General features: G+C 62.7%; 26 protein-coding genes and 4 pseudogenes (1 of these 30 running past the window's edge). 13 read left to right on the plus strand and 17 right to left on the minus strand.

Annotation, left to right across the window (positions count from 1 at the left end; all coding sequences use genetic code 11):
* Positions 1-857, minus strand: an 857-nt coding sequence (locus ACIGDJ_RS10305; protein ID WP_397504551.1) for a cbb3-type cytochrome c oxidase subunit I, incomplete at its 3' end; no start/stop codon positions are given.
* 92 nt (positions 858-949) lie between these two features.
* Between ACIGDJ_RS10305 and ACIGDJ_RS10310 the strand changes: the two genes are divergently transcribed.
* Positions 950-1,627, plus strand: a complete 678-nt coding sequence (locus tag ACIGDJ_RS10310; RefSeq protein ID WP_397479049.1) for an alpha/beta family hydrolase — start codon at positions 950-952, stop codon at positions 1,625-1,627.
* 824 nt (positions 1,628-2,451) lie between these two features.
* Positions 2,452-2,805 carry a DUF6124 family protein gene (locus tag ACIGDJ_RS10315; RefSeq protein WP_397479050.1) on the plus strand — a complete coding sequence of 118 codons (354 nt, stop codon included), beginning with the start codon at positions 2,452-2,454 and terminating at the stop codon, positions 2,803-2,805.
* Positions 2,806-2,995: 190 nt separating this feature from the next.
* On the opposite strand, the gene ACIGDJ_RS10320 is transcribed toward ACIGDJ_RS10315, so the two are convergent.
* The 3 genes and pseudogenes from ACIGDJ_RS10320 to inhA form a co-directional block, all read right to left on the minus strand.
* On the minus strand, positions 2,996-4,561 hold the full coding sequence (locus tag ACIGDJ_RS10320; protein WP_101157393.1) for a PAS domain-containing methyl-accepting chemotaxis protein: 1,566 nt from the start codon (positions 4,559-4,561) through the stop codon (positions 2,996-2,998).
* A gap of 102 nt (positions 4,562-4,663) precedes the next feature.
* Positions 4,664-5,453 (minus strand): annotated as a pseudogene (locus ACIGDJ_RS10325) (type II CAAX prenyl endopeptidase Rce1 family protein).
* Positions 5,454-5,703: 250 nt separating this feature from the next.
* Complete coding sequence (inhA, locus tag ACIGDJ_RS10330; RefSeq protein WP_397479051.1) at positions 5,704-6,390, minus strand: isonitrile hydratase; 687 nt, start codon at positions 6,388-6,390, stop codon at positions 5,704-5,706.
* Positions 6,391-6,479: 89 nt separating this feature from the next.
* Here inhA and ACIGDJ_RS10335 point away from each other — a divergent pair.
* A pseudogene (locus ACIGDJ_RS10335) lies at positions 6,480-7,454 on the plus strand (GlxA family transcriptional regulator); the annotation flags it as partial.
* On the opposite strand, the pseudogene ACIGDJ_RS10340 reads toward ACIGDJ_RS10335, so the two are convergent.
* From ACIGDJ_RS10340 to ACIGDJ_RS10355, 4 genes and pseudogenes are all read right to left on the minus strand, one after another.
* Positions 7,454-7,567 (minus strand): annotated as a pseudogene (locus ACIGDJ_RS10340) (NAD-dependent DNA ligase); the annotation flags it as partial. The pseudogenes ACIGDJ_RS10335 and ACIGDJ_RS10340 sit on opposite strands and share 1 nt — an antisense overlap.
* 12 nt (positions 7,568-7,579) lie before the next feature.
* Entirely contained in the window at positions 7,580-7,969 is a 390-nt protein-coding gene (locus tag ACIGDJ_RS10345; protein ID WP_101160133.1) for a hypothetical protein, read from the minus strand.
* Positions 7,970-8,279: 310 nt separating this feature from the next.
* Positions 8,280-10,106: a glycoside hydrolase family 15 protein gene (locus ACIGDJ_RS10350; RefSeq protein WP_397479052.1), complete on the minus strand. Its 1,827-nt coding sequence runs from the start codon at positions 10,104-10,106 to the stop codon at positions 8,280-8,282.
* Positions 10,099-10,899 (minus strand): SDR family oxidoreductase, encoded by an 801-nt coding sequence (locus tag ACIGDJ_RS10355; RefSeq protein ID WP_397479053.1) that lies wholly within the window; start codon positions 10,897-10,899, stop codon positions 10,099-10,101. The genes ACIGDJ_RS10350 and ACIGDJ_RS10355 overlap by 8 nt, the downstream gene beginning before the upstream one ends.
* Before the next feature lie 235 nt (positions 10,900-11,134).
* Between ACIGDJ_RS10355 and ACIGDJ_RS10360 the strand changes: the two genes are divergently transcribed.
* Positions 11,135-12,307 carry an MFS transporter gene (locus ACIGDJ_RS10360; protein WP_397479054.1) on the plus strand — a complete coding sequence of 391 codons (1,173 nt, stop codon included), beginning with the start codon at positions 11,135-11,137 and terminating at the stop codon, positions 12,305-12,307.
* 139 nt (positions 12,308-12,446) lie between these two features.
* Here the strand turns inward: ACIGDJ_RS10360 and ACIGDJ_RS10365 are convergent, their stop codons facing one another.
* Entirely contained in the window at positions 12,447-13,580 is a 1,134-nt protein-coding gene (locus ACIGDJ_RS10365; RefSeq protein ID WP_397479075.1) for a cupin-like domain-containing protein, read from the minus strand.
* 136 nt (positions 13,581-13,716) lie between these two features.
* Between ACIGDJ_RS10365 and ACIGDJ_RS10370 the strand changes: the two genes are divergently transcribed.
* The 6 genes and pseudogenes from ACIGDJ_RS10370 (at position 13,717) to ACIGDJ_RS10395 (ending at position 40,249) form a co-directional block, all read left to right on the plus strand.
* Positions 13,717-14,457 (plus strand): alpha/beta fold hydrolase, encoded by a 741-nt coding sequence (locus ACIGDJ_RS10370; protein WP_313004546.1) that lies wholly within the window; start codon positions 13,717-13,719, stop codon positions 14,455-14,457.
* A 39-nt stretch (positions 14,458-14,496) separates the two neighbouring features.
* Positions 14,497-15,480, plus strand: coding sequence for a TauD/TfdA family dioxygenase (locus tag ACIGDJ_RS10375; RefSeq protein ID WP_397479055.1), 984 nt, complete (start codon positions 14,497-14,499; stop codon positions 15,478-15,480).
* Positions 15,481-15,668: 188 nt separating this feature from the next.
* On the plus strand, positions 15,669-19,070 hold the full coding sequence (locus tag ACIGDJ_RS10380) for an amino acid adenylation domain-containing protein (protein WP_397479056.1): 3,402 nt from the start codon (positions 15,669-15,671) through the stop codon (positions 19,068-19,070).
* A complete protein-coding gene (locus tag ACIGDJ_RS10385) occupies positions 19,067-26,890 on the plus strand; it encodes an amino acid adenylation domain-containing protein (RefSeq protein ID WP_397479057.1) in 7,824 nt (2,607 codons plus the stop codon). Before ACIGDJ_RS10380 ends, ACIGDJ_RS10385 begins: the two co-directional genes overlap by 4 nt.
* Positions 26,891-26,903: 13 nt before the next feature.
* The gene (locus ACIGDJ_RS10390; RefSeq protein WP_397479058.1) at positions 26,904-39,218 is read left to right on the plus strand and encodes a non-ribosomal peptide synthase/polyketide synthase; all 12,315 of its coding nucleotides are present in this window, start codon (positions 26,904-26,906) and stop codon (positions 39,216-39,218) included.
* Positions 39,219-39,287: 69 nt separating this feature from the next.
* Positions 39,288-40,249 (plus strand): annotated as a pseudogene (locus ACIGDJ_RS10395) (alpha/beta hydrolase).
* Positions 40,250-41,027: 778 nt separating this feature from the next.
* Here the strand turns inward: ACIGDJ_RS10395 and ACIGDJ_RS10400 are convergent.
* The 5 genes from ACIGDJ_RS10400 to pvdM all read right to left on the minus strand — a co-directional run bounded on the left by ACIGDJ_RS10400 (position 41,028) and on the right by pvdM (position 48,955).
* The gene (locus ACIGDJ_RS10400) at positions 41,028-43,511 is read right to left on the minus strand and encodes a TonB-dependent siderophore receptor (RefSeq protein WP_397479059.1); all 2,484 of its coding nucleotides are present in this window, start codon (positions 43,509-43,511) and stop codon (positions 41,028-41,030) included.
* 115 nt (positions 43,512-43,626) lie between these two features.
* Entirely contained in the window at positions 43,627-45,276 is a 1,650-nt protein-coding gene (locus ACIGDJ_RS10405; RefSeq protein WP_313004570.1) for a cyclic peptide export ABC transporter, read from the minus strand.
* Positions 45,277-45,385: 109 nt separating this feature from the next.
* Positions 45,386-46,273 carry a formylglycine-generating enzyme family protein gene (locus ACIGDJ_RS10410; RefSeq protein ID WP_313004573.1) on the minus strand — a complete coding sequence of 296 codons (888 nt, stop codon included), beginning with the start codon at positions 46,271-46,273 and terminating at the stop codon, positions 45,386-45,388.
* Positions 46,274-46,307: 34 nt separating this feature from the next.
* On the minus strand, positions 46,308-47,594 hold the full coding sequence (locus ACIGDJ_RS10415; RefSeq protein WP_313004577.1) for an aminotransferase class V-fold PLP-dependent enzyme: 1,287 nt from the start codon (positions 47,592-47,594) through the stop codon (positions 46,308-46,310).
* Positions 47,591-48,955, minus strand: a complete 1,365-nt coding sequence (pvdM, locus tag ACIGDJ_RS10420) for a pyoverdine-tailoring dipeptidase-like protein PvdM (protein WP_313004582.1) — start codon at positions 48,953-48,955, stop codon at positions 47,591-47,593. Before pvdM ends, ACIGDJ_RS10415 begins: the two co-directional genes overlap by 4 nt.
* A gap of 207 nt (positions 48,956-49,162) precedes the next feature.
* Here pvdM and ACIGDJ_RS10425 point away from each other — a divergent pair, with 207 nt between their 5' ends.
* Positions 49,163-50,788 carry a PvdJ/PvdD/PvdP-like protein gene (locus tag ACIGDJ_RS10425; RefSeq protein WP_397479060.1) on the plus strand — a complete coding sequence of 542 codons (1,626 nt, stop codon included), beginning with the start codon at positions 49,163-49,165 and terminating at the stop codon, positions 50,786-50,788.
* A gap of 199 nt (positions 50,789-50,987) precedes the next feature.
* On the opposite strand, the gene ACIGDJ_RS10430 is transcribed toward ACIGDJ_RS10425, so the two are convergent.
* From ACIGDJ_RS10430 to ACIGDJ_RS10440, 3 genes are read right to left on the minus strand one after another with little or no spacing between them, the layout of a single operon-like run.
* Positions 50,988-52,382 (minus strand): efflux transporter outer membrane subunit, encoded by a 1,395-nt coding sequence (locus tag ACIGDJ_RS10430; protein ID WP_313004588.1) that lies wholly within the window; start codon positions 52,380-52,382, stop codon positions 50,988-50,990.
* Between the two features lie 7 nt (positions 52,383-52,389).
* Complete coding sequence (locus ACIGDJ_RS10435) at positions 52,390-54,360, minus strand: MacB family efflux pump subunit (RefSeq protein WP_101160084.1); 1,971 nt, start codon at positions 54,358-54,360, stop codon at positions 52,390-52,392.
* Complete coding sequence (locus ACIGDJ_RS10440; protein ID WP_313004593.1) at positions 54,361-55,524, minus strand: efflux RND transporter periplasmic adaptor subunit; 1,164 nt, start codon at positions 55,522-55,524, stop codon at positions 54,361-54,363.
* 282 nt (positions 55,525-55,806) lie between these two features.
* On the opposite strand from ACIGDJ_RS10440, the gene ACIGDJ_RS10445 reads away from it, so the two are divergent.
* Complete coding sequence (locus ACIGDJ_RS10445; protein ID WP_016773904.1) at positions 55,807-56,289, plus strand: sigma-70 family RNA polymerase sigma factor; 483 nt, start codon at positions 55,807-55,809, stop codon at positions 56,287-56,289.
* Between the two features lie 133 nt (positions 56,290-56,422).
* Positions 56,423-57,671 carry the 5' portion of a SidA/IucD/PvdA family monooxygenase gene (locus ACIGDJ_RS10450; protein WP_313004598.1) on the plus strand. It continues 89 nt past the right edge of the window, so 1,249 of the gene's 1,338 nt are visible here — the first part of the coding sequence; its start codon is at positions 56,423-56,425; its stop codon lies off the right edge, out of view.

The following is a 57,671-nucleotide window of genomic DNA, read 5'->3' on the forward strand; positions in this document are numbered from 1 at the left end:
CCGCCCCAGCTCGGTGCCAGCAGGATCAGCGACATCACCATGCCCAGCGACTGCGCCCAGTCCGGCAGGGCGGTGTAGTGCAAGTGGTGCGGGCCGGCCCAGATGTACAGGGTGATCAACGCCCAGAAGTGCACGATCGACAGGCGATACGAATACACCGGACGCTCGGCCTGTTTCGGCACGAAGTAATACATCATGCCGAGGAAGCCTGCGGTGAGGAAAAAGCCTACGGCGTTGTGGCCGTACCACCACTGCACCATCGCGTCGGTTGCGCCGGCGTACAACGAGTAGGACTTGGTGAAACTCACCGGCAACTCAAGGTTGTTGACGATGTGCAGAATCGCCACGGTGATGATGAACGCGCCGAAGAACCAGTTGCCGACATAGATGTGCTTGGTCTTGCGCTGCATGATCGTGCCGAAGAACACGATCGCGTAGGCGACCCAGACGATGGTGATCAGAATGTCGATCGGCCATTCCAGCTCGGCGTATTCCTTGGAACTGGTGTAACCCAGCGGCAGGCTGATCGCCGCCAGCAGGATCACCAGTTGCCAGCCCCAGAAGCAGAACGCGGCGATTTTTGGTGCAAACAACTGCGTCTGGCAGGTGCGTTGCACCGAGTAGAACGAACTGGCGAACAGCGCGCAGCCACCGAAGGCGAAGATCACCGCGTTGGTGTGCAATGGGCGCAGGCGGCCGAAACTGGTCCAGGGCAAATCGAAGTTGAGTTGCGGCCAGACCAATTGCGCCGCGAGAAAAACCCCGAGGCCCATGCCGACGATGCCCCACACCACCGTCATAATGGCGAATTGGCGGACCACCTTGTAGTTGTAGGCGGTACTGATAGAAGTGTTCATGGTTCCCCATCCACGGTTCAGCCGAAGTGAGCGCGCGCAAACCGCGCGAATCCTTCGCCTGGAGTTATAGGCAGACTAAAAGCGAGGCAAGCATGGACAAACAGCACAAGGCCAGTATTGACGGGGATCAATGGGCGCAGTGTGTGCTCGATCATGGATGGCTTTGGAACGACGCGTCGGGCGAGGCTTCGGCGACGTTGATCCTCGCCCACGGTGCTGGGGCACCAATGGACAGTGACTGGATGAATGACATGGCTGGGCGCCTTGCCGGGCTTGGGGTCAACGTGTTGCGCTTTGAGTTTCCGTATATGGCGCAGCGGCGGGTCGACGGTGTTAAACGTCCGCCGAATCCTGCGGCGAAACTGCAGGATTGCTGGCGGGAAGTGTTTGCGCTTGTGCGGCGTCATGTCGCTGGGGTTTTGGCGATTGGCGGGAAGTCGATGGGCGGGCGGATGGCGAGTCTGGTGGCGGATGAGCTGGGGGTGGATGCGTTGGTGTGTCTGGGGTACCCGTTTTATGCGGTGGGCAAGCCGGAGAAACCGCGGGTTGAACATTTGGCTTCGCTGCGCACGCGGGCGTTGATTGTGCAGGGGGAGCGGGATGCTCTGGGGAATCGCGAGGCGGTTGCGGCTTACAGCTTGTCACCGAGTATTGAGGTGATGTGGCTGGCGGCTGGCGATCATGATTTGAAGCCGTTGAAGGTTTCCGGTTTTACGCATGCGGATCATTTGGATAGTGCTGCGCGGGAGGTGGCTTTGTTTTTGCGGTGAGGGGTGGGGGCATATCCGTTGCTGCGGGCGTTGCGGCTGGCGGTTTCGCCTGACGGCGACTTACTTTTTTACAAGCGCCCGGAATGCCGGCCCAGTAAAAAAGTAAGCAAAAAACGCTAGCGCCTGCGTTCGGCCCTCGCAGGCTCGGGTCCCTTCGCTCCGGGACTGATCCGGGCGCAGCGGCTACGGTTTGCTTCGCTGCACCTCCTTGCGCTGTGTTCGACTGCGTCGTTCGGTCGCTGCGCTCCCACGCCCGGATCAATCCCTCCACTCAGCCTTCGACGTCGCCGGTGGATCAAAAGCAAGATCAAAAGCACTCGAGCTAACGCTCATCGTGTAGGAGCTGCCGAAGGCTGCGATCTTTTGATTTTGCTTTTCTGTGGAAGCGAGCCTGCTCGCGAAAGCTCCCTTCCAGACGACCTCAAACCACCAGCCCGTCAGAGGCAATGCCTGCACTTAAACAGCATCAAATAACCCCGTTTAAACTACACGATTCGTTACGCCATCCCGGCTACAACTCCTTGCGCCGTTGCCTACGCGTACGCCAGAATCCGCCGGCTTACGCGGCCATGAGGTTGGCTATATCGTTTCTCGGTCACTGACAGAAAGTAGTGATCGGGTTTGGTAGCCCGTCTGTAATGGCCGTATGTCTACGCCTTAATACCGTCCTTTTTTGGGGGCTCGGTTTATATGGTGGTCATGCGTGGGGCTCGTTCGCGGGCGCCGGGTTCCTATTGCAGCCGGTCTACCAACCCGCGTATGGCCGCCACCCTCGTTTGGTAGCGAAGGTGATGGCTCCTTGAATCTGCAATAGGAGTTTCATCATGTTCAAAGTAACCCCCAACCCGCCAATCCCCCACGACCCCGCGTTCGATCCGCAAAAAGTCCAGGAAGCCACCGACCGCGCCCTCGATTACTACCTCAAACCTGAAGACCTGGCAGCCCCGCCAAGTTCGCCAAAATATCGCCCGGTCTATTTTGTCGACCCCACGCTGGATGACGAAACCCTGTTGGTTGAGGCTTGCGAGTCGCTTTCATACGCGCATGCCATGGCCGGTAATATCGCCAACTCAATAGGCGGCCCGGAACGCAAACCACTGCTGGCGCTGCAACAGGTGATCATGCTCAACGAACTGTTGGTCAATCGACTGCTGGATAAGCTGAAGTTGCCTCAATAATCGCGTTGGTTGTTATGGCCCCTTCGCGAGCAGGCTCGCGATGGCGGCTTGCCAGACACCAAAAATTCCCTATCAAGAACAAAAGCCCGGACAGCTTTCGCGGTCCGGGCTTCCAAGGTCAAAAGATCGCAGCCTGGGGCAGCTCCTACGATTATCTGTAGGAGCTGCCCCAGGCTGCGATCTTTTGCTGTTAGCGGTTAAACCGCGCCACCAACGAATACTGCGTGTTGGCCGTCTTCGTCAGCTCTTCACTCAACAACGCAGAGTTTTGCGCCTGCTCGGACGTCTGATCAGCCAACTCCGAAATGTTGCTGATGTTGCGGCTGATCTCTTCAGCCACCGCACTTTGCTCTTCGGTCGCGGCGGCGATCTGGGTGGTCATGTCGGTGATGTTGGCCACTGCTTCGCTGATGCCGACCAGAGCCTGATCCGCCTCTAGTACCCGAGCCACGCCTTCTTCAGCCTGGCGATGCCCGGCTTCCATGGTTTGCACGGCGCTGGAGGCGGTCTGTTGCAGCTTGGCGATCAGGGCGTGAATCTGCCCGGTCGATTCGCTGGTGCGTTGTGCCAGTTGACGGACTTCGTCGGCCACTACGGCAAAACCACGGCCCATTTCACCGGCACGGGCCGCTTCGATGGCGGCGTTGAGGGCGAGCAGGTTGGTCTGGTCGGCGATGCCTTTGATCACGTCGACCACGCCGCCGATTTCGTCGCTGTCCTTGGCCAGTTGCGTCACGGTCAGGCCGGTTTCGCCGACGACGACCGACAGACGCTGAATGGCTTCGCGGGTTTCACCGGCGATGTCGCGGCCGCGACCGGTGAGGCGGTTGGCCTCCTGGGTGGCGTCAGCGGTGCGTTGAACGTGGCTGGCGACTTCCTGGGTGGTGGCGGCCATCTGGTTGACGGCGGTGGCGACCTGTTCGGTTTCCACGCGCTGGCGTTCCAGACCGGTCGAGCTGTTGTGCGCGAGGGCATCGGACTGCTTGGCCTGATCGGTCAAGTGTTCGGCGGTATCCTGCAGGCGGGTCAGGCAGGTTTTCAAGCGAGCTTCCTGGCTGAGGATCGACATTTCCAGACGCGCCTGCGCGCCACGGCTGTCGGTGTACATCTGCGCGATCAGCGGGTCGGAGGTGGTTTGTTCGGCCAGGCGCAGCAGGCGCTTGAGCCCGCGTTGCTGCCATTGCAGGCCCATCAGGCCCAGCGGCACCGACAGCGCGGCGGCGAGGGCAAAGCCCCATTGCGAGGTCAGCGTCGCGCCAATCATGAAGCTCAATTGGCTGACCAGAATGAACGGCAGCCAGTCCTGCAGGATCGGCAGCCATTTATCGGTGGATGGAATCGCCGACTTGCCCTGATTGATGCGTTGGTAGAGCGCTTCGGCGCGGCGGATCTGTTCGGCGGTGGGCTTGACGCGCACCGACTCGTAACCGATCACCTGGCTGCCATCAAACACCGGTGTGACATAGGCGTTCACCCAATAATGGTCACCGGACTTGCAGCGATTCTTGACAATGCCCATCCATGGCAAGCCTTGTTTCAGCGTGCCCCACATGTGCGCGAACACCGCCGACGGCACGTCTGGATGGCGAACCAGATTGTGCGGCGCACGGATCAGTTCATCCCGCGAAAACCCGCTGATTTCGACGAAATCGTCGTTGCAGTAGGTGATCACGCCCTTGGCATCGGTGGTGGAAATCAACCGTTGCTGAGCTGGAAAGGTCCGCTCGCGTTGTGTAATGGGCTGGTTGTTACGCATGGTTTTTCAATCCGCAAGGCTTTGAAAGGTTGTCGGCGCTGACAGGTTTTTATTGAAGTTTTTTTTCAGATTTAAGTACGCCGTCGCAAAACGGCGCTTGCGTCAATTGGCCAGCATCGGATAGGTGAACAGGCCGAAGTGCAGCAGGTTCAAGCCCAAATGCGTGGCGATCGCTGCGCCCAGGCCGCCGAAACGGTAGGCCAGACCATAGCCGACCCCGGCCAGTCCCGCCAGTAACACCCAGGTCCAGCCGGCGCCGGCATGCGCCAGGCCAAACAGCAGCGAAGCCAACAGCAGCGCGAGGTTGTCGCCATATGGCAGGTGCTTGAAGCGATGGCTGAGTCCGCCCTGTATATAGCCGCGAAAGAGCGCTTCCTCGACCAGCGTCACCAGCAGCAGATTGTTCAGCACCCACAGCCAGGCCTGATCCGGCCACTTCGGCGCCCAGGTGATCACACCGAGCAACAGCGCGCCGCCGAGGGCGAGTACCGCGCATAACGTCAGGGCGAGGGCGGTGGCATAAACAGTCAGGCGCAACGAACGCCGCGCAACAATCCACGGGCAGACCAGCAGCAGCCAGAAGCCCACCAGCGGCTTGTCGAGGTTGAGGTACATCGCGAACGGCACGGCGTCGTCAGTAAAACGTTGCGGGTTGATCACGCGGCCATTGGCAAAACCCGGCAGCCAATGCAGCGCCAGCGCCACGGCCAAAACAATGAACAGGCCATGGCCGAGCCAGCGCGACCGGCACCTGTTGCTGGCGCACGGCGAACGCGGCGAACAGCAACAGCCCCACGGAGATCAATGCCAGCCAACCAAGTTGGCCGTAGCTCAGGGCCAGTCCGTAGCCGAGGCTGAGCAGCGCGAGATAAAGCCAGGGCAGCGCCTTCATCCAAAGTCCTTGTGCGAGATTTCTGGAAGGGGCTTTCTACATGGGCGAGGGAGGTGGGACAAGTGAAGGTGTGGCGAAAAAACCGGGACAACGCAACGCTCGATAGTCATATACAGAACCCAATGTGGAAGCGGGCTTGCTCGCGAATGGGGTGTCACCGATACAGAATAGGTGACTGACACAGCGCATTCGCGAGCAAGCCCGCTCCCACATTGGATCATTTCACGCAGAAATCGCTGGGCGTTCGGTATCAGCGCAGGCCCAGCTTGGCCGCCGCGCGCTCGGTAATCTCCGTGCGCAACGTCAGCGAAGGCGCCGCGCGCAGCCGTGCTTCATCGACCACTGCACTCGGTGCCACGTCCGGGCTGCCGGCATTGAACGGCGGGGCCGGCGCATATTCCAGTTGCAACTGCACCAGTTGCGCCGTGTCGGCATCGACCAGTTCCGCCGCCAGCACCAAAGCGAAATCGATTCCGGCGGTGATCCCGCCACCGGTAAAAAGATTGCCATCACGCACCACCCGATCCTTCACCGCAATTGCCCCCAGCGTCGGCAGCAACTCGTGATAAGCCCAATGCGTAGTCGCGTGTTTGCCCCTCAGCAGACCCGCCGCGCCGAGCACCAGCGAGCCGGTGCACACCGAGGTCACGTAACGTGCCTGGGCGGCCTGGCGTTTGATGAAGTCCAGCGTCTGCTGGTCTTCCATCAGCGGCCCGACGCCGCCACCGCCGGGCACGCAAATCACGTCCAGATTCGGGCAATCGTCGAAGGTTGTGGTCGGTTTGAGCAGCAAACCCGTGCTGGACGTCACCGGCATCAGGTCCTTCCAGACCAGATGCACCTGCACGCCGGGCAACGAGGCGAGCACGTCGTAAGGGCCGGTCAGGTCGAGTTGCTGAACCTGCGGGAATAATAGAAAACCGATCTGCAGCGTCATCGTTCTGGCTCCGTTGAAAGAAGTGGACGACTGCACTGTAGGCGCGTAGGTTCTGGCGCATACGCCAATCACCCCACGAATTACGCCAAATGCCCAAAGCCATTCACGTCCTCGCGTTTGCCAACATGCAGATTCTCGATGTCACCGGGCCGTTGCAGGTGTTCGCCTCGGCCAACGATCTTGCGCGCCAGCGCGGCATGCCGACGCCCTATGCGCCGAGCGTGATCGCCAGCGGCGGCGGGGCGGTGATGTCATCGGCGGGGTTGGCGGTGCTGGCCGAACCGTTGCCACAAACGCCCAGCGACACGTTGATCATCGCTGGCGGCTGGGGCATTTATCCCGCCGCCGAAGACCAGCAATTGGTCGACTGGGTGCGCCAGCACGGCATTCATTGCCGTCGCGTGGCTTCGGTGTGCACCGGGGCCTTTTTGCTCGCCGCCAGCGGCTGGCTCGATGGCCGCCGCGTGGTCACCCACTGGACGCGCTGCGAGCAATTGGCCGCGCAACATCCCAATCTGCAGGTGGAAGCCAATCCGATTTTCATCAACGACGGCCCGGTGTGGACCTCGGCCGGCGTCACGGCAGGCATCGATCTGGCGTTGGCCATGGTCGAAGAAGACCTCGGTCGCGACATCGCCCTCGACGTCGCCCGGCACTTGGTCGTCTTCCTGAAACGCCCGGGCGGGCAGTCGCAATTCAGCGTGACGCTGTCGCTGCAACAACAAGGCAACCGCTTCGATGAACTCCACGCCTGGATTGCGGAAAACCTGACCTGCGAACTCGGCATCCCCACCCTCGCCGAACAGGCCGGCATGAGCGAACGCAGCTTCATCCGCCACTACCGCGCCGACACCGGCCAGACCCCGGCGCGGGCGATCGAGTTGATTCGCGTGGAAACCGCCCGGCGGCTGCTCAGCGACACCGGCCTGCCGGTCAAACGCATCGCCGCCAATTGCGGTTTCGGCAGTGAAGAGACGCTGCGGCGCAGTTTTCTGCGAGCCATTGGCGTGACGCCGCAGGCTTATCGGGAGCGGTTTTCGGTCAGCGTTGCAACAGATCCAATGCCTTCAGGGGCAAGTCCCGCTGCGACACCAACCAAGGCATCCGCAGAGCGACGATCAATACGCGCTTCGTGAAAGAAACCGCTGCTTTGAAACTCCTGATGTAAATCGACCATTTCTGCCTCTCCTTAAGCCTCAACTTCCGCCACCTGATTGAAATACTTGGTCCGGTCCGGCGTAAACGTCACCTTCATCTTCGTCCGTGAGCACGTCAAAGAACGCTCCTGCGCCAGCTCAATGTCCAGATCCTCACCGCGCAAGCCTTGCCACTGCGCCAGGTATTTCAGCGAGCCGTACTTCTCGTTTTTCTTCAGGCTGCGACTGACGCCACCCTTCCAGCCCAGCACTGGCAGTTCACCGGCCAGGCAGCGCTGGGCCAGTTCGGGAAAGCGTTCGGCGCGCTGGCGGCCGATTTCCCAGCATTTGATCAGGCCCTTGTCGGCGCCTTCCCAGAGCTGGGTGCGGGTCAGCCCGGTGCGAAGGGGGGAGGCGATGCTGCGCTGGACGTGGTGAGGCATTCCGTTTCCTTGAATTCGGGGGTGGTTGGACAGCTCCGCTGTGCCCGTTGCGTTGGATGGTAGGTGTGGATGTAACGGCTGGCAACAAGGTATTTCGGGGTGTAAGCGCACGTTGCGGGAAGCGTTTCAACGTGACGTGAGTGGTTTTTGCAGGCGCGGTTTTTACACAGACTGTCGTCAGACGTAACCGCTGCGCAGGTTTGACGGCGGGCACGGGCCTGAGCCAGTTGTCTGGCGTAAGGCCCGTTGTTGAAAAATACCTCTGGATCAGGGATCGGTCTGACAAGCGCTGGCGAAAAAGCAGTCAGCGCTATGGCTGCCAGGAACTCTTCTCGCCACTCAACTTGCGATCAAGAAAGCTCGCCGCACTGATCAACGCCAGATGCGTCAGGGCTTGCGGCGTGTTGCCCAGGTGGCGGCCATGGCTGTCGAACTCTTCGGCGTACAGCCCCAGCGGGTTGGCATATCGCAGCAATTGTTCAAACTCCAGATGGGCTTTTTCCACCTGCCCGGCCCGGGCCAGGCATTCGACGTACCAGAACGAGCAGGCGGCAAACGCGCCTTCCGTGCCTGTGAGGCCATCGATGTTGGCGTCGTCGTTGCGGTAGCGATAGACCATGCCGTCGCGCACAAGGGTTTTTTCGATGGCTTCGAGGGTCGACAGCCAGCGCGGATCCTTGGCGCTGACGAAGCGCACCAGTGGCATCAGCAGCATCGAGCCGTCCAGCGCGGTGCCGCCTTTGTACTGGACGAAATGGCCGCGTTCTTCGTCCCAGAAGTTGTCCCAGATGTCGGTGTAGATGGCTTGGCGGGTCTGATCCCAACGGGCAAACGGTGCCGGCAGCGAACGCTTGGAGGCCAGACGGATTGCGCGGTCCAGGGCAACCCAGCACATCAGGCGCGAGTGCAGGAAGTGATGAGTCTCGCCGCGCATTTCCCAGATGCCGACATCTTCGCTCTGCCAGGCCTCACAGACCTGATCGACCACTTCGCCGACGTGCCGCCAGCCTTCATGGGAAATCGCGTCACCGTATTTGTTGACCAGATACACCGCGTCCATCAGCTCGCCGAAGATGTCGAGCTGGACTTGCTCATAAGCGCCGTTGCCGATGCGCACCGGCTGCGCGCCGCCGTGGCCGGCCAGATGCGTCAGCTCGGTTTCCGGCAACTCCTGTTGGCCATCGATGGCATAGAGGATGTTGAGTTTCATCGGTTTGCCACAGCAATCGCTGACCCGCCCGCGCAGCCACTGCATGTAGTGGTTGGCCTCGTCGACGAAGCCCAGACGCATGAACGCATACACGGTGAACGACGCGTCGCGGATCCATGTGTAGCGATAATCCCAATTGCGCTCGCCGCCGGGGGTCTCCGGCAGGCCGAAAGTAGCGGCGGCGAGAATCGCGCCCTGGCGGCGCGAGGTCAGCAGTTTCAGGGCGAGGGCTGAGCGATTGACCATTTCCCGCCAGCGCCCGCGATAGTTGGATTGGCCGATCCAGCCGCGCCAGAATTTCAAAGTGCGCTGCATGCACAGCTCGGCGGCGCCTTCGGCAAAACGCGGGTCGTCGCTGCCGCCGAGCATGAACGCGGCGGTTTCATTGTGCTTGAGGGTGAACTGCGCGACGGCGGCTTGTGCGTCGATTTGCAGTGCCTGATCAGAGGAAAGGCGAATCGACGGCTGGCCGGCAGCACTGAACGTTACGTCTCGCTCGTCCATCTCTGCCCGGGTTTGCGCGCGGCCATAATCGTGGCGCACCGCGCAGCGCAGATTGAATGTCGCCGAACCGCTGACGACCCGCACCCGGCGCATCAGCAGGGGCAAGGCGTCGACGTCGTCACCGATGGGCAACAGATCGGTGATTTCCACCACCGCGTGTTCGCTCAGCCAACGGGTTTGCAAGACATTGGTGTCGGGCAGATAAATCTGTTCGCGGCGCGCATCCGGCAGGTCCGGCGCGAGTTGGAAAATGCCTGCGTCAGGGGTGTCCAGCAGCGAGCAGAAAATCGTCGGGCTGTCGAACTCCGGCCAGCAGAAAAAATCCACGCTGCCCTTGTCATTGACCAGCGCGGCGCTGCGCATGTCGCCGATGATGCCATGTGCATCAATGGCGCTTTGTTGTTCGATTTCAGGCTCAGCCATTGCCGCGAAACTCCGGATAGAGGCTCATCCCGCCATCGATGAACAGGGTGGTGCCGACGATGTAGTCGGACAGGTCGGAAGCGAGGAACACCACCGCATTGGCAACGTCCTCGACATCGCCAATACGGCCGTAGGGAATCAGTTCGAGGAGTTTTTCGCCGGCCGCGCCTGCGGTGGCTTCAGCGTTGATCGCGGTGCTGATCGCACCGGGCGCGATGCTGTTGATGCGGATGCGCTGGTGGCTGACTTCCTGGGCGAGGCTCTGCATCAACTGATCGACGCCGCCCTTGGACGCCGCGTAATTGACATGCCCGGCCCATGGGATGCGCTGGTGCACCGAGCTCATGTGAATGATCTTGCCAGCCGCGCGCGATACGCCTGCGCGAACGCCCTGACGCTGGAAGATCCGCAACGCTGCCCGCGCGCAGAGAAACTGCCCGGTGAGGTTGACGCCGATCACCTTGTTCCATTCATCGAGCGTCATGTCCACGGCGGCAGCGTCTTTTTGCAGCCCCGAATTGGCCACCAGAATGTCCAGCGAACCGAAGGCGTCGACGGTCTTGGCGAACAGCCGCTCGACCTCGTCTTCTTTCGAAACATCGGCACCAATGGCGAGGGCCTTGCCGCCCTCGGCGTTGATTTGCGCGGCCAGCGCTTCAGCGGGTCTGGCGCTGCTGTTGTAGTTGATCACGACCGCAGCGCCGGCGGCGGCCAGTGCTTTGGCGGCGGCATGGCCGATGCCGGAGCTGGCGCCGGTGACGAGGGCTACTTGTCGGGCGAGGGAGATCTGCATGAATGTCTGGGCCTCGAATGGTGGGCATAGACAGCTGACTGGTTGCGGGCCATGAGAGTTCATTCGGTGCAGAAAGCGGCGGTGATGCCGGCCCCTTCGCCAGCAAGCTCGCTTCCACAGGGGACTGCATTTCGACTGTGCGAGCGAAGGGGCCTTCACAGACCGCTAACAATTGTGCGCTTCCACGGCATTCAAGCCTGTGGCAACTTGGCCGCCCCTGATGAGGCTGCAATCGATGGCAAACCCCTACCGCGAATTGTTCACCGCCCCCGGCGCCCGTGCTTTTGTGCTGGCCGGGATGCTGGCGCGCATGCCGATTTCGATGACCGGCATCGGCCTGATCACCATGCTCGCGCAGTTGAATGGCGGTTATGCCCTGGCGGGTGCGGTGGCGGCGACGTTCGCTCTGGCCACGGCGTTTTGCGCGCCGCAGGTGTCGCGGTTGGTGGACCGTTATGGGCAGGGGCGGGTGCTGCCTATTGCAGCGCTGACCGGTGGCGGCGGGTTGTTGATGCTCTTGTTGTGCACGCGCTTGCAGGCGCCGCACTGGACGCTGTTCGTGTTCGCCGCGCTGGCCGGGTGCATGCCGAGCATGTCGGCGATGGTGCGCGCGCGCTGGACCGAAATCTACCGTGGCCAGCCGCAATTGCAGACGGCATATGCGCTGGAGTCGGTGCTCGACGAGGTGTGTTTTATCGTCGGGCCGCCGCTGTCGGTGGGCTTGTCGGTCGCGGTGTTTCCCGAGGCCGGGCCGTTGGCGGCGTTGTTGGCACTGGCCATCGGTGTGACGGCGTTTGTCGCCCAGCGCAGCACCGAGCCGCCCGTGCACGCGCAGGAGTCGCAGCATCAGGGCTCGATCATTCGCTCCACCGACGTGCAATGGCTGCTGGCGTTGATGCTGGCGATGGGCGTGATCGTAGGGGTGATCGACGTGGTCAGCGTCGCCTTTGCCCAGCAGCAGGGCCAGCCTGCGGCGGCGAGTATTGTCTTGTCGGTGTACGCGATCGGCTCATGCCTGGCCGGCATCGCCTTCGGTGCGATGCGTTCGAAACTGCCGCTGCCGCGCCTATTTCTCTACGGCGGCGTGGCGACGGCAGTGACCACGCTGCCGCTGCTTTTGGCGAGCAACATCCTTGGCTTGTCGATCGCGGTATTTATCGCCGGGCTGTTCTTCTCTCCGACGCTGATCGTCGCGATGGCGTTGATCGAACGCATCGTGCCACCAGCCAAACTGACCGAAGGCCTGACCTGGCTGGTGACCGGGCTGAGCATCGGTGTGGCGATCGGCGCCGCCGGCTCCGGCGCGTTGGTCGATGCCTTTGGCGCACGTAGCGGGTTCTGGCTGGCAATCGCGGCGGGGGCGGTGGTGCTGGTTTCAGCGTTTCAAAGTTTCCGTCACTTGAAATAACAATCCTGTTGTAGGAGCTGACGAGTGCAACGAGGCTGCGATCTTTTGACTTTGACTTTGACTTTGGATTTTGAAGATCAAGATCAAGATCAAAAGATCGCAGCCTCGTTGCACTCGTCAGCTCCTACACGGGATTGGGTTACCAGCCTCGGCCAGAGTTGACCCAGAAATTGACTGATAACGAGGTCGACACAGACTCCACTTGATGAAACCAGCCCTCCGGCAAAAAAAGCAGATCCCCAGCCTCCAGCGTCACCTGCAAAAAAGTCACCTCCCGCGCAGCCGGGAAACGTTCATAGTCCGGCGCGTCCGGGTTGAAATCGCAGCCATCCAGGCCGCCCTTGGGCGCAGTCGACCAGGTGCCCAGTGCTTCGCGGTGATGCGGCGCGGCGAGGGTGAATTTTTTCTGCCCCCAGACCTGGGCGAAGAGGTTGTCGGTGTCATCGCGGTGCAATGGCGTCAGCGTGCCTTTGGGGCCGATCCAGATGCGCGGCGGGATGAACAGCGAGGTGTCGAAGTAGGGCGGGTACTGAATCTGTTGCAGCAACTGCGCCGGCAGAATGTTGTTGCCCATGTACGCCGGCGGCTCGCCGTCCGCCGCTTTGATCGCCGGGCTGTCCAGCGAAGCGATGAAATCGGCCATTGAGGTCGAGCGGAAATCACGTTCGGTCGAAAACGTCTTCTTCACGTAATCGCCATGACGGGTGATGCCCTGCAGTTCAGCGAAATGCACCAGCGATTCCTCACGGCTCAGGCTGAACAACGGCCAGTCGCGCAGGGCATTGCTGATCACCAACGGAATGCCGTTGGGCAGATAACGGGTTTCGAATTCGTGCCGGCTCAACTCGGCGCGCGCCCGGCGTTCGATGCTGGTCTGGCGAGGCAGCGCGGCAGTGAGCTTTTCGCTGAAGCGCGGCGGCGTCGGATAGCGTTTGTTCATATCGACCTTTTCCACCGTGCCGCCACCCTGGCGAGCGTGGTCGATAATCTGCGGCAGCATCGTCGCCAGGCCCATGTTGCCGCCGATCTTCAGGCGGCCGCTGGCGAACAGTTCCTCGACATTGACCACGCCGGCCATGATCCCGAGAAAGTCTTTTTCTGCGACTTCGATGGTCACGTCCGGGCTTGGGTGGCGCCCGGCTTCCGTGTGCTGGCTGGTCTTGATGTCGTACCAGTACGCCCGTTGCGCACTGAAAATGAACTGGAAAACGCCCTCGATGCCGACCGCGCCGGCGTTGGCGAACAACTTGCCCAGAATGCTCTGCAGGTCCACGGTGATGCCCTCGCGATTGTTGTTTTTTTCCTGAACAGGCAACGAGCCGCGGTCGGGGGAATTTAGCGGCCGGGCGACTAATTTGTCCGGCCAGTGATCCGTCTTTCTTGCAGACACATTTTTCAAGGAAAGCGCGGTGACCAAGCTGACATTGCTGTGCCTGCCCTATTCGGGCGCCAGCGCCATGGTTTACAGCCGCTGGCGGCGCCAACTGCCGACCTGGCTGCAATTGCAACCGGTGGAACTGCCCGGGCGTGGCGCGCGGTTCGATGAACCCCTGCAAACCGACATGCGTGCACTGGCGCGACAACTGGCGCGCGAGCACAAACCGGGGCTGCAAGGTCCTTATGCGCTGTTCGGGCATAGCCTCGGCGCGTTGCTCGCCTGCGAAATGGCCCATGCCTTGCGCGAGCTCGGCGAGCCCGAACCGCTGGCGCTGTTCGCCTCCGGCACCGCCGCACCGTCCATGCGCAGCGACTACGACCGCGGCTTTGCCGAACCGCGCAGTGATGAAGAACTCATCGAACAGTTGCGCACCTTTCAGGGCACCCGCGAAGAAGTCCTCGCCAATAAAGAGCTGATGAGCCTGACGCTGCCGGTGCTGCGCGCCGACTTCATGATGTGCGGACGTTTCACGCCTGCCGAACGGCCTCTGCTCAATTGCCCGGTGCACGTGCTCGGTGGCAAGGAAGACCGCGCCACCACCGAACAACTGATCGGCTGGAGCAAAGAGACCCTGGGCAGTTTCTCGGTGGACATGATGACCGGCGGGCACTTCTTCATTCATGAGCATGAAGCGCGGGTCATTCGCACGATCAAGACGCATCTGGAAGTGCATCACCGGCGCCATGCGCAGGCCGCGCAACCGGCGTTCTGAAACGCGACTTATCTATCACGCATATTCAGGAGGCCAGTCATGGCTGTTGCTCTGGGATTTTCCGTACGGCCGCTGCTGCCGGAGCGCGGGCGCTTGCCGCTGTTGGTCGAGGCGAGCGATGCCGACACCGATCTGTTGGCGGTATTGGATGAATTGCAGGAGTTGGTCGACGAGCATCTGCTGCGTGACGGCGGTGTACTGTTTCGCGGTTTTCGCCTCGATGGCGCCGAGCAGTTTCGCCAGTTCGCCGCGAGTTTCGGCCATCCATTGCTGAACTACGAGTTCGGCTCGACGCCGCGTACCAACGTCACCCAAGGGGTGTACACCTCCACCGAATACCCGGCGCACCAGAGCATTCCACTGCACAACGAGCAGGCCTATTCCCGCGACTGGCCGATGAAGATCTGGTTCTACAGCATGATAGCCGCCAGGTCGGGAGGCGAAACGCCGATTGCCGACAGCCGCGAAGTCTACCGACGCATTCCCGTGGCGATTCGCGAGCGTTTTGTCAGTAAAGGCCTGATGTATGTGCGCAACTTCGGCAATGGTCTGGATGTGGCCTGGGAAGACGTGTTCAACACCGAGGACCGCGAGGTCGTCGAGGCCTACTGCAACGCTCACGGCATTGTCTGCGAGTGGAAGGACGACGGTGAGCTGCGCACGCGCCAGACCTGTCAGGCGGTGGCGGTGCATCCGGTGACCGGCGACCACGTCTGGTTCAATCAGGCGCACTTGTTTCACATCTCCAACCTGCCAGCGGACGTGCGCGAAAGCCTGCTCGACATCGTCGATGAAGAGGACCTGCCGCGTAACGTCTACTACGGCGACGGCTCGCCGATCGAAGATGAAGTGCTGGCGCAGATTCGCGCGGTGCTCGACGATTGTGCGATCAGTTTCCCCTGGCAGGAGGGCGATGTGCTGATGCTCGACAACATGCTCTCGGCCCACGCGCGCTCGCCGTTCGAAGGGCCGCGCAAAGTCATCGTGGCGATGGCCGAGGGGCATTCGCAGGACGTGCGCTGAGCGCTTCGCAACTGTTCAACTCAAATGCCGAAGCCGGACGTGTACCCGGCTTCGGCATTTGTCTGTCTGGCCTTTGTACCGTCGGGCCGCGATTGCAGCTGGCGCGCTAAATCGTCGCGCGGGCCATTCGTTCTTGTTGATACGACCGGGTCTCCAGGTCACGCCGCCGATCAGCAAGGACTCCACGCATGAATGCCGCAGACGCACAGAAACTAGCCCGCCGCTTTATCGAATTGCCCCAGGACAAACGCCGTTTGTTCCTCGCCGGCATGGCCCGCGAAGGCATCGATTTTGCGCAGTTGCCCATGACCGCCTGCGCCGGTATCGCCGAGCGTGACGGCCTGTCTTACGCACAGCAGCGCATGTGGTTTCTCTGGCAATTGGAGCCGACCAGCCCAGCCTACAACCTGCCGATGGCCGTGCGTCTGGAGGGCGATCTGCACGTCGCGGCACTGGAGCAGGCCTTCAGCCGTTTGGCGGCGCGCCACGAATGTTTGCGCACCACCTTCGGCCAGGACGGCGAGCGTGCCTTCCAGCGCGTGGCCGAACCTCAGCCCCTGAAACTGCCCGTAACTGATTTGAGCGAGTTGCCCGAAGCCCAGCGCTGGCCGCTCGCGCAGCAGCACATGATGGCCGAGGCGACCCAGGCCTTCGATTTGCAGAACGGCCCGCTGCTGAGCCTGCGGCTGTTGCGCCTGGCCGCGCAGGAACATGTGCTGCTGCTGACCTTGCATCACATCATCGCCGACGGCTGGTCGATGAACATTCTGATCGACGAGTTCATGCGCACCTACGACGCACTGGTCGCCGGGCGCGAACCGACATTGGCGGCGCTGACCGTGCACTATCGCGACTACGCGCTGTGGCAGCGCAGTTGGCTGGAAGCCGGTGAGCGCGAGCGGCAACTGGACTACTGGCGCACGCAACTGGGCGACGAACATCCAGTGCTGGAATTGCCCACCGATCGCGCCTATCCGGCGCAGTCCAGCCATCAGGGCGCACGCCTGGAAACGGTGATCGATGCAGCCCTGCGTGAAGAGCTGAAAAACCTTGCCCAGCGTCAGGGCGTGACCTTGTTCGTGGTGCTGTTGGCGGCGTTCAAGACCCTGTTGCACCGCTACAGCGGCCAGACCGATATTCGTGTCGGCGGACTGATCGCCAATCGCACCCGCAGTGAAACCGAAGGCCTGATCGGCTTCTTCGTCAACACGCAAATCCTGCGCAGCGCGGTCACTGCGCAAACGCCATTCGCCGAGCTGTTGCAGAACCTGCGCCAGGCCGCCCTCGGCGCCCAGGCCCATCAGGAACTGCCCTTTGACGCCCTGATCGAAGCCCTGCAACCGGCGCGCAGCCAGAGCCACAACCCGCTGTTTCAGGTGATGTTCAACCACCAGCCGCTGGTCACCGATTTGCACCACGCGCAACTCGCTTCAGGCTTGCGCGTGGGCTATCTGAGCGAAGAACAGCTGGCCGGCAGCGCTCGGCAACACGCGGCCACCAGTGATTTGATGCTCGACACCCGCGAGGAGGGCGAGCAACTGTTCGCCGCGTTCACCTACGCCACCGATATTTTCGACGCCGCGACCATCGCCGCGCTGGCCGGGCATTGGCGCAACATTCTGCAGTCGGTGTGCCGCGACCCGCAGCAGTTGATCGGCGAGGTGGCGATGCTCGCCGAAAACGAACGCCACGCGTTGATCCACGCCACCGCGCCAGCGCCTCGTTTCACCAGCGTGCAAAGCCTGTTCGAAGCGCAAGTCGTGCGGACTGCGCAAGCCTCGGCGGTGCTGTTGGCCACTGCGCCTGCGCCGGCATTGAGCTACGACGAACTCAACAGCCGCTGCAATCGCTTGGCCCATCAGTTGCGCGCACAGGGTGTCGGCCCGGACGTGCTGGTCGGCGTCGCGCTGGGGCGTTCGCTGGAGCTGGCGGTGGCGTTGCTGGCGGTACTCAAGGCCGGCGGTGCCTATGTGCCGCTCGATCCGCAGACCCCGGCCGAACGCTTGCGCCATGTGCTCGATGACAGCGGTTTGAAACTATTGCTCAGCGACCGGCAAAGCCTCGCCAGCCTGCCGCCGCTCGACGGCATCGAGTGCCTGTGTCTGGAGCAATTGCCCGACAGCGCGCAGAGCGACAATCTGCCGGTCACGGTCGAAGCCGACAACCTCGCTTATGTGATTTACACCTCCGGTTCCACCGGGCGGCCGAAAGGTGTGGCGGTCAGTCATGGCGCACTGAGCGAGTTCATCGCCCGCGCTATCGATTACAGCGATCTGCGCGAAGGCGATCGGGTTCTGCAATTCGCCACCAGCAGTTTCGATGGCTTCGTCGAGCAGTTTTTCCCGCCGCTGTGCCATGGCGCCAGCGTAGTCATGCGCGATGCGCCGTTGTGGGACAGCGCGACACTGCAGCAGGTCATCGTCGATCAGGGCATCACTTTGGCCGACCTGCCGGCGGCCTACTGGTATTGGCTGGTGCAGGAATACGCGGCGAAACCGCCGGCCAGTTTCGGCGCGCTGCGGCAGATTCACGTTGGCGGTGAAGCCATGGCCGTGGACGGCTTGCGCTTGTGGCAACAGGCCGGGCTCGGTCATGTGCGCCTGCTCAACACCTACGGCCCGACCGAGGCGACGGTGGTCTCGACAATTCATGACTGCACCGCGCTGACCGCGCAGGACGTGTCGTGGCGCGGCATGCCGATCGGCAAGGGGCTGGCGGCGCGGCGCTTGTACGTGCTCGACGATGATCTGAACCTGCTGCCGCAAGGCGCGGTGGGCGAGTTGTACATCGGTGGGCCGGGGCTGGCGCGCGGTTATCAGCGTCAGCCGAGCCTCAGCGCCGAGCGGTTCATTGCCGACCCGTTCGCCGACGGCCAGCGCCTGTACCGCACCGGCGACCGTGCGCGGCTGCGCGGCGATGGCGCGCTGGAGTATGTCGGCCGGGTCGATCACCAAGTGAAGATTCGCGGCTTCCGCATTGAACTGGGCGAGATCGAAGCGCGCCTGCAGCAATGTTCGGGCGTTCGCGAAGCAGTGGTGCTGGCGGTGCCGTTCGCCGGCGGTGCGCAACTGGTCGCCTACGTGGTGACGGAGCCTGCGGTGCTTGCCAGCGCGGCGACGCAAACGGCGTTCCGTCAGCAGACCCGCGCTGCGCTGCAAGCCAGCCTGCCGGACTACATGGTGCCGGGGCATCTGCTGTTGCTGGCGAACCTGCCGCTGACGGCGAGTGGCAAGCTCGACCGCAAAGCCTTGCCAGCGCCGGATCCGGCGCAGTTGCAGGGCGATTACCGCGCCCCGCAATCGCCGGCCGAGCAGTGTCTGGCGCAGGTCTGGGCCGAGGTGCTGCAGGTGCCGCGTGTGGGCCTGGACGATCACTTTTTCGAACTGGGCGGCCATTCGTTGTTGGCCGCGCAGGTGATCGCGCGGGTCAAGGAGCAGATGGGCGTGGTGCTGCCGCTGCGCAGTCTGTTCGAGAAACCGCTGCTGGCGGATCTCGCCGAGGTACTCGCGCAACTGGCCGAGGCGAGCGGCGACGACGACTGGTCCGACCTGGATCAGTTCATGAATGCTTTGCAAGGAGAACAAGTATGAGCGGCACGATGGCGGAACGTATTGCAAAAAGGTTCGTCGGCCTGCCGCTGGAACAGCGTCGGCTGTTTCTCGCCAAATTGCGCGAGGAGGGCAAGGATTTCAGCCTGTTGCCGCTGCCGGTCAGCCGCCACGACTGCGCGCACATCCCTTTGTCGTTCGCCCAGCAGCGCCTGCTGTTTCTCTGGCAGCTCGAACCGCACAGCGCCGCGTACAACATGGCCGCTGGCTTGCGTTTGAAAGGCCGGCTGGACGAGTCGGCGCTGAGCCGCTCGTTCGATCATCTGCTGGCGCGCCATGAGGTATTGCGCACGGTGTTTCACACTGACGGCGATCAAGCGCATCAGCTGATTCTCGAGCAACAAAGTATTGCGCTGGAACGCTTCGATCTGACTGGCACCGCCGCGCAAGAGCGTGAGCAAGTGCTCGCGCAACACGTGCAAAACGTCACCGCGCAACCGTTCGATCTGCGCCACGGCCCGTTGCTGCGCGCCAGCCTGTTTGCTTTGGCTGACGATGAGTTCGTGCTGTTGGTGAGCATGCACCACATCGTCTCCGACGGCTGGTCGATGGACGTCATGGTCAGGGAGTTCGTGCAGTGCTATCAGGCGTTCAGCCTGCAGCGCGAACCGCAATTGCCGGCGCTGCCATTGCAGTACGCCGACTATGCGATCTGGCAGCGACGCTGGCTGGAGGCCGGCGAGGGTGAGCGCCAGCTCGACTACTGGCGTCAGCAGTTGGGCGATGAGCATCCGCTTCTGGAAGTGGCGCCGGACTTTGCCCGACCACTGACCCAGAGCTTCGCCGGGCAGACCCTGAGCTTCGATTTCGGCACCGACCTTTCGCATCAGCTCAACGCCTTCGCCCGTAGCCAGGGCATCAGTCTGTTCATGCTGGTGCTGGCCGGGTTCTCGCTGTTCCTCTCGCGTCTGGCCGGCGAGCGCGACATTCGTGTCGGCGTGCCGAATGCCAACCGTGGCCGCGCCGAAGTCGAGGGGCTGATCGGTTTCTTCGTCAACACCCAAGTGCTGCGTTGCCAGGTCGATGAGCGCGGCAGTTTCGCCGATTTGCTCGCGCAGGTGCGTGAAGCAGCGTTCGGCGCACAGGCCCATCAGGAGTTACCGTTCGAGCAGTTGGTCGATGAGTTGGTCGCCGAACGCACGCTAGGCCACAACCCGTTGTTTCAGGCCAAGTTCAACCAGAACGTCGGCATGCAGAAACAGCGCTCCATGGCCTTGCCCGGCCTGACCGTCAGCGAATACCCGCTGGCCAAGGACGGCACGCACTTCGATCTGGCCCTGGACATCACTGACGACGGCGCGCTGATCCACGGCCAGATGACCTACGCCAGCGATCTCTATCAGGCAGACACCGTCGCCGGTTTCGTGCCGATGTTGCTCGACCTGTTTGCGCAGTTGCTCAAGGCCCCGCAGGCGCCACTGCACACGGTCGCCACGCCACGGCCCGCTGCGCTTTCAATCCAGCGCGAACCGGCGTTGACGGTGTTGCAACACTGGGCGCGGGAAGTGGCCCGACAACCAGAAACGCTGGCCGCTCGTGATCTACAGCAGACAATCACTTTCCAGGCGCTGGATCAGGATGCCAATCGTCTCGCCCATTATTTGCGAGCGCAGGGGGTCAATGTCGGCGACCCGGTGGCGGTGCTGCTGGAACGTTCGCTGGACTGGCTGACTTGCCTGCTGGCGATTCTCAAGGCTGGCGCGGTGTACATGCCGCTCGACGTCAAGGCGCCGAGCGCGCGACTGGAGCAGATGCTCGGCGCTGCGCAGGCCCGCGTGCTGATCGGTGCTGCAGGCGATGCGCGGCTCAGCGAACGGGCGGTCGAGGGCTGTCAGGGGCTGGAGTTTGCGCCGGCGCAATGGCAATCGCTGCCGGCGTCCGCACCTGAGCTGACGCTGTTTGCGCACTCACCGGCCTACCTGATTCACACCTCCGGTTCCACCGGGCAGCCCAAGGGCGTGCTGGTCAGCCACGGCGCGCTGGGCAGTTACGTGCGCGGCGTACTCGAACGTCTGGCGCCGGCGCCCGAGGCGAGCATGGCGCTGGTCTCGACCATCGCCGCCGACCTTGGCTTCACCGTGCTGTTCGGCGCGTTGTGCTCGGGCCGACTGCTGCATGTGCTGCCGGAAGAACTCGGTTTTGACCCGGACCGCTTTGCCCAATACATGGCCCGCCATCGCGTCGGCGTGCTGAAAATCGTCCCCGGGCATCTTGCCGCGCTGCTGCAGGCGGCCAAGCCTGCCGACGTGCTACCGGGACACGCACTGATCGTCGGCGGCGAAGCCTGTTCGCCGGCGCTGGTCGAGCGCGTGCAGCAACTGAAGCCGGGCTGCCGCCTGATCAACCACTACGGGCCGAGCGAAACCACCGTGGGCGTGCTGACCCATGAGGTCGAAGCGCTTGCCGCGCAAGCACGCAGCGTTCCGGTCGGCACGGCACTGGCCGGTGCTCACGTCTATGTGCTCGACGATGTGCTCAACCCGGTAGCCGATCAGGTTGCCGGTGAGCTGTACATCGGTGGCGACAGCGTTGCCCTTGGCTATCTGAACCAGCCGGGGCTCACCGCCGAGCGCTTCCTGCCCGACCCGTTCGGCGCAGCGGGCGCGCGGGTCTACCGCAGCGGCGACCGGGTTCGGCGCAATCGCGAGCAGGCGCTGGAATTCATCGGTCGTGCCGACGATCAGGTCAAAGTGCGCGGCTACCGCGTCGAGCCTGCGGAAGTTGCGCGGGTGTTGCTCGGCCTCGACGGCGTCAGCGAAGCCGCCGTGCTCGCGCTGCCAGTGGATGACGATCCGGCGCGCCTGCAACTGCTGGCGTGGTGCGTGCCGGCAGTGGGCACGAAGGCGCAGGCGCAGGATTTGCGCGAACAGTTGCAGGCGCGTCTGCCGGATTACATGGTGCCGGCGCAGTTGCTGTTGCTGGAAAAGCTTCCGCTGACCGCCAACGGCAAGCTCGACAAGCGTGCGTTGCCAGTGCCCGGCGTGGTCAGCCAGCAGTTCGTCGCGCCGGTCGGTGAGATCGAGGAAAAACTGGCGGCGATCTGGGCAGAGGTGCTCAAGCTTGAGCGGGTCGGCAGCAGCGATAACTTCTTTGAATTGGGCGGCGACTCGATCCTCAGCTTGCAGATCATCGCCCGGGCCAAGCGCCAGGGGATCAAGCTGAGCCCCAAGCAGCTATTCGAAAAACAGACCATCGGCCAACTGGCTGCTGTGGCCAAACTGATCGACGCCAAACCGGCTGCCATCGCCACACCGGCGGCACGCGGGCCGTTGCCGTTGCTGCCGATTCAGGTGCGGTTCTTCGAGACGCCGATTGCCCAGCGCCAGCACTGGAACCAGTCGGTGATGCTGCAACCGACCCTGGCGCTGGACGCCGCGCATCTGCGCACGGCGCTGGCAGCGTTGGTGGAACAGCACGAGGCGTTAGCCCTGAGTTTCGTGCAATCGGGCGATAGCTGGCAGGCGTTGCCGCAGACTCAGCGCGATGCCGAACTGCTTTGGCTGCGCGAACTGGACAGCCTCGACGCTTTGCCAGCGCTGGCCGGCGCGGCGCAGCGCAGCCTGGACCTGCAACGCGGGCATTTGCTGCGCGCGGTGCTGGTCACTCTGCCGAACGCCGAGCAGCGCTTGTTGCTGGTGATTCATCACCTGGTTGTCGACGGCGTGTCGTGGCGCATTCTGCTCGAAGACTTGCAGCTGGCTTACCAGGCATTGGCGGCGGGGACGGCGCCCATGTTGCCAAGCCAGAGCAGTTCGCTGCACGACTGGGCCGGGCAATTGCACCGTTATGCTGAGAGTGAAACGCTGGCGGCCGAAAGCGCTTACTGGCAGCAGACTCTGGCGGGGGATAACTGGGCATGGCCACGAGATTTCGCCGAGGACAGCCAGACTCGCGCCCAGGCGGCCCGCGCCAGTACGCGCCTGAGCCAGACACTGACCGACAAACTGCTGAAAGTCGCTCCGGCGGCATATCGCACGCAAATCAACGACCTGTTGCTGACGGCTTTGGCGCGGGTGCTGTGTGACTGGAGCGAGCAGCCTTCGGTGTTGATCCAGCTCGAAGGCCATGGTCGAGAAGACCTGTTCGACGACGTCGACCTGAGCCGCACGGTCGGCTGGTTCAGCAGCCTGTTCCCGGTGCGCCTGACTCCGCAGGCCAATCCCGCTGCATCGCTGTGTGCGATCAAGGAGCAACTGCGCGCGGTGCCGGGCAAAGGCATCGGTTACGGCGTGCTGCGTTACCTCACGCGTTCTGCCGAGTTGCAGACGCTGGCGCAACCACGGGTGACCTTCAATTACCTCGGTCAGTTCGACGGCGCGTTCAGCGCCGAGCAAGGCGCGTTGTTCCTGCCAAGCGCTGACAGCACCGGCACCAATCAGGATGGGCAGGCGCCGCTGGGTAATTGGCTGAGTGTTGACGGTCAGGTTCTCGGCGGTGAGCTGGAACTGACCTGGACCTTTGGCATCGGCATGTACCGCGCCGAGACCATCGAGGCGCTGGCCGAGGCTTATCGCCGCGAGCTGGAACGCTTGATCGAACATTGCTGCGAGAACGGCGTCGGTGGCGTGACGCCTTCGGATTTCAACCTCGCCAACCTGACTCAGGCGCAGCTGTCGGCGCTGCCGATGGCGCCGCGTGACATCGTCGATCTGTACCCGCTGTCGCCCATGCAGCAGGGCATTCTGTTCCACAGCCGTAACGAGCCGGACAGCCCGGCCTACACCAATCAGCTGCGCGTCGATGTCGAGCAGCTAGACGCCGAGCGCTTCCGCCAGGCTTGGCAGCAGACCCTCGACGCTCACGATATTTTGCGTACCGCGTTCGTCTGGCCGCAGGATGCCGTCGCGCCGGTGCAGGTGGTGCGCAGCCGTGTGCAGATGCCTTGGCAGGTGCAGGACTGGCGCGGTCGCAATGGGCTCGACGCCGCACTCGGGCAACTGGCGGCGGAGGATTTGCACAACGGTTTCGATCTGCTCGAGGCGCCGCTGTTGCGCGTGACGCTGGTGCGCACCGATGAGTCCACTCATCACCTGATCTACACCTGCCATCACATCCTCATGGACGGCTGGAGCACCTCGCAGTTGTTCGGCGAAGTGCTCCAGCGTTACGCCGGCATCGTGCCGAGCGCAGGGCAGGGGCGTTATCGCGATTACATCGAATGGCTCGGGCAGCGTGATCAGCAGGCCAGTCGACAGTTCTGGCGCACGGCGCTGGCGGACCTTGAACAGCCGACGCGACTGGCCAGCGCCATGCCGGTCAGACACGCGGGCAGCGGCTATGCCGATCACGAGCAGGTGTTCAGCGAACAGCTGACGGCCAATCTCAATCGCTTCGCCCGCGAGCAGAAAGTCACGCTCAACACGCTGGTGCAAGCGGCGTGGCTGCTGCTGTTGCAGCGCTACACCGGACAGGATCACGTGGCATTCGGCGCGACGGTCGCCGGGCGGCCGACCGACTTGCCGGGCGTCGAGCAGCAGATCGGCCTGTTCATCAACACATTGCCGGTCGTGGCAGCGCCGTCGGCCGAACTCATTGTCAGCCAATGGCTGCAGCAGGTGCAGGCTCTCAACCTGGCCTTGCGCGAGCACGAACACACGCCGCTGTATGACATTCAGCGCTGGGCCGGGGCGGGTGCCGGGGCGTTGTTCGACAGCATTCTGGTGTTCGAGAACTATCCGATGGCCGAAGCGCTCGCGCAGGGCCCGCAGACGGGTCTGACGTTCTCGGCGATCCGCCGTCAGGAGCAGACCAACTATCCGCTGACGCTGGTGGCGGTCACTGGCCGCGAGCTGAGTCTTGGCGTGAGTTACGATCAGGCCAGTTTCGACGCTCAAGCGATCAGCGCGCTGAGTGGGCAACTGCAAGGCCTGCTCGAGCAGTTCCTCGCCGACGCCACGCAGCCGCTGGGCGCGCTGCAACTGCTCGCCGAGCCACAACGGCAACAAGCGATCAAGTGGGGCAAGGCGCCGGCGACCGCGCCGGATCAACGCACGGTATTGGCACACATTGCTGCGCAGGTGCAGCGTCAGCCGCAGGCGAACGCCGTACTGTTCGCTGAGCAATCCATCGATTACCAAAGCCTCGATACCCGGGCCAATCGTCTGGCGCACAAGCTGCAAGGCATGGGCGTCGGGCCGGAAGTGCGCGTCGGCGTGTGCATGCGCCGCACGCCGCAGATGCTGGTCGGCTTGCTGGCGATCCTCAAGGCCGGTGGCGCCTACGTACCGCTCGACCCGGATTACCCACAGGAACGCTTGCTGCACATGCTCGACGACAGCCGCGCGGCGGTGCTGCTCACTGAGCCAGCGGCCTTGGCGATGCTGCCCGACACCTTGAGTGCGCAGGTGCTGCTGGTGGACGAGAACGTCGCCAGCGAATACCCGGCCACTGCGCCACTGGTTAACCTCGCGGCTGAAAATCTGGCGTACGTGATCTACACCTCTGGCTCCACCGGCAAACCGAAAGGCGTAGCGATCAGCCACGGCAATCTGTCAGCGCTGATTCAGTGGTCAGCGGGGGTCTATCGCGAAGAGCAATTGCGCGGCGTGCTCGCTTCGACGTCGATCTGCTTCGACCTGTCGGTGTGGGAAATCTTCGTCACGCTGGCCTGCGGTGGCTGTCTGGTATTGGCCGACAACGCTCTGGCGCTGACCGATTTGCCGGCGCGTGATCAGGTTACGCTCATCAATACCGTGCCGTCGGCGATTGCCGCGTTGCAACGCGCCGGGCAGATTCCGGCTTCGGTCGGCACCATCAATCTGGCCGGCGAGCCGCTCAAGCAGAGTCTGGTCGACAGCCTCTATGCCAGCACTCAGGTGCAGCAGGTCTACGACCTCTACGGGCCTTCGGAGGACACCACTTATTCGACCTTCACCCTGCGCACGCCGCAGGGCCGGGCGAACATTGGCCGGCCGCTGGATAACACCGTGGCGTACCTGCTCGACAGTCAGTTGCAGGTGTTGCCCGAGGGCGTGGCGGCCGAGCTGTATCTGGCCGGCGCCGGGGTGACGCGCGGCTATCTGCGTCGCGCCGCGCTGACCGCCGAACGCTTTGTGCCCAATCCTTACGCGAGCAATGGCGAGCGCCTGTACCGCACCGGCGATCTGGTCCGCCAAGGCGATGACGGCAACATCGAATACATCGGTCGCGCCGACCATCAGGTGAAGATTCGCGGTTTCCGCATCGAACTCAGCGAGATCGAAGCGCGCCTGCTGGAACTCGATGAAATCGGCGAGGCGGTGGTACTGGCGCAGGACGGCGCCGCTGGCAAACACCTGCATGCCTACCTCGTTGCCGCACCGGACAGCGAGCGGTCGACGCTGACTGAGCGGGTGCGCAACGCGCTGGCCAGTCGCTTGCCGGCGCACATGGTGCCGGGGCACCTGCACCTGATCGACGCGATCGCGCTGACGCCCAACGGCAAGCTCGATCGCAAGGCGCTGATGGCCTTGGGCGAGAGCCCGGCGCAGGAGCAATACCAGGCGCCGCAAAGCGACCTGCAGCGGGAGGTCGCGACGATCTGGCAGGAGGTGCTGGAAGTCGAGCGGGTAGGGCTGGCGGACAATTTCTTCCAGCTCGGCGGCCATTCGTTGCTGGCGACGCTGGTGGTGAGCCGGGTGCAGGAACGTCTGGGCGACAAGGTGCCGCTCAAGGCGTTGTTCGAAACCGACACGCTCAAGGATTTCTGCGCACGGATCGAAGCGCTGCGCGTCGAAATGTCGCCCGTTCAGGATGAATTGGCTAAATCACTGGAGGCCCTCAAACGTCTATCCCTCGATGATCTGGAAAAACTGATTTCTTGAGAGGGAAAAACGCGTGCAAGAGTTAATCGAGTCGGTAGGACAACTTTCGGCTAAGCAAAGAAAGGCTCTGGCGGTTCTGCTCAAGCAGAAAGGCGTCAACCTCTTTGACATTGCCCCGGTTTTCAAGCGCACGGCTGAAGAGCCGTTGCTGCTGTCCTACGCTCAGCAGCGCCAGTGGTTCCTGTGGCAGTGGGCACCGCACAGCGCGGCCTACAACATTCCGACGGCCCTGCGCTTGCAGGGGCCGCTGGATGTGCCGGCACTGGAACGCAGCATTGCGGCGCTGATCGAGCGCCACGAAACCTTGCGCACGGTGTTCTCTCAAGACAGCGCGCAACCCTTGCAAGTGGTTCAGCCCGCAGGACCTTTTGCGTTGGAGGCTCATCACCTGAGCGCTGATCTGGCGAATGACCCGGAGGACTCGATCCAGGCTTTCGTCCAGACCCAGAGCCAAAAGACTTTCGACCTGCAGCACGGCCCGCTGCTGCGTGCCGCGTTGCTGCAGGTCAACCCCGATGACCATGTGCTGGTGCTGACCCTGCACCACATCGTTTCCGATGGCTGGTCGCTGCAAGTGATGATCGAGGAGCTGGTGCAGCTCTACGCCGGTTTCAACCTCGGTCACGACGCCGGTCTGCCGGCGCTGCCGATTCAATACGCCGATTACGCCTTGTGGCAGCGCCACTGGATGGAGGCCGGTGAGCAGGAGCGGCAACTGGCCTACTGGCAGGCAAAACTCGGCGGCGAACAACCGGTGCTGGAACTGCCGCTGGATCGCCCACGCGCGGTCGATCAAAGCTTTGCCGGCGCCAGCCATAACCTGATTCTCGACCCGGCGCTGAGCAGTGCCCTCAAGGATTTTGCCCGGCAGGAAAACGTCACCCTGTTCGTGTTGCTGCTGGCCTCGTTTCAGGCTTTGCTGCATCGCTACAGCGGGCAGAGCGATATCCGTGTCGGCGTGCCGGTGGCCAACCGTGGCCGGGTAGAAATCGAGCGCCTGATCGGTTTCTTCGTCAACACCCAGGTGCTCAAGGCGGACATCGACGCAGAGCTGCCGTTTGTCGAGCTGCTGCGTCAGGTCAAACAGACGGCGCAGGAGGCGCAGGCGCATCAGGACTTGCCGTTTGAGCAACTGGTCGAAGCGCTGGAACCGGGCCGCAGCCTCAGCCACAGCCCGCTGTTCCAGGTCATGTTCAACCACCAGGCCGAGCGCCGCGCGAGCGTCGCGACACGCCTGAACGGCCTGAACATCGAACCGCTGGAATGGCAGAGCCAGACCGCGCAGTTCGACCTGACCCTCAACACCACCGAACAGGCCCACGGCATCGAAGCCGTGCTCAAGTACGCTACTGACCTGTTCGACGCAGCGACCATCGAGCGCCTGGCGCAACACTGGATTGCGCTGTTGCAAGCGATCGTTGCCGAGCCGAGCCAGCGCATCGGCCAGTTGCCGATGCTCGACGCCGGCCAGCAGCAACAGCTGTTGGCGCAATGGAATCCGCCGCTGATCGAACAACCGCTGATGCCGTGTATCCAGCAAGCCATCGAGGCCCAGGCCGAGCGGCATGCCGATACGGTGGCGGTGAGCTTTGCCGGGCAATGCCTGACTTACGCCGAACTCAATCACCGCGCCAACCAGTGGGCGCATACGCTGATCGAGCAGGGCGTCGGCCCGGACGTGCGCGTCGGCGTTGCGGTCGAGCGTTCGCTGGACATGATCGTCGCCATTGTCGCGGTGCTGAAGGCCGGCGGTGCCTATGTGCCGCTGGACCCAAGCTACCCGGATGACCGCCTGAGCTTCATGATCGACGACAGCGGCATCCAGTTGCTGCTGACCCAAGGCCATTTGCTCGGGCAATTGCCGCTGCCGCCGGGGCTGCTGTGCCTCGAACTGGATCACGCGCCGGAACACGGCATCGCCGGCAACCCGCCTTGCCTGACCACACCGGACAATCTGGCCTACGTCATCTACACCTCCGGCTCTACCGGCAAACCCAAGGGCGCGTTGCTGTCGCACGGCAACGTGATGCGCCTGTTCAGCGCCACCGAGCACTGGTTCGATTTCGGCCCGCAGGACAGCTGGACGCTGTTCCATTCCTACGCGTTCGACTTTTCGGTGTGGGAGATTTTCGGCGCGCTGTTGTATGGCGGCAAACTGGTGGTGGTGCCACACGATGTCAGCCGTTCGCCGGAGGATTTCTACACACTGCTGTGTGATGAAAATGTCACGGTGTTGAACCAGACGCCGTCGGCATTCAAGCCGCTGATGCAGGTCGCCTGCGAATCGAGCCGCAGCAACGCCCTGCGTTACGTGGTGTTCGGCGGCGAGGCTTTGGAAGTACAGAATCTGCGGCCGTGGTTTGAGCGGTTTGGCGACCGCGCGCCGACGCTGATCAACATGTACGGCATCACCGAAACCACCGTGCACGTGACTTACCGACCGTTGTCGCTGGCCGATCTGCACAGCCACCACAGCAGCCCGATCGGCGCGCCGATTGTCGACCTGTCGTGGTACTTGCTCGACAGTTCGCTGAATCTGGTGCCGCAAGGCTGCATCGGTGAGTTGTACATCGCCGGTGCCGGTCTGGCCCGTGGTTATCTGAATCAGGCCGGGATGAGCGCCACCCGCTTCGTGCCCGACCCGTTCAACCGCAAGGCAGGCGAGCGTCTGTACCGTACCGGCGACCTCGCACGCCTGCGCGGCGACGGGGTGATCGAGTACATCGGCCGTATCGACCACCAAGTGAAGATCCGTGGTTTCCGCATCGAGCTCGGTGAAATCGAAGCGCAACTGCTCAAGCATCCACAGGTGCGCGAAGCGGTGGTGCTGGCGGTGGACGGCCTCAGTGGACAGCAACTGGCGAGCTGGGTCGTGCCGGTCGAGACATTGAACGCGGACGAGCAGGGCGCGCTGCGCGATTCGGTCAAGGCGCACCTGCGCGAAACCCTGCCCGATTACATGGTTCCGGTCAGTTGGGCGTTCCTCGAACGACTGCCGCTGACCGCCAACGGCAAACTCGATCGCAAGCAACTGCCGCCGCCGGATGTTGCCCAGGTGCAAGAGGCTTACGCAGCACCGCGCAGTGAACTGGAACAGCGTCTGGCCGAGATCTGGCAAGACGTGCTCAAGGTCGAACGTGTCGGCCTGCACGACAACTTTTTCGAGCTGGGCGGCGACTCGATCATCTCGATTCAAGTGGTCAGCCGGGCGCGGCAGGCCGGCATTCGCTTTACGCCCAAGGACATTTTTCAGCACCAGACCGTGCAGCGTCTGGCCACCGTCGCGCAACAAAGCGACGCCGTGCAAACGCAGCAGGGCGAGGTGCTTGGCGACGCGCCGCTGACGCCGATCCAGCAGTATTTTTTCCACAGCGACATCCCGGCGCGGCATCACTGGAACCAGTCGATCCTGCTGAGCCCGGCGAAAACCCTGCAAGCCGCGGCGCTGCAACAGGCGCTGGCGCAGGTGCAAAAGCAGCATGACGCCTTGCGTCTGCGTTATCGCCAAACCGAGCAGGGCTGGCAGCAAAGCCACGGCGCGGTGGATCAGCCACAAGCGTTGTTACGCACTTTCACGCTGGACGACAGCGCGGCATTGCCAGCGCTGTGCCTGGACCTGCAACGCAGCCTCGACCTGCACAACGGCCCGCTGATCCGCGCGGCGCTGATCGATTTGCCGGACGCCAGTCAGCGTCTGTTGCTGGTGATTCATCACCTGGTGGTCGATGGCGTGTCGTGGCGAATCCTGCTCGAAGACCTGCAAAGCGCCTATCAGCAGATCAGCAGCGGACAGCGCGTGCATCTGCCGGCCAAGACCAGCGCGCTCAAGGACTGGGGCTTGCGCCTGCAAGAGCATGCGCGCAGCGCGGCGCTGGACAGTGAACTGAGTTACTGGCGCGAGCAGTTGCGCGACGCGCCGCTCGGTTTGCCGCTGGATAATCCGCAGGGCCAATTGAACAACCGCTTCGAACGCAGCGTCGACACGCGGTTGGACGCCGAACGCACTCGCCAGCTGCTGCAACAGGCCCCGGCGGTCTACCGCACTCAAGTCAACGACCTGCTGCTGACCGCACTGGCGCGGGTGCTCTGCGAGTGGACCGCTAGCGACAGCGCGCTGGTGCAGCTCGAAGGCCATGGCCGCGAAGACCTCTTCGATGACATCGACTTGAGCCGCACCGTGGGCTGGTTCACCAGCATGTTCCCGGTGCGCCTGACGCCAAACGCCAGTCTGGAAACTTCGATCAAAGGCATCAAGGAACAACTGCGCGCGATCCCCAACAAGGGCATCGGCTACGGTTTGCTGCGTTATCTTGGTACGTCCGACGCACAAGCGGCGCTGTATGAACTGGCGCAACCGCAAGTGACGTTCAACTACCTCGGCCAGTTCGACAACAACTTTGATGAAGACGCCCTGTGGCGGCCGGCCACCGAGGACAAGGGCGCCGGTCAGGACGCAAACGCGCCGATGGCTAACTGGCTGACCATCGATGGCCGGGTTTATCAGGGCCAGTTGAGCCTGACCTGGACTTACAGCAGCGATGTCTTCGAAGAGGCGACCATCGCCGCGCTGGCCCGTGCCTACGAAGTGGCACTGAGTGAATTGATCGACCACTGCCTCAGCCATGCGGGCGGCCTCACGCCGTCCGACGTGCCGCTGGCCGGTTTGTCCCAGGTGCATCTGGACAGCCTGCCGATCGCCGCCCAGCGCATCGAGGATATTTATCCGCTGGCGCCGATGCAGCAAGGCATTCTGTTCCACAGCCTGTACGACGCGGACGCCAGCGCCTACGTCTATCAGATGCTGCTGGACATCGACGGCCTCGACGTTGCGCGGTTCCAGCAAGCCTGGCAGCGCGTAGTGAATCGCCATGAAGTGCTGCGCGCCGGTTTCATTTGGGGGCGTGATGGCCTCGATGCACCGTTGCAAGTGATCAACCGCCAACTGACTCTGGAAATGCCGGAAATCGATGTGCGCGATGTCGCTGATCTGCCGGCGGTGCTCGAAGCACGCGCGCAGGCCGACCGCGAACGTGGCTTCGATCTGCACAATCCGCCGCTGTTGCGCCTGTGCCTGCTGCGCACTGCCGACGACCGCCATCGGTTGATTTTCACCTGCCACCACATCCTCATGGATGGCTGGAGCAACTCGCGGATGTTCGGCGAAGTGCTGCAGGATTACGCCGGCCAGCCGGTGCCGAGCGCACAGGGCCGCTATCGCGATTTTCTGGTCTGGCTGCAGGGCCAGGACAAGGCTGCCGCGCAGGACTTCTGGCGCGGGCAACTGGCCGAACTCGACGAGCCGACCCGACTGGCCTCGGCCTGCCACGGACGCACTGTGCCGGGGCCGGGCAAACAGATGCATCGTCTGCATTTCGACGAAGCATTGACCCAGCGTCTGAACAGCTTCTCCCGTCAGCAACAGGTGACCCTCAACAGCCTGGTGCAGGCGGCGTGGCTGCTGGTGTTGCAGCGCTACACCGGACAAGCCACGGTGGCGTTTGGCGCGACGGTATCCGGGCGTCCGGTGGATTTGCCGGGCATCGAGGAGCAACTGGGGCTGTTCATCAACACTTTGCCGGTGATCGCCAGCCCGCAGGCCAGCCTCAGCGCCGGTGACTGGGTGCGCAGCGTGCAGGACAAAAACCTGTTGTTGCGCGACTACGAACAGACGCCGCTGCAGGACATTCAGCGTCTGGCCGCATTGAGTGGCGAAGCGCTGTTCGACACTTTGCTGGTGTTCGAGAACTACCCGGTGTCCGATGCGTTGGAGGCCAATCCGGGCGGGCTGCGCTTTTCCGGTCTGGAGCATCGCGAGCAGACCAACTACGGTCTGACCCTGATCGCTGGCGCCAGCGAGGTGCTCAACCTCGATTTCAACTACCTCACCGAGCACTTTGCCGAACGCAGCGTGCTCGGCCTGGCGACGCATTTGCGCGAAGTGCTGGAGCAATTTATCGAGGCGCCGCAGCGGGCCCTCGGCGAGATCGGCCTGCTGCCGCTGGCCGAGCGTCAGACGCTGGCGCAGTGGAACGACAATCACGCGGCTTATCCGGCCGAGCGGTTGATCTCGCAGAGCTTTGAAGCACGGGTCGCGGCGCATCCGCAGGCACTGGCGCTGAGTCATGCCGGCGTGGCTATGAGCTATGGCGAACTGAACCGGCGGGCGAATCAGCTGGCGCGGCATTTGTTGACGCTGGGTGTCACCGCCGAAGTGCGCGTCGGCGTCGCGATGCCGCGTTCGGCGGAACTGGTGATCGCCCTGATGGCAGTGCTCAAGGCCGGTGGCACCTACGTGCCGCTGGACCCGGACTACCCGGCCGACCGCGTGGCCTACATGCTCGATGACAGCCAGGCGAAAGTCCTGCTGACCCAGCAAGCGTTGCTGGCGCAACTGCCGTCCACTGAAGCCCAAGTGGTGCTGGTCGAGGCCGGTGGCGAGGCGTTTGCCGCGCAGGCACCGGACAACCTGCCGGCGCGGGCCGACTCGGCCAATCTGGCCTACGTGATCTACACCTCCGGTTCCACCGGCAAACCGAAAGGCGTGGCCATTGCCCACCGCAACGTGCAGGCGCTGATTCACTGGTCCGCCGAGGTCTACCGCGAGGACGATCTGCAAGGCGTGCTGGCCTCGACGTCGGTGTGCTTCGACCTGTCGGTGTGGGAGATCTTCGTCACCCTGGCGCGTGGCGGATCCATCGTCATGGCGCGCAATGCCCTTGAGCTGGCGGACTTGCCCGAGCGTGCTCAGGTGCGCCTGATCAACACCGTGCCGTCGGCAATTGCTGCGTTGCAACGCATCGGCCAGATCCCGCCGGGCGTACGCATCATCAATCTGGCCGGCGAGCCGCTCAAGCAGGCGCTGGTCGACACCTTGTACCGGGAGACTTCGGTTGCCCACGTTTACGACCTGTACGGGCCCTCCGAAGACACCACGTATTCGACCTGGACCCGCCGCGAACTCGGTGGCCGGGCCAATATCGGCCGGCCGTTGCGCAACACCACCGCGTACCTGCTCGATGAGCAGTTGCAGGCTGCGCCGCTTAACGTTGCGGCTGAGCTGTATCTGGCCGGTGAGGGCATCACGCGTGGCTATCTGTTGCGCCCGGGCCTGACGGCCGAGCGTTTCGTGCCCAACCCGTTGGCGAGCAACGGCGAGCGCATGTACCGCACTGGCGACCTGACGCGTTTCACCGATGACGGCCGTATCGAATACGTCGGCCGCATCGACCATCAGGTCAAGGTGCGCGGCTTGCGTATCGAACTGGGCGAAATCGAAGCGCGTCTGCTGGCCCAGGCCAGCGTGCGCGAAGGCGTGGTGTTGGCGGTGGACGGCGTTGGTGGCCAGCAACTGGTGGCTTACGTGGTGCCGGCCGAGGCCGATCAGAGCCTTGCGCAACTGGATGAACTGAGCACTGCGCTGCAAGCCGGGCTCAAGGCGCATCTGCCGGACTACATGGTGCCGGCGCACTGGCTGTTCCTCGAACAATTGCCGCTGACACCCAATGGCAAACTTGATCGCAAGGCTTTGCCGGCACCGGATGCCAGCCAGGCGCAACGCGATTACGTCGCGCCATCGACGCCGCTGGAGCAGCAGCTGGCCGAGGTCTGGCAGGACATTCTGAAGATCGAGCAGGTCGGCGTGACCGACAATTTCTTCGCCCTTGGCGGTGATTCGATCATCTCGATCCAGTTGGTCAGCCGCGCGCGTCAGCAAGGCATTTGCTTCACGCCCAAAGACCTGTTCCAGCAGCAGACGGTGCAGAAACTGGCCGCAGTGGTTTCGCTTGAAGACGCGCAATCTGCCAGCGCTGCCGACTACCCGTTGGCGCAACTGGATCAGGCGCAGCTCGATGCCTTGCCGGTGCCGGCGGAGCTGATTGAAGACGTCTATCCGCTGTCGCCGATGCAGGAAGGCATGCTTTTCCATACGCTGTCGGATAACGGCAGCAGCCTTTATGTGCAACAGGTCAGTCTGCCGATCAAGGGCCTCGACGTTGAGCGCTTCCGCCAGGCCTGGGAATTCATCATTGTGCGTCAGGCGATCCTGCGCACCAGTTTCCATTGGCAGGATGGGCTGGCCAAGCCGCTGCAGGTCGTGCATCGCCATGCGCCGTTGCAGATGCAGGTGCTCGATTGGCGTGGGCAGGACTGCAGCGAGGCGGCGATTGCCGAATTCGCCAGCGCCGACCGCGCGCTGGGCTTCGACCTGGCCGAAGCGCGATTGCAGCGGGTGACCCTGCTGCAGCTGGGCGACGAGCAGTACCAGATGATCTGGACCAGCCACCACATTCTGATGGACGGCTGGAGCAGCTCGCGGCTGTTCGGCGAGGTCTTGCAGTACTACTCCACAGGCCAGGTGACTGGCGAAAACGGCCGCTATCGCGATTTCATCGCCTGGTTGCAGGCGCAGGATCAGGATGCGCAAGAGCTGTTCTGGAAGGCGCGTCTGGCGGTGGTCAACGAACCGACTGCGCTGAGCCAGGCGATGCACCCGCGCCACAGCGCCGAGGTTACGGGTCACGATGCGCTCTATTCGAACTGGGACAAGGCGCAAACCGCGCGCCTGCTGGAGTTTTGCCGCGACCTGCGCATCACCCCCAACACGCTGATCCAGGGCGCATGGTTGCTGCTATTGCAGCGCTACACCGGCCAGCAGACGGTGACCTTCGGCGCCACCGTGTCGGGGCGTCCGGAAAGCCTGCCGAATGTCGGCAACATGCTCGGCCTGTTCATCAACACCCTGCCGATCATTCAGACCCCGCAGGCCGATCAGCGTCTGGCCGACTGGCTGGGTGAGGTGCAGGCCTACAACCTCGACATCCGCGATTACTCCCAGGCACCGCTGGCCGATGTACAGCGCTGGTCGAACCTCGGTGGTCAGGCGCTGTTCGACAGCATCGTGGTGTTCGAAAACTTCCCGATCGACGAGCGCCTGCAGGAAGAAACCGACACCGGGCTGACCTTCGGCAAATCCATCGGCCACGGCGTGACCAACGTGCCGATGGACCTTGCGGTGATGCTCGGCGATGAGTTGTCGATCGAGTACCTGTACCTGCGCAGCCACTTCAGCGCCGAGGCGGTAGAAGGCATTCGCCTGACCCTGGAAAACACCCTCGCGGCGATGATGGCCGCGCCGTATGAGCGGCTGGGCAACTTGCAGCGTCTGTCCGCTGAACAATGGCAAGCGGCGCAGGTCTGGAGCGCCGAGCCGGCGCACCGCCATGAGCCTCGCCTGTTGCCGGAGCTGATCAGCCGTCATGCGCAACAGCAACCGGATGCGATCGCAGTGCAATGCGCCGGCGACAGCCTGAGCTACGCAGAGCTGGAGCGGCAGGCCAATCGACTCGCGCAGTGCCTGATCGCCCACGGTGCCGGGCCGGAAGTGGTGATCGGCGTGGCGCTGCCGCGTTCGCTGGAAATGCTGGTGAGTTTCCTCGCCGTGCTCAAGAGCGGTGCGGCGTACGTGCCGCTGGACATCGATTATCCTCCCGAGCGCTTGGCGTACATGATCGAAGATTCGCGCATGGCCCTGCTGCTGACGCAAACCAGCCTGCGCGCGACGTTACCGGCGCCGCATGGCGTGTTGCGCCTGGAAATCGATCAACTCGATCGCAGTCTTTACAGCGATGCTGCCCCGATCTGCGATGTTCACGAGCAAAGCCTGGCCTATCTGGTTTACACCTCTGGTTCCACCGGGCGGCCGAAGGGCGTGGCCGTTACCCAAGGCCCGCTGAGCATGCACTGCCAGGCCATCGCCGAGCTGTACGAAATGGACGCGAGCAGTTGTGAGTTGCACTTCATGTCGTTCGCCTTCGATGGTGCCCACGAACGCTGGCTGAGTACCTTGTACAGCGGCGGTCGTCTGGTGATTCGCGACGGTTGTCTGTGGACGCCGGAGCAGACCTATCAGGCCCTGCACGATTACGGCGTGACCATCGCGTGCTTCCCGCCAGCCTATCTCAAACAACTCGCCGAGTACGCCGCCGCCAGTGGCATCGCACCACCGCCAGTGCGCATCTACTGCTTCGGTGGCGATGCGGTGCCGGAGCAGACCTTCGAACAGGTCAAAGCCGCGTTGCGTCCGCAATGCTTCACCAACGGCTACGGTCCGACCGAAACCGTGGTCACGCCGATGCTCTGGAAAGTCGCCGTCAGCCAGCAGTGCGAAGCGGCGTACGCGCCGATCGGCCGCGCGGTCGGTGCGCGTTCGCTGTACGTGCTCGACGACGATCTGAATCCCCTGCCGCCGGGCTTTGCCGGTGAGCTGTACATCGGCGGTTACGGTGTCGCTCGCGGTTACTACGGGCGCCCCGATCTGACCGGCGAGCGCTTCGTGCCCAACCCGTTTGCCCCTGGCGAGCGCCTGTACCGCAGCGGCGACCTGGTGCGTCGTCGCGCGGACGGCGTAGTGGATTACGTCGGGCGCATCGACCATCAGGTCAAGGTGCGTGGCTTCCGCATCGAGCTGGGCGAAGTCGAGGCCAGCCTGCGTCAGTTGCCGGCGGTCAGCGATGCGCTGGTGATTGCCCGCGACAACGCTTCGGGCAAGCAACTGATCGGTTACGTGGTCACCGCCAGCGGTGAAGAAATTGGTGATGAACTCAAGGCCGGGCTGCGCGCTTCGCTCCCTGAATACATGGTGCCGGCGCAGATCGTCTGCCTCAGCGCGTTCCCGGTCACGCCCAACGGCAAACTTGATCGCAAGGCCCTGCCGGAGCCGCAATTCAAAAGCGACGAATACGTTGCCCCGCGCACCGAGCAGGAACGCCTGCTGGCGGAAATCTGGGCGCAGGTGTTGCAGGTCGAGCAGGTCGGTATCAGCGATAACTTCTTTGAACTGGGCGGCGACTCGATCCTCAGCCTGCAAGTGATCTCGCGGGTGCGAAATCACCCGACGCTGCAGATGGAGCTGAAGCTGCGCGATCTGATGCGCTATCAAACCATCGCCGGCATTCTCGAGCAGCAGGTGGCGAAGGAGGGCGCTGGGCAAGCGCTGCCGGACCTGACTCAGGTTGCCGCAGAGGGCGCGTTCAATCTGCTGCCGATCCAGGAGTGGTTCTTCGCCGAAGGCATGGCCGAGGAGCATCACTACAACCAGTCGTTGCTGCTCAGCGCACGTCAGCCGCTGGACCTCGATGCACTCGAACAGGCGCTGGGCTTGATCGAACAGCATCACGATTCGCTGCGCCTGCGTTTTTCCAACGACGGCGGGCGCTGGTTGCAGCGCTATAGCACCAGCGCCTCAGACGAGGCTGTGCTGTGGCGCCGTGAAGCGCAGAGCAGTGAAGAGGTCGAAACCTTGGCCAACCTTGCGCAGCGCAGCCTCAAACTCGATGACGGGCCGGTCTGGAGGGTCATGCATGTGGCTTTGCCGGATGGTCAGGCGCGCCTGCTGGTGGTGATTCATCACCTGGTGGTCGACACCGTGTCGTGGCGGATTCTGCTCGACGATCTGAAAGTCGCTTATGAGGCGTGCGTGCAGGGGGTGCCAGCGCAGCTGCCGATTCGCACCAGCAGTTATCGTTCATTTGCCGAGGCATTGCAGGCGCAGGCGCCAGTGATAGCCGAGCAGCAATTGAGCTATTGGCTGGAGCAACTGGATCAACCGGGCGTTGATCTGCCGTGCGATAACCCGCGCGGCAAAAACCTCGTGCGGCAACAGGCGCAGGCACGGCTCAAGCTGTCCCGCGAGCACACCGAACAACTGCTCAAACAGGCCCCGGCGGTGTACGGCACGCAGATCAACGACCTGCTGTTGTCAGCGCTCAGCCGCGCGCTGTGTCGCTGGAGCGAGCAGCCGTCGGCGCTGATCCTGCTCGAAGGTCACGGTCGCGAAGACCTTTTCGAGTCGATCGACCTGAGCCGCAGCCTCGGCTGGTTCACCAGCATGTTCCCGGTGCGTTTGCGCCCGGACAGCGACGACATCGGCCAATCGATCATCGATGTGCAGGCGCAACTGGCGGGCGTACCGCAGAAGGGCATCGGCTACGGCGTGCTGCGTCATCTGGCCGGGCCGGACATCTCGGCGCAACTGGCTGCATTGCCGCAGGCACGGGTGACGTTCAACTACCTCGGGCAGTTCGACCAGAGCTTCGATGAACAGGCGTTGCTGGTGCCGGCACTGGAAGAGACCGGCGACAACTACAGCCTCAAGGCGAACCTGGGCAACTGGCTGGAAATCGTCGGCCAGGTCTATGACGGGCAACTGGCGTTGCGCTGCATCTACAGCAGTCAGCGTTACCGCGCCGGCACCATGGATGCGCTGATGAGCGATTACCAGCGTGAACTTGAAGCGTTGATCGAACATTGCATGGCGCGGGTGGGTTGATCACCCGGCCTTTTGCGCGGGCGCTGCCCAGGCGCGCCCGTCTTATTGCGGATACAAGGATTTTTATCGATGTCGTTACACCCTGATCTGGAAGCTTTCCTCGACCTCGCTCAAGACAGCCAGGACGCCGGCCTGCCGGCCATGCACCAACTGACCCCGAGCGAGGCCCGCGCCACTTTCGAACAGACCACCGCGCAACTGCGCTGGCCGGCGCCGCAGGATCTTGAAGTCACCGAGATCGAAACACAGGCCCGGGATGGCGCGGCGCTGGCGTTGCGTTTGTATCGGCCCAACGGTGTTGAATCGCCGCTGCCGGTGCTGGTGTATTTCCACGGTGGAGGGTTTGTGGTTGGCAGTCTGGATTCCCACGACGGCGTCTGCCGCGAGTTTTGCCAGCGCACGCCGTGTGCGGTGCTTTCGGTCGGTTATCGACTGGCGCCGGAGCATCGCTTTCCGACGGCGCTGGAGGATGGCGAAGACGCTTTGTCGTGGCTGGCCGAACAGGCTGCGAGCCTCGGCCTGGATTGTTCGCGGGTCGCGTTTGGCGGTGATAGCGCAGGCGCTACGCTGGCGACGGTGCTGGCGATTCAGGCTGTGCGGCAACCGCACACGGTGGCTATCGCGCCCAAGGTGCAGTTGTTGTGTTATCCGGTGACCGATGCTTCGCGGGTGCATGATTCGCGGCTGTTGTTTGGCGAGGGGTATTTGCTCGAGAACGACACGTTGGAGTGGTTTTATCAGCATTGTGCGCGAGGGCCGGAGGATTATCTGGATTGGCGTTTTTCGCCGTTGCTGGCTGAGGATTTGCGTGGGGTTGCGCCGGCTATTGTGGTATTGGCCGGGTTTGATCCGTTGCTGGATGAGGGGCAGGCTTATGTTGACAGGCTGCGCGGGCAGGGGGGGCGGTCGAGGTCGAGGTTTGTGCCGGGTTGACTCATGATTTGTTGCGGTTGGGGGCGGTGGTGCCTGGGGTTATGGAGGTTTATTTGCGAGTGGGTGGGGCGCTTGCGCGGGGTTTTGAGGTTGGGTGAATATCCGTTGCTTTGGTAGCGGCTGCTGGCGGTTTCGCCTGACGGCGACTTACTTTTTTACAAGCGCCAAAAAAAGTAAGCAAAAAACGCTAGCTCCTGCGTTCGGCCCTCGCAGGCTCGGGTTCCTTCGCTACGGGATCGATCCGGGCGCAGCGGCTCCGGTTTGCTTCGCTGCACCTCCTTCCGCTGTGTCTGGCTGCGCCAGACGGTCGCTGCGCTCCCACGCCCGGATCAATCCCTCCACTCAGCCTTCCGACGTCGCCGGTGGATCAAGATCAAGAGCACTCGAGCTTGCGCTCATTGTTGAGTGGTGCGGCTTCGCCGCGGGCAGCTGCGCTGCCTTGCTTTTGCTTTTGTGGGAGCGAGCCTGCTCGCGAAGGCGATCTGCGAGGCAACCAATTCCTATCGAATTCACGCGATCCAACTGTAGGAGCTGCCGAAGGCTGCGATCTTTTGATCTGGCTTTTGCTTTTGTTTTTGCTTTGGCTTTTGACCCGGCCCTTGATCTATTTCCCCTTCGGCAGGCTTCGTTACAGGATCGGTCCCGTAACGAAGGTACCCCGAGCTTTAGCGAGCGGGCCGTACGCCGGGGCAAAGCCTTTTGGGTTACCTTTTTGCTGGGCCGGCACTCCGGCGTTTGAAAAAGGTGACTCGCTGTAAGAGCGAAACCGCCAGCGGCGGCACCCGCAACAACGGATATGTCCCCAATCCCAAAAAACAAAACCAAAAAGCCCCGCATCTCACAATGCGGGGCTCTCTCACAGCTCAAATCAAAAAATCAGAAATCAGCCTTCACCGACATCACAAAATTGCGCGGATCCCCGTAGAAGTTACCGAACCCCTCGGTACCAATGGTCGCGTAATAACGCTTGTCGAACAGGTTATTGCCGTTCAACGCCACCGACCAGGTGTCGTCAATCCGATAACCAATGCGACCGTTCCACACCGCATAACCCGCGCCGTCGACATTGTCTCCGCCAAAAGGCGAAACCCGGTAGGTGCCTGTCTGCGCATTGACACCCGCACCAATGGTCACAAGGTCCAGCGGCCCGCTCAGGGCGTAATCACCCCAGACGCGCAACAGGTGACGCGGCACGTAAGAGTTGTAGACCGCGCCATCCTGAGTAGCATCGGCGTCTTCCAGCACTTTGGTCTGGGTGTAGGTATAACCGGCCAGCAATTGCAGGCGGTCGATCACTTCACCGCTGACTTCAGCCTCAAAGCCCTGGGCGCGGACCTTGCCGGAGTTGATCTGGCAGGAACTGTCTGCGCACCGCAGATCATCCTGGGCCGCGTCTTTCTGAATGGTGCGGAACAGGTTGAACGTGGTGTTCAAGCGACCGTCGTACCACTCACCCTTGATCCCCAGCTCGTAACTCTGGCCAATCAGCGGCTTGAGCGTGCTGCCGTCGATGGTCTTGTACGAACCTTGCGGGGTGAAAATGTCGGTGTAGCTGGCGTAGGCGGTCAGATTGTCGTTGAGGTCGTAGAGCAGGCCGGCGAACGGCGTGACCTGGCCGGTTTCGGTGGACTGGGTGTTGACCTCGGTGCCTTCGCCACGGAAGTACTGCACCGAGTCGGTGTCGGATTTGTACCAGCTGACCCGGCTGCCGAGTACCAGGGTCATCGGGTCGGCGAGTTTCAGGCGGGCGATCGAGTAAGCGCCGTATTGCTTGATGTGCATGTCCACCGGGCCGCCACGGGAGGCGTTGGCCAGGTAGTAGCTTTCATCCGGCTGCGGGATGTTGTGGTTCGGGTTGAACACGTTCTGGCGCTGTGGCAATGCCGCCACCGCATAGAAGTCGTCCTTGTGCGAACGGCTGGCGTTGGCGCCGACGATCAGTTCGTGCTGCTGGCCGAAGGCGTCGAATTTGCCGTCGACGTAAGCATCGAAACCGTAGTCGCGCTGGTCGTAGTCATAGGTACTGCCAAGCATCAGCGTGTTGGTGGCGGTCGCGCCCAACGGCACTGTGCCGCTCGGGAAGGAATATTCCATGTCCTGAGTGTTGCGCGAGTAGACACCGGCAACTTTCAGCGACCAGTCATCGTTGAACTGGTGTTTGACGTCGGCGAAGTAGGTGGCGCGTTTGCTGCGCTGGTTGTTCCACGAGGTGTTCAGGCAGGTGGAGCGTTTCAGGTGCAGGTCGGAGCCGTCGGCGTAGCGCGGCAGGCCGCCCCAGCACGGGGTGGCGTCGACGTCTTCATAGGCCATGCCCAGACCTAGGGTGGTGTCGGGGCTGAGGTCGAAGTCCAGGGCGCCGTAGTAGATCTGGTCGCGGCGTTCAGCCACATCGTAGAAATACTGACGGGTCTGCTGGGTCACCACGGCGCGGCCACGGACAGTGCCGGCGTCGTTCAGCGGGCCGCCGGTGTCGACCTGGCCGCGGTAGTTGTCCCAGGTCCCGGCCGACAGCGACAGCTGCGTGTGCGGGGTGTCCTGGCCGCGCTTGCGCACGAAGTTGACGCCGCCGGCGGTGCCGCCCGCGCCCTTCATCATGCCCGCCGCGCCGCGAAGGATTTCCACGCGGTCGTAGATGGCCATGTCGCTGTTGAAGCTGTCCGCCTGCACGTAGCTGCTGCCGATATCCAGCGGCACGCCGTCGTACTGGTACTGGCCGGTCATGCGGAAACCGCGCGAGTAAAAATACTTGCCGCCCATGGGCGAGTCGTAGACGGTGATGCCCGGGGTCTTCTCCATTACCTGTTCGATGGTGTTGAGGTTCTGGTCATCGAGCATCTTGCGGGTCATCACCGTGACCGACTGCGGTGTGTCTTTGAGCGAGTGCACGCCCTTGCCGATGGTCACGCCGCCGGTGGTGTAGGAGTTGCTGCCTTCGGTGGTGGCGCCGAGGCGGTTGGCGTTGACGTTGGTCGGCGCCAGCTCCATCGCACTGCCGCTGGTGGCCGGGCCGAGCACGGTGACGGTGTTGCCGTCACGCTGATAGCGGATGCCGGTGCCGCTGAGCATGGCCTTGAGCGACTCGTCATCCTGATAGCGGCCGTTGAGGGCGCTGGAGCGCAGGCCTTGCAGGCTCTCCGGGCTGTAGACGATTTGCAGGCTGGTCTGCTGACCAAGGGTCTGCAGGGCCTGGGCCAGCGGTTGGGCCGGTATGTTCAACGTCCATTCCTGGGCCTGGACATACGGCGCTGCCGCGAGGGTCAGTGCCAGACCCAGGCCGCTACCGGCCAGGCGAGTGCGGGTCGCGCCGTGCATCGGCAGGGCTCGAGTCAGAGGGCGAAGCATGAAACGGGATGCGGACATGAGGTTAAGACCTTGGCAGGTATAGTTGTTAATGGTTCTTATTCATCTCATTAAGACGAGGAAGCCGCGGCAAACCGGAAAAGTTTTTTCTCCGGCCTGGCCACGGCTGCCTCGATCAAGCGGGTTGCAGTTCGCTTCTGACCTTGCCGGCCTCCATGCGCACGAGCTGATCGGCGACGTCGAAGTAACGGTCGTCGTGTGAAATCACGATGATGGTTTTGCCCAGACGCTTGAGGTCGGGCAGCAGCTCGGTATAGAAGATCCGCCGGAAGGTCGGGTCCTGATCCGCCGCCCATTCATCGAACACCAGCACCGGCCGCTCTTCGAGCCAGGCATTGACCAGTGCCAGGCGTTTGCGCTGACCGGTGGACAGGTCGGTGGTGCTGAACGCGCCGTCGCGCACGCTGACCTTGTGCGCGATCTCCAGCCGTTCGAGGTAGCGGGTGGCATCCTGCGGCACTTCACGATCGCCCTGGATCAAGTCATCGAACAGGTAGTAGTCGGCGAAGATCGTGGTGAAGTTCTGCCGGTAATCGTCGCGGTTGACCGCAGTGATCGGCTTGTCGTTGACGCAGATTTCGCCCTCGGTCGGCGCGTACAGGCCCAGGAGCAATTTGATCAGGGTGGTTTTGCCGCAGCCGTTCTCACCGACGATAAACACAATGTCGCCCTGTTCGATGCGCAGGTTCACCGGCCCGAGACGGAAGGGTTCGCTGCCTTCCACGGCCGGGAAGGCGTAGCGCACGTTGCGCAGTTCCAGCCTGTTGACGGCGGCCGGCTTGCTGCCCTGGTCCTGCAGCAGCAGGTGCGGTTCCGGCGAGGAGAACTGTTCGCTGAGTTCGGCGATGCGGCGGAAGGCAATCTGCGCACGGCTGATGATTGGCAAGGTGCTGATCAGGTGTTCCAGCGGCCCCTTCATGTACAGCAGCACCAGAACGAAACCGCTCATCACCGCTTTGTCGGCACTCGGCCACAGCGATTGCAGGGCCAGGGCCATGCCAATGACTACGAAAAACAGCATCGAACCAAACGACTTGGCGATGACGAACGTGTTGATCGATTTTATCTGTGTGTCGCAGATTTTCTCGGCGGTTTTCTGAATGCCGGCGACGAACATGCGCTGACGGCGCGGGCGGTGGATACGCAGTTCCTTGGCACCTTCGGCGATCGCGTTGTAGTGCTTTTGCAATTCGTCTTCAGAGTCGCGGGCGGCGTAAAAGCCGCGCATGCCCTTGGCCCGTGCAATCGCCTGGATAGTGGTGCCGATGGCGATGGCCACCAGCATCATCAGGAACATCGGCCACGACAGCATTGCCAGATAGCCGAGGCAGCCAAGGGTCACGGTCATGGAGATCGCCAGGGGCGCGAAGGCGAAGGCGAAGTCGCTGATGGTGTCGACGTCGTGGGTCAGCACCGGAATCAGGCGATGGCTGCGGTAGCGTTCGATCTGGTCGATCGGCGCCGACAGGACTTTCTCTCCCAGCTCTTTGCGCAATTTGGCAATGATGTGCTGGCCGACGTAATTGGTGCCGATGTCCGACAGGATCGTGGTCAGCAGGGCCAGAGCACAGAGGCCAGCAAAGATCATCACCACGGTGCGGGTCAGGCCGTCATCGGAATGCAGGGCGTTGTTGATGGTCGCCAGCAGCACGGTGACGCTCAGGCCGCCGAGCATGCCGAGCAGGATGGACGCCGAAACGATCAGGCGGAAGGGCTTGAGCAGGGCGAACAATTCGTTGATCGCCCCACGCGTAGGCTTGGTCATGGAGGATTCCTGCTTCGATGCGGAGGGAGTGCCGGTACTTAAGGAAAACGAATGGTCGCGGAGTTTCTTTAAACGAGCGCAGGCGCGGCTGCGCTCGTCGAGGGCGGGATCAAAGGTCGCGCACTACGCGAAAGCCCAGCCAGTCGCCTTTGCTGGTCGGCCAGCTGCTGTTGCGGTTGCCCGAGCGCGAGAAAATCGGCGCCTCGCCCCAGTCGTTGCCGCGCATGACCTGGCGTTCGCAGTTCTCCTGAGTCCATGGGCGACCGTCGGCGGGGACGCCGGAGTAGTCCGGGTGATAGCAGTCGGCGGTCCACTCGTAGACGTTGCCGTGGGCGTCGAACACACCAAACGCATTGGCCGGGAAGGTGCCGGCCGGCGAGGTGAAGTTGTAGCCGTCAGCCGCGCCATAAGTGTTGGCGTGTTTGGCAATCTGGTAATCCTTGCCCTCATCGAACGGGAAGGGGAAAGGCCCGCCGCTGCCGCCACGGGCGGCGTATTCGCGGATCGATTCGCTTTGCAGGCGATAGGCGTGGCCGGTTTTTTTCGACAGCCAGTCGATGTAGCCCTGGGCTTCGGCGACGTTCATGCACACCGCCGGGTCGCGGGGCGTCTGTTTGAATTCCGGCTTGCCGGCGGTGCAGCGGCGGCCGGGACGGTCATCGAAGTCGTAGGGCTTGTTGCCGGTCTCGCGCACGTAGGCGTCCCATTCACCCACCAGCACCTGCGAGCGGCTGATAGCGAACGGTTTGCTGAACGTCACCGTGTGCAGCGGGCCTTCGTCGGGTTGGCGGCCGACTTCATCATCCGGCGTGCCCATGGTGTAGCTGCCGGTTGGCAGCACGACCATTTCCGGGCAGTCCTTGCAGTCCTTGAACACTTTGCCCGCAGCGGGCGCGGTCGACGCCTGCGCGCTGCCGGGCAACAGCGCAGCGCAGAGGGCGCTTAGCGCCAGTGCGGGCAGGGCTTTGGAGAGGAGTGACGCGTGAGGCTTTTTCATGGGTCGTCTCTTTGAAAGGAAAACGGCAGTCGGGTCAGGCGCGCAGTTTTTTGCCGAGGATGTTCATGAAGCGGTCCACTTCGGCTTCGCTGTTGAGCAAACCCGGCGCGGTCCGGATCACCGGCCCGACATCGCGGCTGACTGCGTCGCAGATCACCCGGTTTTGCATCAGATAAGCGGCAGCTTCGTCGCTGTCCTGGCCCTTGATCCGGAAGAAAGTGAAGCCGGCGGAAAACTGCGCATCGAGCGGGGTCACCAGTTCGATGTTGCGGTGCTCCTGCAAGCGTTGCTTGAGGTAACTGTTGAGCTGATGAATGCGCGTCTGCACCTCGGCCTTGCCCAGTTGCAGGTGCAACTTGAAGGCTTCGTCCAGCGCCCAGCGATGTTCGAAGGCGTGGTAGCCGCCCGGGGTCATGATGGTCGAGAAGGCTGTGGCCTCGGAGAAGGTCGGCACGCTGGGGCTGACGTATTTCAGTTCTTCGGTGCGGCTGCAGACGATGCCGGTGCCCCGTGGGCCGAACATCCACTTGTGCGTGCCGGCGATGAAAAAATCGCAGTTCATCTGCGGGAAACTCAGGTCGTCGACGCCGAAACCGTGCACGCCATCAACCACGTAGATCAGCCGATCCTGGTCGTCGCGCTGGCGGTTGTGCTCATCGACCAGTCGCGAGATCTCGCTGATCGGCAGCTTCACGCCGCTGCCCGAATGCACCCAGGTCATGCCCAGGACGCGGGTCTCGGGGCGAATGTTGCGATTGATGGTATCGAGCACCTGATCCAGAGAAATGCGCTGCGGGGTTTTGAACAGCTTGAGTTTGCGCACGCGCGTGCCGTCGCGACGGCTGCGAAAATCGAGGATGTTGCGCGTCGAATAATGCTCGTGAACCGTGGTGAGAATTTCCTGATCCGCGCGCACCTGCACACTGCCGTAGATCATCGCCAGGCCTTCGGTGGTGCTGCCGGTCAGGGCGATCTGCGCCGGTTTGGCTTGCAGATACTGGCCGGCCCAGTGGCGCACGTTTTCTTCGCGTTTCTCGGTGACGCCCAGATCCCAATCCATCGCCAGACCCGGATTCAGATCCAGCGCTGCGCGATGGCGTTCGATCGCTTCGCGCACCGGTTTGGGATGTGAGGTGACGAGGAAATTGGCGAAGTGAATCGCCTGAGGATCCTGATCGAACATTTGACGCAACTGCGCCCATTTGTCCCGCGACGCAGTCGGCACGGCCGCGACGGCCGCCGGTGCAGTCAGGCTGGCGCCCAGGGGCAGGGCGGCGGCGAGCAGGCCGGCCTGCTTGAGAAAAGTGCGACGATCGGTCATGGCCGAGCCACCTCCTGGCGTGACGCCAGCGCCGGTTTCGCGGCTTTTTGTACCTGATCCCAGACGCGCATGAAGTTGCCGCCCCAGAGCTTGGCGATGTCCGCTTCGGAGTAGCCGCGCTGCAGCAGTTCGGCGGTGACGTTGCGGATTTCGCCGACGTTTTCCCAGCCCTTGATGCCGCCGCCATCGTTGAAGTCAGAAGCAATGCCGACGTGGTCGATACCGATCTTGCGCACCGTGTAATCGATGGCGTCGCCGAAGTCCTTGAGAGTGGCTTTCGGTTCTTCTTCGAGGATCGCGTAGAGGCCGCTGGCGTACTGGCCGAGCTTCTGCTCCGACCAGGCGGTGATGATCGGATCGCCCGGCATCAGCGCCATGGCCAGATCAGGCAGTGGCGGCAGATCGAAGCGCGCACGCAGCGCATTGAGTTTGTCCTGCGTGCCCTGAGTCAGGGGTTTGAGGTACTGCGAGAAAGCGACCACTTGCACCACGCCGCCACTGTTCTTGATCAGTCGCAGTTCTTTGTCGCTGAGGTTGCGCGGGATATCCACCGCCGCCCGGGGCGCCGAATGCGAGGCCACCAGCGGTGTGCGGCTCAGTTCGGCGACTTGCTCGAGGGCTTTGGTCGACATCTGCGACACGTCGATGATCACGCCCAGATCGTTCAAGCGCTGCACCGCTTGTTTGCCGATATCCGAGAGACCATCAAGGGCGTCGGGCGAATCATTGAAAAACGGCAGCGGCCGCGACGAGTCGGCCCAGCTGTTGTTGCCGATGTAACTGAAACCGAACATGCGCATGCCGCGCCCGGCCCACAGGTCGAGCTTGCTCAGATCATTGCCCAGCGGGTAGGCGTTGAGCATGCTGATGAAAATCGCAAACTTGCCTTCGCCGTGCAGACGGCGGAAATCATCCGGTGTGTAGGCGATGCCGGCCTGATTGGGAAAGTCGCGGACAATCCCGGAAATGATCTTGTAGCGCACTTCCTGCTGGTTGCGCGCCTCTTCGACAAAACCCTCGGTCGGACGGTGAGGGGCGTTCGGGCCGTTCCACATTTCCGGCCAGCCGAACACCGTCAATGCTGCGCCGGACAAGCGTCCGCGATTGGCCTTGACCAGGTCGAACTGGCCCGAGCCATCCTTGTCGGCTTCGTGATCGTGGCTGCCGAAACTCAGCGGCACGGTGATGTGGCTGTCGAACGACAGCAGGCGATCCTGCAACTCGCTCGCCTGTTTCATCACCTTCACCGGGTAGCCGGGGTTGTTCAGGTAATCCCAGGCCAGAAATCCTGCGCCGGCACTGATCGCCAGGGCCAGCGGCAGGCCGATGAATAGAGCCTTTTTCCAACGCGGTTTTGTCATTGCCATCTCATTCAGGTTCGCCGTCGAGGTGCAGGCGCAGGGGCCTTTGCTATCTGGGAAGAACGAGTGGCTGCACGGCTAATTTAGGTGTGCGTTACAAATGCCCGGCAGCGGCGCGGGTGATGATTGCCGGCGGCGTAAATTTCCGCGCCGAGCAAACGTTCTAGCTTGGATAAAGCCTGCTTCATGGCTGACACAGGTAGGGCAATGACGATCTCTCGACGCTGGTTCATGGCGGGCATGGCACTCACGGGCGCCGCGCTGCCTGCCGCTTTTTATGCACATCGTGAACTGACTCGCGAGGAGTTTCCGATCACCCCGGGCGAGGCCACGGTCGATCTGGCGGACACCGCCGGGCAACAGCTGGCGGACAATTTGCGTGGGGTCTGGGACATTCGCTTTACCGGTGCGGCGGCAGGGCTTGATGGTCTGCCGGCGCAAGGCCTGGAGCTGTTTCTAGACATTGCCCATCGTGGGCGCGGCTTGCGTGGTTATCTCGACACCGGCGCGAATCTGCGTGCCGAAGGGCCTGTGCGTTATCAAGTCATTGGCGATCTGGCACCGGGCAACGGCGCCGAGATGTATTGGCGCCTGCTGCGCACCGATGCGCCACTTGCGCCGCCGGTGTATGAATTCAAAGTCAAACTGGATGAAGTCTGGGCGGCGTTCGGCAATGCCGGCAGCGCCACGTTCACCGGGCAAGTGCTGCGTCTGGACCGGCCGTTGGCGTTGCCCGAGCAGGACAATCAGTTCATCGCTATCAAGCGGCGTTTTCCCGAGGCCCGTGAACGCACCGGGCTTAATCCGCAACTGTTGGCCTGGCTGGTGGCGCCCGAGCATCGGTTGTTCCACCAGCTCTGGCACGCCACCCGCGACAAGTGGCACAAGCTCTCGGAGAAAAAACGCGAAGCCTTGCGCGGCATCGGCTGGCAGCCCGGGCCACGTGACAAGGAGCGCGATGCCCGTGGGCCAAGCAAGGATCGCAATGGCTCGGGCGTGGATTTTTTCTTTATGCACCGGCACATGCTCGGCATCGCCCGCTCGATGCAGGATTTGCCTTCCTGGCCGGCGTTCCCGCAGCCGCAGCCTGAGCTGGAGCGGGACCGACAGGGCTTCGCCCGCTATTTCGACAATCACGACGGCAATTCCCTGCCGCCGACCTGGCTGGCCGAGGGCGATGACGAGTACACCAAGTGGGTCAGCGACATCAAAGCGGCGGAGACCTTCCAGAGCAATTTCCTGGTATGGGAATCGCAGTACCGTGACCCGCGCTACTTATCGAAATTGACCCTTGGCAAGTTCGGTTCGGAAGTCGAACTGGGCCTGCACGACTGGCTTCACATGCGCTGGGCCTCGGTGGCGCGTGATCCGTCCAATGACATTCCGGTGCCGATGGCGCGCGATCAGGCGGACTTCGCCGCGCGCTGGTATGCGCCGGAAAACGACTTTCTCGGCGACCCTTTTTCCTCCCATGTGAATCCGGTGTTCTGGCGCTTTCATGGCTGGATCGATGATCGCCTGGAAGACTGGTTCCGCGCCCACGAGCGTTTTCACCCCGGCGAAGTGACACGTCTGCACGTCAACGGCGTGCCATGGTTTGCACCGGGGCGCTGGGTGGAAGTCGCCGACCCCTGGCTCGGCCCCGACACCCACGGCTGCAGCACCGTGCCCGGCCTGCAAGTCGGACGTTCAGTGGAGATGGACCCGGAAACCATGAAACTGGCCCTACGCATCACCTTCGGCGACGAAGACAACATGACCGAGCTGTTCCGCAAGGTGCCACAGCGCCCGTGGTATGCGCGGCATCTGAAGGTCAAGGGCCGGCAGCTTTAGAGTCGTTTCAACACACACTCTGACTTGGTCGCAATCCCTTGCAGGCTCACTCCTACAGAAAAGCAAGATCAAAAGATCGCAGCCTTCGGCAGCTCCTACAGGGGGGGGCTTTGTTGTGCCGTAAATTGTGATCTGTGCGCAGTTCCATTGTGGGAGCGGGCTTGCTCGCGAAGACGCCAGTCCAGTCGACGCATCTCCGTCAGATCGCCTCCCAGCCACCGCCCAAGGCTTTGTACAAGGCAATGCTCGCCTGCAACCGCGACAGGCGCAGTTGCACGTTCAGGTCTTGCGCCGCATACAGGGTGCGCTGGGTTTGCAGCACGATGAGCAGGTCTTCGGCGCCGGCCTGGTAGCGGCTCTGGGCGATGTCGAAGGCGGTTTGTGCCTGGTGCAGTTCTTCGCTTTGCCATTGCCGTTGTTCGTCAAGGCCGCGAATGCTGCTGAGGGCTTTTTCGACGTCGGCGAAGCCGTTGATAATCGCGCCGCGATAGGTCTCCAGCAGTTCGTCCTGACGAGCCTTGGCCTTGTCGCGTTCGGCGCTGAGGCGGCCATTGTTGAAAATCGGCGCGGTCAGCCCCGACGACAGGTTGTAGAACGTCGTGCGCAGCAGGTCGGCGGCGAGGTCGGCGCCGCTGCCGAGGCTGGCGGTCAGGGTGATCTTCGGCAGCATCGCCGCGCGGGCGACGGTGACATCAGCCTGGGCCGCCGCCAGTTTGGCCTCGGCACTGGCGATGTCCGGACGACGGCTGAGCAAGTCGCTCGGCACGCCACTGGCGATGTCCGGCCAGTGCAATTGGGCGAAGGATTGCTCGGGCAGTGGTAACGCTTGCACCGGTTGGCCGAGCAGCGCGGCGAGGCTGATCAGCGCTTCACGCGCCTGTTGTTGCACCAGTGGCAGGCGACGCTGTTGTTCGGCTACCAAGCTTTTCTGCTGGGCCAGTTCCAGCGCGGTGGCGCTGCCGGCGTCGAAACGGGTCTGCACCAGGTGCAGCACATTCTGCGCATTGGCCAGATTGAGTTCGGCAATGCGCGCCTGTTCTCTCAAGGCCAGGGCTTGGGTGTAACTGTTGGCGACGCCGCTGAGCAAGGTCAGCTCGACGGTGGCGCGGTCGAACTCGCTGGCCTGCACGCCGAACACGGCACTGTCGCGGGCGGCACGCTTACCGCCCCAGAAATCGACTTCGTAGCTGGCGCTGAGCTCGGCATCGTAATAGTCCAGCGAGCGATTCTCCGGGCTGACATCCAATTGGCTGTAGCCCTTGCCGTGGATCAGTTTCTGCCGGTTGGCATTCAGCCCGGCCTTGAGTTCGGGCAGCAGCGGGGCGCCGGCGATGGTTGCGCTGGCCTCGGCCTGTCTGACCCGCGCCACGGCGGCGGCGAGGTCGTAGCTGCCCAGCCGCGCCTGTTCCACCAGCCGCTCCAGCTCGGGGCTGCCGAATTGCGTCCACCATTGCCGATTGCTGTGCAGCGCGACGTGGCTGTCGGCGGACTGCCACGCGCTCGGTGGCTGCACGCCGCTGTCGAGGCGCGGCGCCGGGCTGCTGCAGGCCGCCAGCAACAGGCTGGCGGCGAGAAATGTCAGTCGCACTTTCATAGATCGATCATTCACTGGTAAGGGCCGTGACCGGGTCGAGCCGGGCAGCTTTGCGGGCCGGCATGAAGCCGAAAATGACACCGGTGACCAGCGCACAGGCAAACGCGCCGACCACTGCCAGCGCTTGAAAGGCGATCGCGACGCCGCTGAGCAACAACACGCCGCCAACCAGCAGCGCCAGGCCGATTCCGGCGATACCGCCGACCACCGACAGCATCAGCGCTTCGGTGAGAAACTGCCGCAGGATGTCGCGCTGCCGTGCGCCGGTGGCCATGCGAATACCGATCTCGCGGGTGCGCTCACGCACGGTCATGAGCATGATGTTCATCACGCCGATACCGCCGACCAGCAGGGAAATCGCCGCAATCGCCCCCAGCATCAGCGACAGCGTGCCTTGCGTGCGCGCTTCGGCCTGGATCATCGCGGCATTGTTGGTCAGCTCGAAATCCTTCTTGCCGTGGTGCCGACGCAGCATTGCCTGTTCGATGGCCTGTTCGGCGTCCTTGACCTTGCGCGCATCCTTGGCCGCGATCACCACGTATTGCGGGTTGCGACTGCCGAACAGGCGCATGCTCGCCGCCGAATAGGGCACGGCGATGCGGTTGTCGCTGTCGGAGTCGCCGGAGCTGGCGCCTTTTTCGGCGAGCACGCCAAGGATCTGGAACGGCACGTTTTCGATGAGGATGTATTGACCGATCGGGTCGGCGACATCCTTGAGCAATTTGTCGCGAACCTTGGTGCCGATTACCGCGACAGCGGCGGCGCTGTCCTCGTCGGCCTGGGTGAAGTAGCTGCCCTGGGTCACCGGCCAATTGAAGATCACGGGGAAGTTGGTGTCGTTGCCGCCGACGTAACTGCTGTGGTCGGCGTTGCCAAACCGCACACCGGCGGTCGAGCCATTGACCGGCATGATCCGCTCCACCTGGGGCAGGGCAGACAGCTCGGCGACGTCGTCGAGGGTGATGATGCCCTCCGGTGTGCGTGGATTCGGCGCCGAGCCGCTGAGGTAGATGATGTTGGAACCGAACGCGCCCATTTGCGCCATGACCTGACGCTTGCTGCCTTCGCCGACGGCGAGCATGACCACCACTGACGCCACGCCAATGATGATGCCCAGCAGCGTCAGCGCCGTGCGGAAGCGGTTGATCCACATCACTCGCCACGCCGCTTGCACGGCGTCGATCAATTCACCTTTCCAGGCGCCGGTCTGGCTGCTGCCGTTGTTCAGGCGCTGGCGCAGATCAACCGCTTGCAACGCGCCGGGATTGACCACAGGCGGCGCGCAGGCCTGCTCGGCGCTGTCACTGATGATCAGGCCGTCGCGGATTTCGATGATGCGTTTGGCTCGCTGCGCCACTTCCCGGTCGTGGGTGATGAGGATCACCACGTGGCCCTGATCGGCGAGTTCGTCAAGCAGGGTCATGACCTCGGCGCCGCTGTGGCTGTCGAGGGCGCCGGTGGGTTCGTCGGCGAGGATGATGTGGCCGCCGTTCATCAGCGCGCGGGCAATCGACACCCGCTGTTGCTGACCACCGGAAAGTTGATGCGGACGGTTGCCGGTGCGAGTGCCGAGCCCAAGACGTTGCAGCAGCGCCAAGGCGCGGGCATGCCGCTCGGCGGCCGGGGTGCCGGCGTAGATGGCCGGCATCTCGACATTTTCCTGGGCTGAGCCGGAGGGGATCAGGTGGTAGCCCTGAAAGACAAAACCGAACGCTTCGCGGCGCAGCCAGGCCAATTCATCGCTGTCCAGCTGCGCGACATTTTCCCCGGCGAACAGATACTCGCCGCTGGTGGGGCGGTCGAGGCAACCAAGAATGTTCATCAGCGTCGATTTGCCCGAACCGGAGGCGCCGACGATGGCGACGAACTCGCCGGCGTGGATCGACAGATCGATCCCGCGCAGCACTTCCACCAGCGGGCTGTCATCACCGCCGTAGGCTTTGCGGATCTGCCGCAGGTCGATCAGGGGCGTGTGCATTCAGCCTCCGTGACCGCTGGCCGGGGCGCTGAGAATATGCTCGCCCTCGGCCAGACCTTCCAGCACCTGAGTGCGCAGGCGGTCGCTGATACCGGTGCGTACGTCCCGCGCCTGAATATCACCGTTGGCGGCGACGATCTGCGCCCGCTGCCACTGCGGACGCGAGCCCGGTTGCAGGGCAGCAGTCGGCACGGTCAGGGTGTCTTGCGCCTGTTCGGCGACGAAGAACACCTGGGCGGTCATGTCGGTCATCAGGCTGTGATCGGCGTTATCGACATCAAGCAGCACGGTGTACAACACCACCCGTTCGCTGCCGCTGCGACCACCGGTGGGACTGCCGCCCTGATTTTGCTCGAGCGGGCGCGGCGGCACCGGCAAAATCTGCCGCACGGTGCTGCTCCAGCGCCGGGTGCCGCCGCTGAGGGTGGTGAAGTAGGCAGTCATGCCGGGTTTGACGTGGCCGATGTCGGCCTCTGAAACCTCGGCCCACACCGTCATCGGCGACAGCCGGGCAATGCGCAGGATCAGCGGGGTCTGTTGTTGCGCGTTGAGGGTCTGGCCTTCGCGCGCACCGACGGCGACCACGGTCCCGCTCATTGGCGCGTAGATGCGCGTGTAACCGAGTTCCGCCTCGTCACTGCGCAGGCTGGCCTGAGCCTGGCGGATCTGCGCCTGGAACATGTCGATGCGCGCCTGGGTTGCGCGAACCTCGGCGCGGGCGGTCTGCACATCCTCTTCGCGCGTGGCGCCACCGGCGGCGAGTTTCTGTTGGCGCTGGTATTTCTGCTGCGCCAGATCGTGCTGCGCGCGCTGCTCCTGCAGCTGCGCCTTGAGGTTTTCGATGGAAAAGCGCCCGGCATCGAGCTTGGCTTTCTGTGTCGACGGGTCGATTTCCACCAGCAACTGGCCTTCCTTGACCGTATCGCCAGCCTCGACGTGAATCTTCTGAATCTGCCCCGAAGCCTGTGCGCCGACATCCACGTAGCGGCGCGGCTGCAAGGTGCCGAGCGCCGTCACGCTGTTTTCGATATCGCCCCGGCTGACCTGCACAGTGGCAACGGCGTCGCGACCCGGTGGCAACACTTGCCAGGCAGCAACAGCGATCACGGGAATCAGACAAAGGGCGGCGAACAGCGCGCGACGGGCGGGGCGGGGACGATTCATGCAGGGTTCCGGCCAGTGGTTGCGGCCCGTCGCAAGGCACGACAGACACAGGGGCTGTCCTGTAAACGAGGCATGCGCCACGGAATTTAGCCGCACACACACATCGAGCTGTTGCACGCCGGGCCACCACTATTTGTCCGGTATATGGAATCAGCTCTTTAAATCTATATGAGAATTACTATAAATTACGCACCTCAAGTTGCCACTATCTTGCTACTGCGTCATTCGCAGGTCTGATCAGTGCGCTCAAGGACAGAAACGGCATCGATGCGGTCGGGAGTCATGTTGGAGAACTACTATCGTGAGCTGGTGTGTTTCCTCAACGCCAGACTGGGCAACCGTCAGGTCGCCGAGGATGTGGTGCATGACGCCTACGTACGCGTGCTGGAGCGCTCCAGCGAAGTCCCGATCGAACAACCCCGCGCCTTCCTCTATCGCACCGCGTTGAACCTGGTCATTGACGACCACCGCCGCAATGCGCTGCGTCAGGTCGAATCGCTGGACGTGCTCGATAACGAGGAGCGCTATTTCACCCCGTCACCCCACGGCACCCTTGATCACGGCCAGCGCCTGGAAATGCTCCAGCGCGCACTGGCCGAGCTGCCGCCGCTGTGCCGCGACAGTTTTCTGCTGCGCAAGATCGAAGGAATGTCCCATCCGGAAATCGCCCAGACCCTCGGCATCTCCCGGGCGCTGGTGGAAAAACACATCGTCAACGCCATGAAACATTGCCGCTTGCGCATCCAGCAATGGGATGGCCAGTGATCCGCGCCGGTTAAATTTCCTTTCATCGTCCTCGTTCCTACTCAACAGACGACCTGCTGACCTGATTCAGGCCGGTCAGGCCACCCAGGCTTTATTTCCCCGCGTTGAGGGGTTCATCCAGAGGACACTGGAAATGACACAGGCAATTGCATCGCCCATCGTTCACGACCTGATCGGCGTCGGTTTCGGCCCTTCGAACCTGGCACTGGCCATCGCTCTGCAGGAACGCGGCCGGATCCAGGGCGAGCTGGATGTGCTGTTCCTCGACAAGCAGGCCACTTACAGCTGGCACGGCAACACGTTGTCGACGCAGAGCGAGTTGCAGATTTCCTTCCTCAAGGACCTGGTGACCCTGCGCAATCCGACCAGCCCTTACTCGTTCGTCAACTACCTCAAGCACCACGGGCGTCTGGTCGATTTCATCAACCTCGGCACCTTTTATCCATGCCGCATGGAGTACAACGACTACCTGCGCTGGGTGGCCGGGCAGTTCACCGCACAGAGCCGTTATGGCGAAGAAGTGCAGTTCATCGAACCGGTATTGCACAACCAGCAGGTCGAAGCCTTGCGGGTTATTTCCCGGGGCAGCGACGGCCAGCAATTCGTGCGTACCACGCGTTCGGTGGTGGTCAGCGCTGGCGGCACACCGCGCATTCCGGAGGCGTTCAAAGCACTGAAGGGCGATCACCGGGTATTCCACCATTCGCAATACCTGTCGCAAATGGCCAGGCAGCCGTGCGTGAACAATCAGCCGATGAGCATTGCGATCATCGGTGGCGGGCAGAGCGCGGCGGAAGCTTTTATCGATCTCAACGATTCATTCCCGTCGGTGCAGGTCGACATGATCCTGCGCGGCTCGGCGTTGAAGCCTGCGGACGACAGCCCGTTCGTCAACGAAGTGTTTTCGCCGGAGTTCACCGACCTGGTGTTCCAGCAGAACAGCGTCGAGCGCGAGCGGTTGGTCAACGAGTACCACAACACCAACTATTCGGTGGTCGACATCGACTTGATCGAACGCATCTACGGCATCTTCTATCGGCAGAAGGTTTCCGGAATTGCCCGTCATGCCTTCCGCACCCTGACCACCGTCGAAAGTGCCACGGCCACGGCAAACGGTATCGAACTGGCCGTGCGCAACAACGCCACCGGCGAAGTCACGGTGCGAATCTATGACGCCGTGGTGCTGGCCACCGGTTACGAGCGGCAGATGCACCGCAAGTTGCTCGCGCCGCTGGAGGAGTACCTCGGTGAGTTCGAAGTCGATCGCAATTACAAACTGATCACTGATGAACGCTGCAAGGCCGGCATTTATATGCAGGGCTTCTGCCAGGCCAGCCATGGCCTGAGCGACACGCTGCTGTCGGTGCTGCCGATTCGTGCCG

The sequence above is a fragment of the Pseudomonas sp. NPDC079367 genome (assembly GCF_044542195.1).
Lineage (GTDB): Bacteria > Pseudomonadota > Gammaproteobacteria > Pseudomonadales > Pseudomonadaceae > Aquipseudomonas.

Coding starts and splice junctions, on each gene's coding strand:
- ACIGDJ_RS10405 (WP_313004570.1), bottom strand. CDS start 45,276: ATGACCAAGCCTACGCGTGGGGCGATCAACGAATTGTTCGCCCTGCTC.
- ACIGDJ_RS10315 (WP_397479050.1), top strand. CDS start 2,452: ATGTTCAAAGTAACCCCCAACCCGCCAATCCCCCACGACCCCGCGTTC.
- ACIGDJ_RS10425 (WP_397479060.1), top strand. CDS start 49,163: ATGACGATCTCTCGACGCTGGTTCATGGCGGGCATGGCACTCACGGGC.
- ACIGDJ_RS10345 (WP_101160133.1), bottom strand. CDS start 7,969: ATGCCTCACCACGTCCAGCGCAGCATCGCCTCCCCCCTTCGCACCGGG.
- inhA (WP_397479051.1), bottom strand. CDS start 6,390: ATGACGCTGCAGATCGGTTTTCTATTATTCCCGCAGGTTCAGCAACTC.
- ACIGDJ_RS10360 (WP_397479054.1), top strand. CDS start 11,135: ATGGCAAACCCCTACCGCGAATTGTTCACCGCCCCCGGCGCCCGTGCT.
- ACIGDJ_RS10410 (WP_313004573.1), bottom strand. CDS start 46,273: ATGAAAAAGCCTCACGCGTCACTCCTCTCCAAAGCCCTGCCCGCACTG.
- ACIGDJ_RS10350 (WP_397479052.1), bottom strand. CDS start 10,106: ATGGCTGAGCCTGAAATCGAACAACAAAGCGCCATTGATGCACATGGC.
- ACIGDJ_RS10375 (WP_397479055.1), top strand. CDS start 14,497: ATGGCTGTTGCTCTGGGATTTTCCGTACGGCCGCTGCTGCCGGAGCGC.
- ACIGDJ_RS10400 (WP_397479059.1), bottom strand. CDS start 43,511: ATGTCCGCATCCCGTTTCATGCTTCGCCCTCTGACTCGAGCCCTGCCG.
- ACIGDJ_RS10440 (WP_313004593.1), bottom strand. CDS start 55,524: ATGAATCGTCCCCGCCCCGCCCGTCGCGCGCTGTTCGCCGCCCTTTGT.
- ACIGDJ_RS10445 (WP_016773904.1), top strand. CDS start 55,807: ATGTTGGAGAACTACTATCGTGAGCTGGTGTGTTTCCTCAACGCCAGA.
- pvdM (WP_313004582.1), bottom strand. CDS start 48,955: ATGACAAAACCGCGTTGGAAAAAGGCTCTATTCATCGGCCTGCCGCTG.
- ACIGDJ_RS10320 (WP_101157393.1), bottom strand. CDS start 4,561: ATGCGTAACAACCAGCCCATTACACAACGCGAGCGGACCTTTCCAGCT.
- ACIGDJ_RS10435 (WP_101160084.1), bottom strand. CDS start 54,360: ATGCACACGCCCCTGATCGACCTGCGGCAGATCCGCAAAGCCTACGGC.
- ACIGDJ_RS10310 (WP_397479049.1), top strand. CDS start 950: ATGGACAAACAGCACAAGGCCAGTATTGACGGGGATCAATGGGCGCAG.
- ACIGDJ_RS10380 (WP_397479056.1), top strand. CDS start 15,669: ATGAATGCCGCAGACGCACAGAAACTAGCCCGCCGCTTTATCGAATTG.
- ACIGDJ_RS10430 (WP_313004588.1), bottom strand. CDS start 52,382: ATGAAAGTGCGACTGACATTTCTCGCCGCCAGCCTGTTGCTGGCGGCC.
- ACIGDJ_RS10415 (WP_313004577.1), bottom strand. CDS start 47,594: ATGACCGATCGTCGCACTTTTCTCAAGCAGGCCGGCCTGCTCGCCGCC.
- ACIGDJ_RS10355 (WP_397479053.1), bottom strand. CDS start 10,899: ATGCAGATCTCCCTCGCCCGACAAGTAGCCCTCGTCACCGGCGCCAGC.
- ACIGDJ_RS10385 (WP_397479057.1), top strand. CDS start 19,067: ATGAGCGGCACGATGGCGGAACGTATTGCAAAAAGGTTCGTCGGCCTG.